Raw genomic sequence first — 54,750 nt, forward strand, 5'->3', positions numbered from 1 at the left:
GCGGACGGGCGGCGCCCGGCGGTCACGTCCCGAGTTTCGACCTGGAGATCCCGACGCTGGCCGGGGTGATGACGATCTGGTCGTCCTCCTTCTGTACGATGTCGCCGCCGACCTCCCGGGAGACCTGTTTCAGTTCGTCGACGATGTGTTCCATTGTCCGGTCGCTCGTGCTGTGTCGGACGATGTCGGCGACGACGATGTCGCCGTCGTACACCGCGTCCTTGATGCCGATGACATCGTTCTTGTCGCCGATCTCCGCGAAGCGGACCTGGACGGCCGCGGCCGCCCCGTCCGTATCGAAGTCCTCGGCGTCGAGTTCGACGTAGTCCTCGGTGCTGTTGGCGCTACTGCCGAGGAGTTTGCTCATGAGTCCCATGTGTCGGTGGGCGGCGGGGCGAGACATAGGTCTTACGTCCGTCGGAGCGCCGCCACGCGTCAGACGCCGGGCTCAGACGCGGAACGCATAGAGATCGTCGCCGACGTGATGGAGGGACTCGACGACCATCCCCGAGTCGCCGACCATGTCCGACCCGTCGGTTTCGGCGCGGCCGATCGCCAGCGCCTTGGCGTGGGTCTCCTCGACGACGACGACGAGGTCGCCGGGGCCGATGTCCTCGGTCGCGTCGGTGATCCCCGGCCGCATCACGTTCGCGCCGTCCGAGACAAACGAGATCGCCCCGGCGTCGACCGTCACGACGTGGTTCTCCGGCGGGTGCGCGTTCGCGCCGCGGACGGTCACGAAGAGCTCCCCGTCGAAGGAGGCGACGAGCGGTTCGCCGTCGACGAGGACGACCTCGCGGTCGGTGTCGACGAACTCGACGCGTTCGTACGCCTCGCCGGCGAGGTCGATCCCGAGGTGCTCGGCCAGAGACGTCTCCAGGGCCCCGATCTCGTCGGACCGGAGGTGGTGGCGGGACTTCACCTGCATACCGGCGTTTCGGCGCCTCGAGGGTTAAAAACCGCCGGTCGGGGGGCGCGGCCGCCGAGCGCAGTTCTTTTGCGGCGAACGGGCGTACGACCGCACATGAGCGATTTCGACCGCGAGGCCGAACGGGAGAAGCTCCGCGAGAAGTACGAGCGCGACAAACAAAAACGGGAGGCGTCCGAGCGGATGAGCGAACTCCTCCTCCAGGGGGCGACGATGACGAACCGCCACTGCCCGGAGTGTCGGTCGCCGGTGTTCCGGTACGAGGGCCGGCAGTTCTGCCCGACCTGCGAACGGGAGGTCACGACCGAGGACGCGGAGGCCGCCGAGGAGGACCGGGAGGCGGACGCGGGGGACGCGACGGGGGCGGAGCCGACAGAACGGACAGAACCGACAGAACCGACGGCGGCGGAACCCGAGACGGAACCCGAGACGAGGGGAGAGACGGAGACGGAGACGGGGACGGAGACGGGGACGGAACCCCGAGCGCGCAGCGATCCGACCGGATCGGACGTGGAGAGCAACGACAACGCGTCGGCCGTCGAGGGCGGAGCGTCGAAGCGAACGGCCGACGACGCGCCGGCCGGGTCGGGCCGAAACGAACGGGCCGAAGAGCCGCGGCGGGCGTCGACCGGCGAGCGGCAACCGACGCCGGCGGGCGAGCGACGGCCGGCGCGCGTTCAGCCGCCGGCCCGCCGTGAAAGCAGAGACGAACGGGAGCGCGGGACCGACGGGCGGACGGCGGAGCGATCCGAGGCGGAAGCGGAGTTCCGCGACGCGGAGGCGTCGCTGCGGCGGGAGATCGGCGGGCTGACGAGACGCGCCGAGGAGACCCGCGACGTTGGGCGCAAGCGGGACCTGCTCGCGGCGGCGCGGGAGGCCGCCGAAACGCTGCGGGCGATCCGTCGGCTGTGACCGCCGGCGTCACCCGCGGTCGGCGTACTCGCTCGCGGTGACGGTTCGGATCCGGTCGGCGGTGACCTCGCCGACGCCGTCGACGGCCAGCAAGTCGTCCTCGTCGGCGCTCATCACGCGCTCGACGCTGCCGAAGTGCTCAAGCAGCGCGCGGGCCGTGACCGGGCCGACCTCGGCGACGGAGCCGACGACGTACTCCTGTTGCTCGGCGAGCGTCTTGCCGCCCTTCTCGCCGTGGACGGAGACGGCGCGGTCGTCGGCGTTTTGCTCGCGCGTCGCGATGACCTCGAGTAGGTCGGCCGTTCCGTCGGCGTCCTCGGTCCGCAGCACGCTCGCGCCGAAATCGACGGCGAGGGAGGCCAACGCCCCGCGGATCGCGTTCGGGTGGACGTTCCGGGAGCCGTACAGTCCGTCGCCCTCCACGACGACGACCGGGCGGGCGTAGTGGCGGGCCGCCGCGCCGACCTGCTCGAAGAGTGACCTGTCGCCGCCGACGAGCGTCTCGAGGAAGTCGTCGACGGCCTTGCGCTCGACGACGACGCGGTCCGAGAGGACGTAGTCGCCGACGTCGAGCGTTTCGAGGCGGGTTTCGATCCCCTCGCGGGTCGAGAGGTCCCGGGCGATGTGGGAGTCGAGTTCGCGCTGGTCGGCGACGATCTCGACCGTCTCGCCGTCCGGTTCGGCCTCGGCGACCGTCGCGTCGGCAGAGCGATCAGGGGCGGTGTCGGCACCGGCGTCGACATCGCCGGCGAAGTCGGCGAGTCCGGCCTGTCCCGACCCGGAGGTGTCGGCCTCCCCCGTAGGTCCCGTTCCGGAGTCGCTTCCGGTGGCGGTGTCGTCAGCAGCGTCGGCGTCAGCGGTGCCGTCGGCGTCATCGGCACCGTCGAACGCCTCGAGGTCCGTCTGTTCGGCGATCTCCGCCTCGATCTCCCCTTCGAGGCTCTTCAGTTTCCGGAGTTCCTCCTCCATCCGTTGTTCCTCGTTTCGGGACATCCAGAAGAACGCCTCGTCGCGGGTGTCCTCGGCGAGCAACACCACGACGCGGCCGTCGCTGGCCCGCCCGGTCCGACCCTTCCGCTGGATCGAGCGGATCCCCTTCGGCACCGGTTCGTAGAACAACACGAGGTCGACGTCGGGCACGTCGAGGCCCTCCTCGGCGACGGACGTCGAAACGAGCACCTCGAACTCGCCCGCCCGGAACGCGTCGAGCGTCTCCTTCTGTTCGGTCTGGGTCATCCCGTCGGAGCCCTCCTTGTCGCCCTGGCCGACGAACCGCCGCGTCTGGAAGTGCTCGCCGAGGAACTCCGTCAGCGTCTCGGCGGTGTCGCGGGACTCGGTGAAGACGATGACCCGTTCGCCGTTCTCGATGCCGAGCGTCTGTGCGAGTAAGATTCTGGTCCGACGGAACTTCGGGTGGAGGTCCTCGAAGTGCTCCGCGCGGCGCATCGCCTCCGTGACGCGGCGGTCGCTGACGAACCGCTGGCTCGCCTTCGAGGCGCCCGAGGACCGCGCGTCCTCCCGCTGGCGCTCGAAGTACCGGCGCAGGGACTCGACGCTTTGGGTCTCGACCAACTCGACGGCGCGCCGGAGTTTCATGATCTCGGCGTGAGCGCTCATCCCTTTGTAGCCGTCGCCGTCGTCGTTGTTGATGAGCTCCTGAAGCTTCGCCCGCATCGCGTTCAACTGCGATTGGGACATGTTCGGGTCCGTCGAGTTCGTCACGCCGAGTTCCCTGAGGGTCCCGAGGCGCTCGGCGATCACGTCGTTGAGCGCGTCGCGGATCTCGATGACCGCCTCGGGGAGTTCGACGCGTTCCCACTCGACGTCGGTCCGGTAGGTGTGTTCGGCGACGTCGGCGTCGTCCTCGGTCATCACCGCGACCTCCCGGAGGCCGAGGTTGTCACAGACCGTGAGGATCTCCGATTTGTCCCCGCCCGGCGAGGCGCTCATCGCGGTGACGAGCGGTTCGTCGGCGTCGGCGTGGTACCGGTCGGCGATGTAGTTGTACGCGTAGTTGCCGGTGGCGCGGTGGCACTCGTCGAAGGTGACGTGCGTGACGTCCGAAAGCGAAACGCGGTTGCCGACGAGGTCGTTCTCGATGACCTGCGGCGTCGCACAGACGACCCGGGAGGACTCCCACAGTTCGGCGCGGTCCTCGGGGCGGACGTCGCCGGTGAACACGACGACCTCGTCGTCGGGGACCGTCAGGGCGTCCCGGTAGAAGGCGGCGTGTTGTTGGACGAGCGGCTTCGTCGGCGCCAAAAGCAGCGAGGTCCCGCCGCGCTCGGACAGCCGGTGGGCCGTCACGAGCAGGCTCACGGCCGTTTTTCCGAGCCCGGTCGGGAGACAGACGAGCGTGTGGTCCGATCGGGCCGTCTCGGCCAACCGGAGCTGATAGCGGCGCTTCTCGAGGAGGCCCTCGGCCAAGAGCGGGCCCTCGATGTACTCGGCGTCGCCGGAGGCTGTCGCCATCTACGAACGGGTTCGTCGTTTCGCTGTATAAGGGTTCGGCCGCCGAGGTGGAACTGAAGCGACCGGGCGGCGGTTTATATACCAGAACCGACGCAGCGTTCCCGTGACCTGAGCCATCGCCGGCGGTCCCCCGAGGACGTCGCGCGGCCACGGGGCCGTCGGAGCGAACGCGCCGCCTGCTCGCAAGCCGTTTCGACGCCGCGGTCTCACACGGCCGTCGTTGTGGCCACCGGATTCAGGGGGCGAGTCCGGGCGGCCTCGATCGGCGCGTCGCCGTGGGCTCGCTTAGAGCTCCGAGAGCGCGTCCCCGGAGACGAGCCGCCGGATCACGGCGGAGAGGTCGTCGGCCGAGACGCGTTTTTGCTCCGTCGAATCGCGCTCCCGGATAGTCACCGTGTCGTCTTCGAGCGTCTCGTAGTCGACGGTCACGCAGTAGGGCGTTCCGACCTCGTCCTGTCGCCGGTAGCGCCGGCCGATGTTGCCGGTGTCGTCGTAGGCGACCTCGAAGCCGTCGGCCCGGAGCCGGGCGGCGATCCCCTCGGCGCGTTCGTCGAGGCCGTCCTTCGTCATCAGCGGGACGACGGCGACGGTCGTCGGGGCCATCGCGGCGGGGAGTTCGAGGAACGATCGCTCCTCGTCGTCGACGGTGTCGGTCCCGTGGGCGTGGATCAACACGCTGTAGACGAGCCGTCCGACGCCGAAGGAGGGCTCGATCACGTGCGGCGTGATGTGTTCGCCGGCCTCCGTCTGTTCTTCGACGGCAAAGCCCGTCGTTTCGACGGGGACGGCGTGGGTTTCGCCGTCGAGTTCGACGGTGACGGAGTCGCCCTCGAAGGCCGAGCGGTCGCGGCCGGCGAGCGCCTCGAGCGCGTCGGCGACCTCGCCGGCCGCCTCGCCGAACTCGGGGCCGAGGTAGCTCATGTCCGGATCGACGACGGCGCGTTCGACCGTCCGCGGCTCGTCGTACTGCCGGAAGACGGTGAACGGCTCCCCCGAGTGCTCGCCGTGTTTCGAGAGATCGTAGTCCGACCGGTAGGCGAAGCCGGTGACCTCGATCCAGTTGCCGCCGATCTCCGCCTCGGCGTCCCAGCAGTCGGCGGCGTAGTGGGCGCGTTCGCCGGCGAGGTGCTGGCGGTACCGGAACCGGTCCATGTCGATCCCGATCCGCTCGTAGAACTCGACCGACCGCCCGAGGTAGTACGCCACCCACTCGCTTTCGAGGGGTCCGGCTTCGAGCGCGGCGCCGACAGTGTGGCGTTCGACGCCGCCGTCGCCGTCGCCGGTCTGTGCGCTCGCGGAGTACAGCGGCACCTCGACGTCTTCGACCGCTTCGATCGGCGGTCGGTCGCGTTCGGGGTCGATGAAGTGTTCGAGTTCGGCCTGCGTGAACTCGCGGACCCGGACGAGCGCGCGTCGCGGGGATATCTCGTTCCGGTAGGCCCGGCCGATCTGGGCGACGCCGAAGGGGAGCGTGTTCCGTGCGTACTCCTTCAGGCGGGGGAACTCGACGAAGATCCCCTGTGCGGTCTCGGGGCGGAGATACCCCGGAGCGCCGGACCCGGGGCCGATGTTCGTCCCGAACATGAGGTTGAACTCCTCGACCGGCTCCTCGGCGAGGGCGGCGCCGCAGGACGGGCAGCCGATGCCGTGTTCGGCGACGAGTTCGGCGACCCGCTCCGTCCCGAGCGCCTCCGCGTCTTCGATGTCGGGGACGGCGTCCTCGACGAGGTGGTCGGCGCGGTGCGTCGCGCCGCACTCGGCGCACTCGAGTATCATGTCGTCGAACCCCTCGAGGTGTCCCGAGGCCTCGAAGACGGCCTCGGGCATGACGGTCGGCGCTTCGAGCTCCATGTTGCCGAGTTCGCGGACGAAGAGGTCCCGCCACGCGTCCTCGATGTTCCGCTTGAGCGCCGCGCCCTCCGGGCCGTAGGTGTAAAACCCCGCGGTGCCGCCGTAGGCCTCGTTCGAGGCGAAAAAGAACCCGCGGCGTTTGGCGAGTTCGGCGAGCGCGGCCGTCTCGCTCATACCAGCGCCTCCAGGAGGTCGGTGTCCCGGACGATGCCGACCAGGTCGTCCCCGGAGAGCAGCGGTATCTGCTCGATGTCGTTCGACAGCATGAGACGTGCGGTCTCGCGGGCAGTCCGGTGTCTCGACACCGTCAGGAGCTCCTCGGTCATGAACTCCGAGACCGGGGTCGAGGGGATCTCGACGTTCAGCGTCGGGACCGATCGGCTGCCGACCGCCTTGATCCCTTCCCACATCCACTCGTCGTCCTGGTTGGCGACGGCGTCGCCGGGGTCGGATTCGCCCTGGACGACGCGGGCGACATCGATGATGTCGACCTCGGTGAGCATCCCCGCCTGTCGTCCGTCGTCGTCTAGGACCACGGCGTAGGGGACGTTCGCGTAGGAGAGTTCCCGCTCGGCGACGGGAAGCGGCGTATCGCGGTAGACCGTGTTGACCGGTCGCGTCGCCAACCCGCCCACCTCGGTGTCGCCGTCGCGTTCGCCCTCGGTGTCGCCATCGCGTTTGTCCTCGGCGATCGCGCGCACGACGTCGGTGACGGTCACGATCCCGACGAGCGCGCCGTCGTCGACCACGGGGACGCGGCGTTCGCCCGATTCGAGGATGTGCTCCGCGAGTGCCGTCAGCGTCGTCGACGGCGACAGCCCCGGGACCTCCCGGAGGAGAAGCGCCAACTGGTCCTCGTCGGGGTTCTCGATGAGCGACTCGCGGGTGACGAGCCCCCGGAACCGCTCGCCCTCGTCGGTCGTTTTGATGACCGGAACCGACGAGAAGCCCCGCTCCTGTAGATACTCGAGAACGTCATCCCGCGTCCCGGGGACCTCGACGGTGATAACGTCCGCCCGCGGTGTCATCGCGTCTGCGACGTTCATACCGGTCGACTTTCGTCGCCTCCGTACTAAGTCCACCGACCTGCGCGCACGACGGTGCGAGCGGAGACGGCGCGTCACACGGATGGAAGTCCGAAGCGACGGAAAAAGCGATCGGCGGGTTCTTTGCTCATAGGGCCCGGCTCGCGGGGCCTACGCGGAGGCCCCGAACAGCTCGTCGACGGCTCGTTCGGCCGCCTCGACCGCCTCGCGTGCGACCGCCTCGGGGTCGGGGTCCTCGGGCGCGTTGAGGTAGACGTCGACGTCGAGCGTCCCGGACTCAAACCGGACGGTCACGTCCATGTCGGTCACGTCCGACTGTTTGTACCGCGAGAGGACGACGCCCTCGGCGGCGTCGGAGGCGGCTTCGACGACCGCCTCGTCGGTCGGTTCGTCGCTCATCGGATCGGCCGCGGCCTCACGCGCCACCGGCGCCGGGGCCGCCCGGCCCGCCCATCGGACCGCCGCCCGCGCCGCCCTGCAGCATCTGCTGGAGCTCGTCCTGAAGGCTCTCGAACTGCGTCTGAACGCGCTCTTCCTGTTTCGTCAGCGTCTCGACGCGGACCTCGAGGCTGCTGACCTTCTCTTCGAGGTCCTCGTAGGCCTCGTCGTAGTCGGTCTCGATGAGGAGCTCGCCGACCTCGCGGTACATCTGCGCCTCGCCCTCCATCCCGTCGAGGGTTTCAAGGGCCGTCTCGGATTCCTGCAGGCTGGTCTCGGCCTGCTGTTTCTGCTGTGCGACCTGCTGGGCGGTCTCTTGGAGGTCCTGGAGCTCTTCGATCTTCTCTTGGGCCTCCGGCGGAAGGTTACCCTGCATACCACGAACGTCGGTTTCGGGACGGAAAAACCCCCACTTTTCGACCCGCCGCCGGGGCGAAACGCCCCGAGGGGGCCGAGAGGGTCGGGCGCTACCGAGTCTCATTTAACACCGGCGGGTGATTGTTCCGGTATGAGCAGGTTCGCCGAGGTCGACGACCAGTACGAACCGGAGGCGGTCGAGGACCGCGTCTCCGAGTACTGGGAGGAGGTCGACGCCTACGGGCAGACGAAGCGACACCGCGCGGACGGCGAGGAGTTCTTTTTCGTCGACGGGCCGCCCTACACCTCGGGTGCGGCGCACATGGGAACGACCTGGAACAAGACGCTGAAGGACGCCTACATCCGGTACAAGCGGATGTGCGGGTACGACGTGACGGACCGTCCGGGCTACGACATGCACGGGCTGCCGATCGAGACGAAAGTCGAGGAGAGACTCGGCTTCGAGAACAAAAAGGACATCGAGGCCTTCGGCGAGCGGAACTTCATCGAGGAGTGCAAGGCCTTCGCCGACGAGCAGCTCGAGGGGCTCCAGAAGGACTTCAAGTCCTTCGGCGTCTGGATGGACTGGGAGGACCCCTACAAAACCGTTTCGCCGGAGTACATGGAGGCCGCGTGGTGGGGCTTTTCGAAGGCCGACGACCGCGGGCTCGTCGAGCAGGGCAAGCGCTCGATCAGCCAGTGTCCCCGGTGTGAGACCGCGATCGCGAACAACGAGGTCGAGTACGAGCGCGTCGAGGACCCCTCGGTGTACGTCAAGTTCGAGCTGACCGACCGCGAGGGCGCTCTCGTCATCTGGACGACGACGCCGTGGACGATCCCGGCGAACACCTTTATTGCCGTCGACGGCGACGCGACGTACCGCGCCGTCGAGGCCGAGCGGAACGGGCAAAGCGAGGTGCTCTACCTCGAGGAGTCCTGCGTCGAGGACGTCCTCGAACGCGGCGGCTACGGCGAGTACGAGGTGCGCGGCGAGGTCGACGGCGAGGAGATGGTCGGCTGGGAGTACGAGCACCCGCTCCGCGAGGAGGTCCCGGACGCGCCCGACTTCGAGGGCGCCTCGACGGTGTACACCGCCGACTACGTCGAGGCCGACCGGACCGGGCTGGTCCACTCGGCGCCCGGCCACGGCGAGGTCGACTTCGAGCGGGGCCGAGAGCTCGGCCTGGACGTGTTCTGTCCGGTCGGTCCCGACGGCGTCTACGGCGCGGACGCCGGCGCGTACGCCGGGACGTTCGTCAAGGACGCCGACGAGGAGATCATCAACGACCTCGACGCGAAGGGACTGCTTCTCGCCTCGGAGACCCACCACCACGACTACGGCCACTGTTGGCGCTGCGACACCGGCATCGTCCAGATGGTCACCGACCAGTGGTTCATCACCGTCACGGACATCAAAGAGCAGCTGCTCGAGAACATGGAGGACAGCGAGTGGTACCCCCGGGAGGCCCGGGACAACCGCTTCCGCGATTTCATCGAGGACTCCCCGGACTGGAACGTCTCCAGGCAGCGCTACTGGGGGATCCCGATCCCGATCTGGGTCCCCGAGGGCTGGGCGGGCGACGTCGAGAACGCGATCGTCGTCGGGACCCGGGAGGAACTCGCCGAGCGGGTCGACCAGTCGATCGACCCCGAGACGGTCGACCTCCACAAGGACACGGTCGACGAGCTGACCATCACCGAGGACGGGGTCACGCACACGCGTGTCCCGGACGTCTTCGACGTCTGGCTCGACTCCTCGGTCGCCTCGTGGGGGACGATCGGCTACCCGGGCGACGAGGAGTCCTTCGAGGAGCTGTGGCCCGCCGACCTGATCATGGAGGCCCACGACCAGACCCGCGGGTGGTTCTGGTCCCAACTCGGGATGGGCAGCGCCGCCCTCGACGAGGTGCCCTACGAGAACGTCCTCATGCACGGGTGGGCGCTCGCGGAGGACGGCCGGAAGATGTCGAAGTCGATCGGCAACATCGTCGCGCCGCAGGAGGCGATCGAGCGCCACGGGGCGGACCCGATGCGGCTGTTCCTGTTGAACCAGAACCCCCAGGGCGACGACATGCGCTTTTCGTGGGACGAGATGCAGAACCGCCAGCGGGACCTGAACATCCTCTGGAACGTGTTCCGGTTCCCGCTGCCGTACATGCGGATGGACGGGTTCGACCCCGGCGCCGTGTCGGTGGCGACGGCGGAGTTAGAGACCGTCGACGGGTGGCTGCTCTCGCGGCTCCAGTCGGTGACCGCCGAGATGACAGACCAGTGGGAGGCCTACAGACAGGACAAGGCCCTCGACGCGCTGCTCGAGTTCGTCGTCGAGGACGTCTCGCGGTTCTACGTGCAGGTCGTCCGCGAGCGGATGTGGGCCGAACGCGAGTCGGCGAGCAAGACGGCCGCCTACGCGACGCTGTATCACGTCCTCTCCGAGACGACGAAGCTGCTGGCGCCCTTCGCCCCGTTCGTCGCCGAGGAGATCTACGGCACGCTGAGTGGCGACGACGGCCACCCGACGGTCCACATGTGCGAGTGGCCCGCCGTCGACGAGCGGTTCCACGACCCCGAACTGGAGACCGACATCGGCGTGATCGAGGCGGTCGAGGAGGCCGGATCGAACGCCCGACAGCAGGCCGAACGGAAGCTCCGGTGGCCCGTCACGCGGGTCGTCGTCGCGGCCGACGACGAGCGGGCCGCCGAGGCGGTCGACAGACACAGGGGGCTGCTCAGAGACCGGCTCAACGCCCGCGAGATCGAACTCGTCGGCCCGGACGCCGAGTGGAGCGAACTCTCCTACGCCGCCCGCGCGGACATGTCGGTGCTCGGCCCCGAGTTCGGCGGGGCGGCCGGCGAGATCATGGACGCGATCAACGCGGTCTCGATCGATGAGCCGGACCTCGGGGCGCTCGTCGAGGCCGTCGGCGAGGAGTTGGGCCGCGACGTGGCGTTGACCGAGGAGATGGTGTCGTTCAACGCGGAGACGCCGGCGGGCGTCGAGGGGACCGCCTTCGGCGTCGACGGCGAGGACCGAGGGGTCGTCTACGTCGACACGGCGCTGACCGAGGACATCGAAAGCGAGGGCTACGCCCGCGAGGTCATCCGCCGGATACAGGAGATGCGGAAGGAACTCGACCTCGACATCGAGCGGGAGATCCGCGTCGATCTGGACGTCCGCGACGAGCGGGTCGCCGGGCTCGTCGATCGGCACCGCGATCTCGTCGCCGGCGAGGTCCGGGCGGCGGAGTTCGGGGCCGTCGAGGGCGGCCACGAGCGGGTGTGGGACGTCGAGTCGGTCGACATGCACATATCGATCGAGCCCGTCCCGACGGCGTGATGCGACGCTCGGTCCTCGTCCTCGTCGTGGGGTTTTGCTGTCTGTTGGGGGTTGTGGGGGCCGTTTCGACGCCGGTCGCCGGGGCGGCGGGCGACGTCGGGATCGAAAACGCGCTCTCGGAGTCGGCGAGCGACGACCGGATCGACGTCGAAACGCGGGTGTCGGTTCCCGAGTCGACGACCGAACTCGAGATCACGCTCCCCGAGGGATCGGACGTCACCGACCTCGATGGGTTCGAACGGGTCGACACGCGGACCTACGAGTGGACGGGGACGACGGCCGAACCGAGCGTCGGATACGAGTACGAGGGCACGGTCCGCGGGACCCGCGGCGACCGCGAGGGCGTCCGGTTCGTCGTCGCCGACGGGTGGGCGCTGGTTCGGACGCCGAGCGTCGGCGTCTCCTGGCGGACGACGGACGAGGACTCCGAGGTCGTCCGGCGGAACACGGTGACGGGCGAGGGGATCGCGAGCACGCACATGGCGTACCTCGGTCCCTACGCCGAACACACCGGGGCGGCCGCGGGCCAGACGTTCCGTCTCGTCGTGCCGGCGGCCGCCGATCTCCGGGCGGACCCCGAGGACGTGATCGCACGACTAGAGTCCGCCGCCGAGCGGCTCTCGATCGGCGACCCGACCGAGAGCGTGTTCGTCGTCGCGGCTCCGACGGCCGAGCACACCTGGGTCTCGGCGGGCGTCCAGCGCGGCGACGGCGGCGACATGTGGGTCCGCGACGCCGAGGCGATCGGGACGAACCGCGACACGTGGGTCCACGAGTACGTCCACACCCGTCAGCGGTACGAGCCGGCCCCGGAAACGCGCTGGACGATCGAGGGGATGGCCGACTACTACGCCGCGCTGTTGTCCTACGAGGCCGGGGCGATCGGGTACGATGGGTTCGCGGACAAACTCGAAGCGGGGGCGGACGCGGAGTACGACGGCGTCCGTCTCGCGGACCCGGGGACGTGGGCGGGGACGGACGCCGATTACGACCGCGGCGCGCTGGTGTTCGCCCACCTCGACCGCCGGCTCCGGGCGGTCGGGACCACCCTGGATGCGGTCCTCGCGGGGGTGAACGGCCCCGAGGCGGCGTTGACACAGCGGGCGTTCCTCGGCGAGATCGAGCGGGCCGGCGGCGAGGAGATCCGCGAGGAGGCCGAACGCTACGCGGAGACGACCGAGGCGCCGCCGATCCCGACCCGAAGCGAACACGTCGCCGCCTTCGGCGGGCCGGACGTCCGGTACTCGATCGAGGGGACGACGGTGTCGGGGCCCTACCGCAACCGCACGGCCGGCGACGCCCCGCGGCTCGTCGTCGGCGAGACGCTCACGGCGACGCTCGGCGTCGAGAACCTCGGGTCGGACGCGGGGCCGTTCGACGCCGCGTTCCGCGTTGAGGACCGCACGGTCGCGAGCGAGTCCGGCCGACTCGCCCCCGGGGAGACGGCCTCGCTGTCGCTCGGGCACGCCTTCGAGACGCCCGGCAGCTTCGACGTTTCGATCGGCGGCGAGCGGCGTTCGGTGACGGTCGAGCGACCGGCCGGAGTCCGCGTGACCGCGATCGAGGCCGACCCCGAGTCGGCCGCGGTAGGCGAGTCGATCGCGGTGCGGGCGACCGTCGTATCGACCGCCGACCGCCCGGGGGCCGGCGACGTGGCGTTCGCCGTCGACGGGGAGCCGGTTGCGAACCGGTCGGTCCGGGTCGGGGAGGAGCCGATAACGGTCGAGACGACCGTCTCCTTCGACGAGCGCGGGCGCTATGCGGTCTCGGCGGGCGATCGATCGACGACGGTCGCGGTCGGGGAGTCGGCGGAGACGGGCGGGGACGGGTCGGTCGGTATCGAGGACCAACCCGGCGGCGGCGTCGGCGTTGCACTCGCCGCGCTGGCCGCGTTCGCACTGTTAGCAGCGAGACGCTGAGCCGATAGGTGCGACACCGCTAGACGCCACCGCCACCGACGCCGACCTGGGGAGCGAGAGTCACAGCGTCTCGGCGACCGCCGGGGCGACCGAGACGGCCGAGGCGGCCCGTTCGATCGTGTCCGTCCCGTAGACCGCCTCAACGCCGGCGGTCGCGAGTTTCGTGCGGGCGTTGGCGGCGAGCATCGGGTGGACGCAGGTCACGAACACGCGGGTCGGATCCGAGAGCTGTTCGATCGCCGTGCTCATCGTCGATCCGGTCGCGACGATGTCGTCGACCAACACCACGTCGCGGCCCGCGGTATCGGCGTCGCTCGGCCGGACGTCGACGTCGGTATCGGAGTGTCTGATCTTCTCGAAGTAGTCTGTCTCGCCGCGGCCGTAGGCGTCGCGGACCGTCCTCGCGAGTTCGACCGCGCCGGCGTCCGGCGAGAGAAAAAGCGGGTCCGAAAGCGCCGGCAGCGGCTCAGCGAGCCGACCGGCTGCGTCGACGGCCGCACACGGCACGTCGAAAAAATCACACACGCTTCGCTCGTGGGGGTTGACCGTCAGGACGCGGTCGGCGCCGGTCGAAATCGACCGCGCCATCGCCCGCGCCGAGACCGGCTGTCCGGGGTCGAACGCCTCGTCCTGTCTGGCGTAGCCCATGTACGGCAGGACGGTCACGACCTCCGAGGCCCGCGAGGCGGCGGCGTCCTGTAGCTGGAGCAACTCGACGTGTTCGGCGTCCGAGACCGTCGAGGCGACCACGACGGCGCGCTCGGCGCTGTCGGGGACCCGAACGAGCGTTTCGCCGTCGGCGAACCAGTCGTACTCGACGGCCGCGAGCGGTTCGTCGAGTTCCGCTGCGAGCGCCGCCGCGAGTTCCTGTGAGGCGGATCCCGGGACGATCATGCGCGCAGGTCGGTCCCCCGGGGCTAAACCGGTTTTCGTTCGTCGGCCGGCGGGGACCCGGAACCGGCGGGAATAGAGCAGGAAGATGACGGGGACGGAGACGCCCGCGCACGCCCCCTCAGCGCTCGCGGACGACGACGAACTGCGCGAGGTCCCGGAGGTACTCCGCGGCGGTGCCCTCGCCGACGGCGGCCCGCGAGAGCGACGCGAGGGCGGCCTCTGACTCCGAGCGCGCCAGTGAGTTCGCCTCCTCGGGGTCCATGCCCGTGATGCGGACGAGGGAGGGCCGGCCCATCGCCTCGTCGCGCCCCGTCGGTTTGCCGAGCGCGTCCGCGTCGGCCGTCTCGTCGAGGACGTCGTCGCGGATCTGAAAGGCGATGCCGACGCGTTCGGCGTAGCGCCCGAAGGCCTCGGTCGCGTCGGCGTCGGCGTCGGCCGCGATCGCGCCGAGTTCGGCGGCCGCCCGGAACAGCGCCCCGGTCTTGCGGCGGGCGAGGTCCATGTACTCCGCCTCGGTCCCCGGCCGCGAAACGAGTTCGGTCGCCTCGCCCTCCCCGAGTTCGACCATCGCCTCGGCGACGGTTTCCATCGCGCGCTCGTCGGCGCCGAAAAGCGAGAACGCCTCCCCGAGTAAGCCGTCGCTGGTCGCGATGGCGGGGCCGTACCCGAACGCCGCCCACGTGCTCTCGACGCCGCGTCTGCGTTCGGACTCGTCGATGATGTCGTCGACGACGAGCGAGGCGTTGTGGACGAGTTCGATCCCGACGGCGAAGTCGATCGCGGCGGCGGAGGGCGCCGACTCGCGGCCGTCCTCGCCGGCCAACTCGCCGCCGGCGGCCTCGAACGACAGAAGCGTCACCATCGGCCGGACGCGCTTGCCGCCGGACAGCGAGACGTGCTCCAGACGCTCCGTCATCGCGTCCGGTTCGGTGCCCTCGAGGACGGCCTCCAGCCGCGACTCGATGAGCCCCCGACGGCGCTCGAGGTACTCCATACCGAGGGTACGGGAGGTCTCGGGAAGTACGTGACGGATGCGCCAGGGGGTCCGTGGCGGGCGGTTCTCCGAGGGGTGCGTATATACCGCCGACGGACCTACCGCGGGCATGGACGTACTCGGCGACGCGATCGCGCGCGATCGGCGCTCGGACGCGACGGCCCTCGTCGCCCCGGCCTGCGAGCGGCGCTACGACTACCGCCGGTTCTGTACGAGCGCCTGGAAGGCGGGGAACTTCTTCAAACTCATCGGCGTCAGGAGCGGGGTCGGCGTCGCCGTCGCCGACGATCCGCTCCCGGAGCCGGTGGTGACGCTTTACGGCGCGGCGTCGCTGGGCGCCATCGTGGAGTTCGGGCCCGACGACGCGATCGGGGCGGACGTCCGGGCGGTCGTCGTCCCGGCCGCCGGGGCCGAGGCGTACGCGTTCGGCCCGGAGACGAAACAGGTCGTCTACGGCGACCCGCCGGCCGACCCGTCGGTGTCGTACTTCGAGCGGGACGTCTGGAGCGAGAACCCGACGGAGCCCCCGGACCGCGTCGCGCCCGGGGACCCGCTGTTGGAGAGCGGCGGCCGCGTCTACACCCACGAGGAACTGCTCGGGGCGGCGCGGACGGTCATCGATCGCCACGGGATCGGTCCCGACAGCGCCGTCGCCGTCAGGGGGTCGTTCGACGACCCGACGGTCGTCGCCGCGGGCCTCGTCGCCCCGATCGTCGCCGGGGCGCGAGTCGTGATCGGGCCGGGCGCAGAGGGCGCGGTGGTCGTCGGCGGGCCCGAGGACGACGTCGGCGCGCTGGAGATCGGTTAGCGCGGCCGCCCGACGGCCTCCTGGGCCGCGAGTCGTCGGGACGAGACGCGGACGGTGCGGAGGCGTCGAAAGGACGGCGTCGGGGTGCGTCCGCAAACGGTTTGTCCGAGCGAGCGCTACCGCTGACGATGGCTTCACGACGCGCGATCGCGCCGGCCGAGGAGGTCCCCGAGGAGACGACGCATCTCGTTACGCTCCGGGAGGCCGAGTCCGGTGAGGAACGCGAGGCGATCTTGGTCCGGAGCGACGGCGACGTCCACGCGTGGCTGAACTACTGTCAGCACTACACGCACATCGCGATCGACAAGGGGTCGGGCGCGGAGATGCGCGGCGGCGAGCTCATCTGTGAGAACCACGGCGCGTACTTCGAGTCCGACAGCGGTCTGTGCACGTTCGGGCCCTGCGAGGGGGCGTACCTCAACCGCGTCTCGGTCGCCGTCGAGGACGGAACGGTGTATCTGACCGACGACGACTACGAGTTCCTCCGGGCGGGGCCGATCGAGACCGACGACGCCGACAGGGGATCGACGTCGAACTACAAGTTCTGAGCCGGTCGTCTCAGCCGCCGTAACAGCGCCGCTCGACGAGTTCGTCGTAGGCCGCCCGGAGCGCTCCGGTGACCGGACCGCCGCCGACCTCGCGCTCGCCGAGGCGGGCGATCGGTCTGATCTCCCAGGTCGTGTTCGTCAGAAACGCCTCGTCGGCGTCACAGATTCGTTCGACGGCGTAGCGCCCGGTCTCGACCGTGAGGCCGGCCCGCTCGGCGAGTTCGATCGTCGTCTCGCGGGTGATCCCCGGGAGGACGGAGCCGAGTTCGGGCGTCCGGAGCGCGCCGTCCTCGACGAAAAAGACGTTGCTCGTCGCCCCCTCGGCGGCGCAGCCGTCGGTGTCGCACATGAGCGCCTCGTCGGCGTCGCGCCCCCGGAGTTCGAGACGGGCCAAGATCCCGTTGAGGTAGTTGTGCGTCTTCGCGCCCGCCGGCAGCGCCGCGTCGGGAACGCGCCGCGTTCGGACGCGCTCGACCGCCGCCGGGGCGTCCCAGACCGGGTCGCCGGCGGTTCCGCCCCGCTGGAGGCTGTCGACGTAGACGACGACCGTCGGGTCCACGCGCTCGTCGGGGGTCAGCTTGCCCGGTTGGACGCCGCGGGTCACCGAGACCCGGAGGTACGCCTCCGAGAGGCCGTTCGCGGCGAGCGTCTCGTCGATCCGGTCGTCGATGTCCTCCGGCACGGCGTCGGCCATCCCGAGCGCCTCGCAGGTGCGGCGCAGTCGGGAGCGGTGTCGGTCCCACAGAAAGACCCGGCCGCCGTAGACCCGACAGGTCTCGAAGGCGCCGTCGCCGTACCGGAACCCCCTGTCGTCGACGCTGACGGTCGCCTCGCCGCGGTCGATCAACTCGCCGTCGACGTGGTACTGGATCGTCAGGCCGCCTCGCACCTCCGGCAGAACGTTTCGATCATCGCCTCCCCGGCGTCCGTGAGGACGCTCTCGGGGTGGAACTGGACGCCCGAGTGCGGCTTCTCCTTGTGTCGGACGCCCATGACGACGCCGCCGTCGGCGTCCGTGCGCGCGGTTTCGACGAGTTCCTCGGGGAGCGTCCCGTCGGCGACGGCCAGGGAGTGATACCGGCCGACCTCGAAGCGCTCGGGGAGGCCCCCGAAGACGCCGGCCCCGTCGTGGGTCACCACGGAGGGCTTGCCGTGGACGACCGCCGGGGCGCGGCCGACGGCGGCGCCGTTGGCGGCACAGAGCGCCTGGTGGCCGAGACAGACCCCGAGCGTGGGGTACGACAGCGACTCGAAGATCGGGACCGACACGCCGGCCTCCGCCGGCGTCCCCGGCCCGGGCGAGACCACGATCCCGTCGGGGTCGAGATCGCGGATCCCGGCGACGTCGATGGCGTCGTTTCGCCTGACGACGACCTCGGCGTGGACGCCGACGTACTGGACGAGGTTGTACACGAACGAGTCGTAGTTGTCGACGACGAGGACGGTGGGTCGCTCTGTGCTCACGGCTCCGGGGCCTCCGTTTCGGGGCCCGCCAGCGCCGCGTCGACCGCGGCGAGGACGCCTCGGGCCTTGTCGAGCGTCTCGTCGTACTCGGCGTCGGGGTCGGAGTCGTGGACGATGCCCGCGCCGACCCGGAGGTGATACCGCCTATCGCGCCGGACGAGCGTCCTGATGAGGATGTTCAGCGTCGCCCGCTCGTCGAAGCCGAACAGCCCGACGCTGCCGGTGTAAGGGCCGCGTCGCGTCCGCTCGACGTCGTCGATGATCGACATGGTCTTCGGCTTCGGCGCGCCCGTGATCGTCCCGCCGGGGAAGACGGCCCCCACCGCGTCGGCGATCGAGCGGTCCTCGCGGCGCGTGCCCTCGACGCGGCTGACGAGGTGCATGACCTCGGAGTACCGGTCGACGCGGCGGTACTCGCTGACGTCGACGCTGCCGTACTCGCTTACCTTCCCGAGGTCGTTCCGCTCGAGGTCGACCATCATCGCGTGTTCGGCCCGCTCTTTGTCGTCCGATCGGAGCGTCGCCTCGAGTTCCGCGTCCGCCGCGGCCGTCTCGCCGCGGGGGCGCGTCCCGGCGATCGGCTCGGTCGTCAGCCGGTCGCCCTCGACGTCGAGCAGCAACTCGGGGCTCGCGCTCACGATATCGACGCCCGGGAACTCGACAAGCGCGGAGTACGGCGCGGGGTTGACACGCCGGAGGGAGGCGTACGCGTCGACCGGGTGGACGGTCGCCGGGGCCGAGAGCCGCTGGGAGACGTTCGCCTGGAAGGTGTCGCCGTCCCGGACAGACGACTTCACCGCGCGCACGCGATCCCGGAAGGCGGATCGCCCACAGTCGCTCTCGAAGGCCGCCCGCCCACCGGCGGCCGGGGGGCGGCCGACGGAGCGATCCCCCGAGACGACCCGGGCGACCAGTTCCCGGGCGCGATCGAGGCCGTACTCGTAGGCGGCGTCGGCCGAGTCGTGCGCCGAGAGCCGGGGGCAGGCGGTGATCCGGAGGGTCGTTTCGCGTTTCGTCGGCGTTTCCCACGCGGCGACGCGGTCGTACGTCGCCAACTGGAGTCTCGGAAGCCCGCGGTCGTCGGTCGTTCGGTCGGGGATCGGTTCGATCTCGCGGGCGATGTCGTAGGACAGCCAGCCGAACACGCCGCAGGGGTACGGCACCTCACAGCCGCCGCGCTCGAGGGACTCCCCGGCGATCGCGGCGTCGATCGCGGCGAGGGAGGGCGATCCGTGCGGCGCGGCGTCCCCGAGCGGAACCGCGTCCGCCGAGACCGTGATCCGCTCCGTCGGGTCGATCGCGAAGTAGCCCCATCCGCGTCGGCCGCCGCTCGTCTCGACGAGGAGGTCCCCGCCGTCGCCGCGGCGGGCGCGGCGGTAGGACTCGAAGGGGTCGGCGACGCGGATCCGTATCTCGACCGGAACGCGGGCGTCGTCGGCCGCCGCCGCGGCCGTCTCGACGAAGCGTTGTCGGTCGGTGAGGACTCGCATACGGGACCGACGGGACGGCGGAAAATAACCGTTTCGCGGTCAGTGTTCCGCGGCGGTCTCCTGCCAGCGAGTGATCCGCTTTTCGGAGATGCCGGTCCGCTCGGCGAGCGCGTCGGCGTCGGCGTCGAGGAGGTCGCCGACCGTCTCGACGTCGGCCGTCGCCAGCCGCTCGGCGTACGCCGAGCCGATGCCGCTGATCGCGTCGACCGGGTCCGGATCCGGGTCCGAACCCGAATCCGAGTCCGTGTCTGTGTCCGTGTCCGTGTCCGTGTTGTCCGCCCCCGCTTCCTCGGAGTCCGACGGCGACCCCTCGTCGATCGAGGTCGGATCCGGGTCGTCGGGGACCGGCCCGGTCGCTTCGGCGGGTTCGGCCGCCGCCGCGTCCGTGCCGCTGTGCTCGGTCACGCCTGCGCCCGCCTCGGCGGGTTCGGCGGCGGCGTCGGGGTCCCGCGTTGGTTGGGTCATCGAGTCCGTCGAGGCAGTCGCGTCTGTCCCCGCGGCGGCCGCGTCTGTCCCCGCGGCGGCGGCCGCGTCTGTCCCCGCGGCGGCGGCCTCGCGGTCGGGATCGGAGACCGAGTCGGGGTCGGGGTCCGGGTCTTGATCGAGACCGGGATCAGAGTCCGAGTCGAGATCGGGACCGGGATCAGGCTCGTGATCGGGATCGGAGTGGGCGGCCGCGTCCCCGGCGTCGACGTCGGTTCGGTCGGACTCGTCGGCGCGGTTGGACGTGCTGAGCCCGAGCATTGCCCGGATCAGGTCGAAGAAGCTCATACCTATCCTAAGCGGGCGGGTATATAAAAACGGTCGGCGGGCTCACAGCGCAGCTTCGAGCGCGTCGCGCATCGCGTCGACCGGTGCGGCGCGGCCCGTCCAGATCTCGAAGGCCTCGACGCCCTGAAACAGCAGCATCCACACCCCCTCGATGGCCGTCGCGCCGACGGACCGCGCCTCGCGGAGGAGGCGGGTCTCCGGCGGCGTGTACACGGCGTCGAGGACGGCGAGATCGGGGTGAAGCGCCGCCTTCGGCACCGGCGTTTCGTCGGCGTCCATCCCGACGCTCGTTGCGTTGACGAGCAGGTCCGCGCCGGCGAGTCGCTCCCCGAGTTCCGGGAGGCCGCCAGCCGTCGCTCCCGGGAGTTCGCCCGCGAGCGATTCGGCCCGCTCGACCGTCCGGTTCGCGACGTGGACGGAGACACCCTCCTCGGCGAGTGCGAACGCCGCCGCGCGCCCGGCACCCCCGGCACCGACGACGACCGCCGAACCCGAAAGCGAGACGTCGCGGTGTTCGAACGCCCGGACGAGCCCCGCCGCGTCGGTGTTGTACCCCGTCGGCTCGCCGTCGAAGTCGATCGTGTTGACGGCCCCGATCCGGTCGGCGAGCGGGTCGGGGACGACGGCGTTTGCGGCGCGCTCTTTGAACGGGATCGTCACATTGAGCCCGTCGATCCCGAGCGCGTCGGCCCCCTCGATCGCCCGCTCGAGGGCGTCTTCGGAGGGTTCGAACGTCACGTACCGGGCGTCCACGCCGAGTCGCTCGTAGGCCGCCTCGTGCATCGGCGGCGAGACCGAGTGACCGACGGGGTTGCCGATCAGACCGAACACGTCCATACCGGCCGGACCGCTCGGACGGACAAAAGCGTTCCCGAAACCGGGGCCTAAACCGCATGTTGCGATACGAAATCCGAACCCGGCCGCTTTCGGACAGGAGCGTTCGGAACAAGAGTTAATCGACCGGCGCGCGTTCGTCGCACCCGGATGAGAGAGCGGAACCGCGCGCTCGTCGTCGCCGCGTTCGCGCTGTTTTGTTCCGTGTTGGTCTGGTTCAACTACTCGGCGGTGCTCCCGTTGGTCGTCGAGGCGTGGGGGCTCTCGGGGACGCAGGCCGGGATCGTGTTCGGGGCGTTTCAGGCGGGCTATCTCGCCAGCGTCGTTCCGGCCGGCTGGCTCGCCGACCGGTACTCCCCCCGGTGGGTGATCGCCGTCGGGGCAACCGGAACCGCGGTCCCGAGTCTCGCGTTCGCCGCGGTCGCCGACGGGGTGCTCGTCGGGTCGGCGCTGCGGTTCCTGTCGGGGCTGTTCGTCGCCGGGGTGTACGTGCCCGGGATGCGGTTCGTCAGCGACTGGTTCCCGGAGGACGTCCGGGGACGGGCGCTGGGGGCGTACATCGGCGTGTACGAGGTCGGGAGCGGGCTTTCGTTCGTCTTCGCGACCGTCGCCGCCGAGGCGGTCGATTGGCGGCTCGCGGTCGGGGCGACGAGCGTCGGCGCGCTGTTCGTCGCCCCGGTGGTCCTCGGGCTGACGCGCGATAGCCCCGAGCGGACGGCGTCGCCCGATGGGGGGTTCGACCCGTCTATCCTCCGGAACGGCGAGTTCCTCTCGGCGGTCAGCGTGTACTCGTGGCACAACTGGGAGCTGTTCGGGGTCCGAAACTGGCTGTTGGCGTTTCTCGTTGCGACCCCGGCGATCGGTGCTCTCGACTCCGCGGTGCTCCCGGGGCTGCTCGTCGGGGGCATGATCGTCGCAAGCGGGGCGGGAAACGCCGGCGGCGGGTGGTTGAGCGACCGCCTCGGCCGCCCGCGGACCGTCGCGCTCGGGTTGGGCGCGAGCGCGCTTTTGAGTTCGGTGTTCGGGCTGCTCGGCCGGCTGCCGCTGGCCGCACTGGTCGCCGTCACGCTCGTGTACGGGTTCGTGTTGGCCGTGGACAGCGCCCCCACCTCGACGCTCGTGACCGAGGTCGTCCCCGATGAACGCGTCGGGGCCGCGCTCTCCGTACAGTCGCTTGTCGGCTTTTCGACGACGGTCGTCTCGCCGATCGTCTTCGGAGCCGCGTTGGACCGAAGCGGCTACCCGGTCGCGTTCCTGACGCTCGCCGGCGGCGCGGTGCTCGGGCTCCTGTCGGTCGGCGTGCTCCTCGGAGTCCGGCGGAGGCGCTGAGCGCGTCGACGGCGGGACGACACCGTGCGGTATATCTCCGCCGCGCGCCGAGGGCGGCCATGCTCGCAGTCGTCGTCTCGCGCGCGGACGAAGCGTCCGAACGGATCGGAGAGCAGTTGCTCGCGGCCGCCGAGTGGGACGAACGCGAAGACGAGCGCCGCGCCGAAGAAAACGGCGGCGGGACGTACTACCGCGGCGAGGGCGTCGAACTCCGGACGTTCGATCGGTTACACGTCCGTCTCGACGGCGCAGCGGCGGCCTTCGACGATCCGGACCTCCTCGCGTTCGCCTCCAGACACGACGGGGAGACGGGACCGCTGCTCACGGCGCACGCGACGGGGAACTTCGGGCCGGCGGCGTACGGCGGCGGAGAGGGCTCTCTCGCCCGCGCCGCGCCGAACGCGCTGTCGGTCCTCAGGGGCGCACTCGAGTCCCACGCCCCGTCGGGGTACGACGTCGGGATCGAGTGTACGCACCACGGGCCCTCGACGGTCGGCTGTCCGTCGCTTTTCGTGGAGGTGGGCAGCGACGAACCGCAGTGGCGCGACGACGACGGCGCCGAGGCCGTTGCGCGTGCGATCCTCGAACTCCGGGGCGTCGACGCCCACAGGGAGCGGGCGGTCGTCGGGTTCGGGGGCGGCCACTACGCCCCGCGGTTCGATCGGGTCCTGACGGGGACCGACTGGGGGGTCGGTCACGTCGCCGCCGACTGGGGGCTCGAGGAGATGGGCGATCCACGCGAATCGGTCGCCGTCGTCGCGAAGGCGTTTCGCGCAAGCGGGACCGAGTTCGCGCTCCTCGATGGGTCCCGGCCCGAGCTGGCGGCGGTGATCGAGGACCTCGGGTTCGAAACCGTCACCGAGACGTTTCTCAACGAGACGACCGGCGTTCCGCTCGGGACCGTCGGTCGCGTCGAGCGGGCGCTCGGGGCGGTTGAGGAGGGGCTCCGGTTCGGCGCCGAGGCGGCCGGGCACGACGGGGAGTTCGTCACCGAGACGCTGCCGTCGGAGCTCCTTGAGGCGGCAAACGGCGTCGACCGGGAGGCGGTCGTCGCAGCCGTGTCGGGGGAGGCGCTCGCCTACGAGACGACCGAGGGGGGAACGCTCGTCGCAGGGCGGGTCGCACTCGCCGATCCCGCCGGCTACCGGGCGATCGTCGAGCGGCTCGCGTCGGTCCTCGAGGCGAAATACGAGTCCGTCGAAACGACCGACGGCGAGGTGATCGCGGAGCGTGAGGCGTTCGATCCGGCCCTCGCCGAGCGGGCGGGCATCGAGGAGGGGCCGGAGTTCGGTCGGCTCGCGGGCGGAGAGGCGGTCGAGGTCGACGGAGAGCGCGTCGAGCCGGCGGACGTCCGGCGCGCGCGAACCGAGCGGTTCCCGTTTTGAGCCGGTTTGATATCGTTATATCCGGTTTATTCCGCTGTTCGGGGGCGAGCCCCACGCCGCGCGTCGGACGCGCGTCAGACATTTGGGAAAGGTATTTTACGAGCGTACCCAAGAACGACGATTAATGGATTCGATCATCGAGGACGCCATCGACGAGGCCGAGGGAGACGGGGAGACGCCCTCCGAGGGGTCGGCGCCGACGGCGGGCGCGAACGCGGGGGCCGACGCCTCCGAGGCCGACGTCAAGGGCTCCGGGACGATGACCGACGAGGAGTTGGCGAGCGTCGTCAAGGACCTCGAGACGAAGATCACGGTCGTCGGCTGCGGCGGCGCCGGCGGCAACACCGTCACCCGGATGGCCGAGGCGGGCATCCACGGCGCGAAACTCGTCGCGGCGAACACCGACGCACAGCACCTCGCGACGGAGGTGGACGCGGACGAGAAGATCCTCATCGGGCGACAGCGGACCGGCGGGCGCGGGGCGGGTTCCGTGCCAAAGATCGGCGAGGAGGCCGCCCAAGAGAACATCGAGGACATCAACAACACCATCGACGGGTCGGACATGGTGTTTATCACCGCGGGGCTCGGGGGCGGGACCGGAACCGGCTCCGCGCCGGTCGTCGCACAGGCGGCCCAGGATCAAGGCGCGTTGACAATCGCCATCGTGACGGTCCCCTTTACCGCCGAGGGCGAGCGCCGCCGGGCGAACGCGGACGCCGGGTTGGAGCGGCTCAGAGCCGTCGCCGACACGGTCATCGTGATCCCGAACGACCGGCTCTTGGATTACGCGCCCAACATGCCGCTCCAGGACGCCTTCAAGATCTGTGATCGGGTGCTCATGCGTTCGGTCAAGGGGATGACCGAACTCATCACGAAGCCCGGCCTGGTCAACGTCGATTTCGCCGACGTGAAGACCATCATGGAGAACGGCGGCGTCGCTATGATCGGGTTGGGCGAGTCCGACTCGGAGAACAAGGCGCAGGACTCGATCCGGTCGGCGCTCCGCTCGCCGCTTTTGGACGTCGAGTTCGACGGCGCACAGAGCGCGCTCGTCAACGTCGTCGGCGGCCCCGACATGTCCATCGAGGAGGCCGAGGGCGTCGTCGAGGAGATCTACGACCGGATCGACCCCGACGCCCGCATCATCTGGGGCGCGTCGGTCGACCCCGAGTTCGACGGCAAGATGGAGACGATGATCGTCGTCACCGGCGTCGACAGCCCGCAGATATACGGCAAAAGCGAGGCCGAGCGCGAGCAGGCCGTCGCGGGCGATGGGGACGACATCGACTACGTGGAGTGACCGCGCCGCCGCTCGGACGCTGAGCGGGCGGATCAACAGGTAAAAAACCCCCGAGACGGAACGGTAGCGTATGAACACGCCCACCGACCTCACGTCGTACGTGCGGGTGTTGAAGCTCGCGAGCACGCCGACGTGGGACGAGTTCTCGAAAGTCTCGGCGATCGCGGGGCTGGGTATCCTGCTCGTCGGTCTCATCGGGTTCGTCATCTTCTCGATCATGACGTTCGTTCCGGGAGGCCCCTGATGGCGATCTACGCGGTCAAGACGACGGCGAGCCAAGAGCGGACCGTCGCCGACATGCTCATCACCCGCGAGGAGGCCGAGATCCACGCGGCGCTCGCGCCGGACGCGCTCACGAGCTACGTGATGGTCGAGGCCGACGGGACGAGCGCGATCAGCCGGGCCCTCGAGGACATCCCCCACGCGCGGAGTCTGGTGTCCGAACAGCCCTCGCCGTTCAGCGAGGTCGAACACTTTCTCAGCCCGAAGCCGGACGTCGAGGGCATCGCGGAGAGCGACATCGTTGAGCTCATCGCGGGGCCGTTCAAAGGCGAGAAGGCCCAGGTACAGCGGATCGACGAGGGCAAAGACCAGGTCACAGTCGAGTTGTACGAGGCGACGGTGCCGATCCCGGTGACCGTTCGCGGCGACCAGATACGGGTCCTCGACTCCGAGGAACGCTGATCCGAAAGAAGGGGAAGGGAAGGGGTAGGGGGTTCGCGTCGGGCGGCGTTCGGAACGGGTAGCTAACCAAGGGGACGAAAGGGGGCCGCGCCGCGGGCCTCAGGCTTCCGTCGTCGCCTCGCGGCTGTCGTCGCTGAGACGCCGGACGACCCCGTCGATGTCGGCCGCGGACTCCAACTCAGTGATGACCGCCTCTCTGAGCCTGATGTCGTCGGTGTCGGCCTCGTAGCTGCGGAGGTACTCCGCCCGCGTGTGCTCCGAGAATGCGTGTTTGATCGCGAAGTACCCGTCGGGGACGGTCGTTCCGCAGACGGCACAGCGGTGTCGCTCGTGCGTGCTCACCTGATGGACGAGCAGTTCCTCGGCGTCGTCGGTGGTGTACTCACAGCCGTCGATCGCGCACTCCCACATACACGCCCGATCATGCCCCATATATAAAACCCTTCGTGCCGGATCGGAACGGATAACGCCATGGGGGGCGGCGGTTCGGGCATGAGTCGGTTCCGTCTCGACGCACACCTCAAGGTGCTCGACGAACGAACGGTCGAGCGGGCGAAGTCGCGGGGGCTCGACGCCGTGGTCTACGCGCCACACTTCCTGCGGCTCCCGGAGATCCGCGCGCGCGCCAAGCGGTTCAGCGACCCGGAGCTGCTCGTCGTGCCCGGCCGGGAGGTGTTCACCGGCGACTGGCGGAACCGAAAGCACGTCCTCGCCGTGGGGCTCTCCGAGCCGGTGCCGGATTTCATTACGCTCGAGGGCGCGCTGGCGGAGTTCGAGCGGCAGGGCGCCGCCGTGCTCGCCCCCCACCCGGAGTTCGCGACGGTCAGCCTCGAGGCCCACGACCTCCGGGCGCACCGCGATCGGATCCACGGGATCGACGCGTACAACCCGAAGTACCTGAACCAACACGGGGCCCGCGCCCGGGAGCTGGCCGCGGAGTTCGATCTGCCGCCGTTCGGCTCCTCGTACGCGCACCTCCCGGGGACGGTCGGGGAGGTCTGGACGGAGTTCGAGGACCGTCTCGGGACCGAAACGGCGGTCGTCGAGGCCCTCCGGACGGGGACGCCGCGGCGGGTCTATCACCGCAGCGGGGCCGGACACCGCCTGCGCTGTGCCGCGGAGTTCGGGCACCTCTTTTATGAGAACAGCTGGGGGAAGATCGATCGGCTGTTCCTCTCGGGGACGGAGCCGACCCACCCGGACCACATCGCCTACGACGGCCGCTTCGACGGCGTCAGCGTGTACTAAACCGGTAACGATCCGAGCGCACCGGGGTCGACGTACCGGGGGAGCACGTGGACGATGGCGGCGGCGACGGCGAGTTCGACGGCGGTCACGACGACGGTGACGACGTTTGCGAACCGACTGGAGGTGGTCACGCCGGAGGGAAAGCCGTACTCGCTGCTCGAAAGCGGGTAAAACAGCGCGATGCCCCGGCGGCTCCCGAGGTAATCGAGGACGTAGTGGGTGAACACGCCGATCCAGACGTACCCGAGGTTGCCGAAGACGAACGGGAAGGCGGCGAAGACCGCGAGCACCGGGAGGTTGTGCAGCGTCTTTCGGTGCTTGCCGAAGGCGGTGTCGACGTCGGGAAACAGCGCGCCGAGCGTGACAGGGATCGTCACGGCGACGACCACCCGGAGCGTGTCGACGGTTCCGGAGGGTTCGATCACGAATCCGAGCCCGATGCCCAACAGCGCGGCGTTGAGAACGTGGCCTTCCTTGTTCATGCGACGGCCGACGCGCGCCCCATTAAAATGGTGTTCGTTCGCCTCACGCCGACGCGACCGCGTCGGCGAGGTCCTCAAGCGCCCGCTCGGCGATCCGGCGTTTGATCTCGCGGCGGGAGCCCTCGAAGACGTACCGCTCTGTGCGACACCACGAGTCGCCGGTGCCCCACTCGGCGGCGCGTGCGACGGCGACGTGTACCGTTCCGACCGGCTTCGCCTCGGTCCCGCCGCCCGGTCCAGCGATACCGGTCGTTGCGACGCTCCAGGCGGCCCCGGCCCCGTCGCGGACGCCCTGCGCCATCCGTCTGGCGACCGGTTCACTGACCGCGCCGGCCGAATCGAGCAGTTCCCGGGGGACGCCGAGAAGCTCCATCTTCGCGTCGTAGCTGTACGTGACGACCGAGCGATCGAAGTACTCGCTCGATCCGGGAACGTCGGTCAGAAGCGAGCCGATCAGGCCGCCGGTGCAGGACTCCGCGACGGCGACGCGCTCGTTTCGCTCCGCGAGGGCGTCGCCGAGCGTTTCCTCGATGGCCATGCCCCGAGCAGGGGCGCCGACGGTTTGAACCCGGGGGTTCGGTTCGATCCGGTCCGATCCGACCCCGGGCGTCGGGGCGGGCGCAGGGGCGGGCTCAGAGGAACAGAACGACGAGCACGACCGCGAGCGAGAGGACGACGAGAAAGACGCCGGTGCCGATCGAACTCCGGAGGTCGATCTCGCCGACGCCGCCGTCGGTCGGCGCGGCGACCGCGAACCCGGGGAGCCGCCGCGCGCCCTCGAAGGCGTAGCGCCGCGGGTCGGCGCCGACGGCGGTCGCTCCCGACGCGACGGCGACGACAGCCCGGTCGACGGCGGCCCACGACTCGGTGACGGCCCGGACGAGCGCCCGTCCGCCGAAGAAGACGGCGGGGTTGAGAACCCGATCGACGTCCGGGATCCACGTCGCCCGCGAGAGCGGGCCCTTCAGCGCGAAGAAGCCGGCGAAGCCGGCGACGCCCAACGCGACGCTCTCGACGACGTGGGGCACGGTGTAGGTGGTGTAGCCCTCCGCGATCGCCGCGGTGTTCGGCAGCACCTCGAAGAGCACGCCGTCGAAGAGGCCGAGCGCGAGACAGAGCGCGCCGACGGACAGCATCGGCGCGGCCTGGCCGGGCTTTGCGTCCTCGGGGTCGACGCTCGCCGGCCCGTGGAAGAAGACGTAGTAGCCGAGTTTGATAAAGGACATGAACGTGCCGACGCCGCCGACGATGAGCAACCACCACAGCAGGTCCTCGCCGCCGAGCGGGACGGAGGAGGGGCCGATGACGACGTTTGCGACGCTTTTGTGCGCCTCGGCGATGATGATGCCCTTGCTGACGAAGCCGTTGAACCCCGGCACGCCGGAGATGGCCGCGGCGCCGAAGAGGTAGGCGGCGAACGTCACGGGCATGACCCGCCAGAGCCCGCCGAGTTCGGTGATGTCCTCGATCCCGGTCCGGTAGATGACGACGCCGACCGACATGAAAAGCAGGGCCTTGTAGAGGATGTGATTGAAGATGTGGCCGAAGGCCCCGGCGGTCGCGAGCGTCGTCCCGATCCCGACGCCGGCGATCATGTAGCCGACCTGCGAGATGATGTGATACGAGAGGAGCCGCCGCATGTCCTCCTGCAGCAGGGCCATCGACGCGCCGAAGACCGCCATCGCCCCGCCCATGTACGCGATCCAGAGGTGGCCCTCGGGGAACGCCCGAAACATCGCGTAGACGCCGGTTTTGGTGGTGTACACGCAGAGAAAGACGCTCGCGGCGATGTGGGGGCTCGGGTAGGTGTCGGGCAGCCAGGTGTGGAGGCCGATAAAGCCGACGTTGACGCCGACGCCGATCGCCATCAGCGCGGGGGCGATCGGCCCGACGACGCCCGGGGCCGCCCCGAAGAGGAACGATCCGGCCGCCGCGTACTGCCAGACGACCGCCGCGAGGACGAGGCTACCGCCGATCCCGTGTGCGACGGCGTACCGGAACCCCGCCCGGACCGCCCGTCCGCCGTGGTGCCAGACGAGCAGCGTGCTGGTGACGGCCATCAGCTCCCAGAAGAACACGAGCGTCAGCCAGTCGCCGGCGAAGACGGCGCCGAGGCTGGTCCCGACGTAGCCCAACGCGGCGGCCGTCTGGGTGCCCTCGGCCCCGCTCGAGTACGCGTACACCACCGCCGCCGCGCCGATGAGCCCGAAGATGATCCCCATCGTCCGCGAGAAGCCGTCGACCTGGTACAGGACCGTACCGAAGCCGAACAGCCGCGGCGTGAGATACGTCCCGGCCGGGACGAGAAGCGACCCGACCGCGACCGCGGCCGTCGAGAGAAAACCGAGTCCGTGGCCGATCTTCCGGGGGGCGACGGCGGCGACGAGCGCGGCGAGCAGGACGGGGACGAACGGTGGGATCGACCCGGCGAGCATCAGGCGATCACCCCGAGGGCGAGCGCGGCCGAAACGACGTCCTCGACGAGCCGCAGGAAGACGGCCGCGTGCGGGACGAGCCCGAGGACGACCGACCCGGCGGCGACGAGCAGGATGGGCCCGAGCATGAACCAGGTGCTCTCCTGGCCCACCCAGCCGCGGCGGTCCCAGCCGCCGGGGGGCGGGCCGCCGTGGTGGCCCCCGGCCCCCGGTTCGTGTGCGTCGGGGGCCTCACCCGGGTCCGCGTCGGGGTCGGGCTCGGAATCGGCGTCGGAGCCGGAGCCGGAGCCGGAGCCGGATTCGGGGTCGTCCCCGAGGGTCGCGTCGCTCGGGTTCCGGTCGACCGCGTACTCGCCGTCGACGAGCGCCGCGGGGTCGCCGTAGTCGCGGTCGGTCGCTCGCTCGTCGAAGTCCGGGCGTCGGATCACCTCGGAGGGGTCGGCGTCCCCGTCGCTCGGTCCGTTTCCGTCCCGGTTCGCGTCCTCGTCGTCGCTGACGCCGCCGTCGGGACGGGGCGACGCCGGGCGGGTCCGGCCGCCGAAGGGGCTCTCGAGGAGCGGCTTCGCGTCGTGGTCGTCGGCGCTCTCGAAGAACGCCTGGTAGACGACCGGCCAGAAGTACGCGATGTTGAGGACCCCCGACAGGAGCAACGCGCCGGCAAAGACGTAGTCGCCGGTGGAGACGGTGCCCACGAGGATGTAGAACTTGCTGACGAAGCCGGCGACGAGCGGGATGCCGGCCATCCCGGCGGCGGCGACGGCGAAGGCGCTCATCGTCACCGGCATCCGCTTGCCGATGCCGGCCATCTCGCTGATGTGGTCGGTGTGGGTCTCGACGTGGATGATCCCGGCGCAGAAAAACAGCGTGAGCTTCATGAACGCGTGGGCCGGGATGTGCAGGAGGCCGCCGGTGATCGCGTCGGGGCTGAGTATCGACAGCCCGAGGACGATGTAGGAGAGCTGACTCACCGTCGAGTAGGCGAGGCGGCGCTTGAGGTGGTCCTTCCGGAGGGCGATGACGCTCGCGGCCAGAAGCGTCACCGTCGCCACCGCCGCCAGCGCCACCCCGACGCCCAGCCCGGCGATCGTCTCGGGGCCGAAGACGTCCAAGACCACGCGAGCGATGCCGAACACGCCGCTTTTGACGACTGCGACCGCGTGCAACAGCCCCGAGACGGGCGTCGGTGCGACCATCGCGTCGGGGAGCCACGAGTGAAGCGGCATCAGGCCGGCCTTGACCCCGAACCCGGCGGCCAAGAGCGCGAAGGCGGCGCGGGCGAAGGCCGGGTCGCTCGTCGCGAGGGCCGCGATGCCGCCCGACTGGAACGACACGGTGCCGGCCAGCGAGTAGACGAGGACCGCCCCGGCCAGCACGGCGACGCCGCCGCCGAAGGTGTACGCGAGGTACTTGCGCCCGGCGGCGCGGGCCTCGGGGGTCTCGTCGTGGGCGACGAGCGGGTAGGTCGCAACGGTCAACACCTCATAGAAGACGTACAGCACGATCAGGTTCGCCGAGAAGGCGATCCCGACGGCGGCGCTGAGACTCATCGCGAAGGAGGCGAAGTACCGCGTCTGGCCGCGCTCCTCGAGGCCACGCATGTACCCGATGCTGTACAGCGACGTGACGATCCAAAGCAGGCTCGCAAGTGCGGCAAAGAGCAGCCCGAGGGAGTCGGCCCGGAGCTCGAAGGCGACGTCGGCGACGAACGGGCCGAGCGAGTAGACGTACACGTCTCCGCCCAACACCCCCGGGACCATGCTCGCGACGATCCCGAACTTGCCGGCCGCGACGGCGAGCGTCACGGCCTCCCGGACGTTCGGACGGCGGTGGGACGCGAGGATCGCGATCGTTCCGACGACGGAGATGAGGACGGCCGCGATGGGCCGTACGCTTGCGATTTCGGTCACGGGAGGGCACCTCCGAGGAAGGGATCGAGAAGCGTCTCGAACCCGGCGTTTGCGAAGCCGAGCGCGACGACGGCGACCGCGGCGAGGACCGTCAACAGGACCATGCCGGTCGAGACGCCCCGGACCGTCCGCGTGTCGCCCTCGTCGGGCGCGGTGTCATCCGCCGCGTCGGGGTCCGAAGGCGGCGAGGGCGAAGGAGCAGGGGCGGAGGTGGGGCCGGAGGTGGGGGTCGCGGCGCCGCCGTCGGCGAGGGCCCCGGAGGCGCGGTCCGGCGCCGCGTTCGGGCTGGCGAAGTAGAGCCGTTCGAGCAGCCGCGCGACGTACGCGAGCGTCAGGAGCGTGCTGAAAAAGACGACGGCGGCGAGGGGCCACGCGCCCGCCCGGACCGCCCCGACGGCGATGTAGTACTTGCCGAGAAAGCCGATCGACGGCGGGACGCCGACAAGCGCGATGCCGAGGACGGCGACGACGCCGGCGACCACGGGCGATCGGTACCCGAGTCGGGCGTAGTCGTCGACGGTCCGGGCGCCGTGTGTCGCCGCGAGGATCGCCGCCGCCGCGAAGAGCCCGCCTTTCATCAGGCCGTGGCCGACGAGGTGGACGACGCCGCCGAGGACCGAATCCGGCGTCGCGAGCGCGAACGCCGCGACCACGAGGCCGAACTGCGAGACCGACGAGTACGCGAACATCCGCTTGACGTCGGTCTGGACGACCGCGAGTGCGCCCCCGGCGAGGACGCTCACCGACGCGAAGCCCACCACCGCGGTCCGGGCCAGCGGCACCGCCGCGAGAAACGACGTCGTAAACACCGTGAGGATGACCCGTCCGATGGCGTAGGCGGCGACCGTCGAGACGAGCGCCGAGACGAACGTCGTCACCGTGTCGGAGGCGTACGTGTAGGCGTCGGGCTGCCAGGTGTGAAGCGGGAATATCGCCGCCTTCAGCCCGAGGCCGACGAGGACGAACCCGAACGCCGCGAGCACGGGGCGGGTCGCATACGAGCCCGCGAGCCGCTCGGAGAGATCGATCATGTTGAGCGTTCCGGTGGTGATGAACACGTACCCGACGCCGATGATGAAAAACGACGCGCCCATCGTCCCCAACAGGAGGTACTTCAGCGCGGCGACCGCGGACCGCCCGGAGCGGTCGGCGGCGACGAGCGCGTAGGTCGCGAGGCCGGTGATCTCGAGGAAGACGAACATGTTGAACAGGTCGCCGGTCACGGAGACCCCCATCAGGCCGCCGACCAACAGCAGGTACGCGCTGTAGAAGCTGTTGCGCCGCGGGCCGCCGGTGTAGGCGAACCCGACGACGCCGAGCGAGACGACGGCGATCAGCGCGACGATCGGGGCCGAGAGGCCGTCCCCGACGAGTTCGATGCCGTAGGGGGCGGGGTAGCCGCCGACCGCGTGGACGAGTCGGTCCCCGCCGTAGACCGACGAGAGGACGACCGCGGCCAGTCCGGCCTCGATGGCGGTCGTGACGGCGGCGACGTACCAGCCCGTCTCCGAGGACAGGAGGCTCAGACACAGCGGCGCGACGGCCGCGAGGACCGGGACCGCAACGAGAAGCGGGAGGACGACGTCACTCATCGGTGACCTCCCGGAGCACGGACTCATCGAGCGTCCCGTACTCGCGGTGGATCCGGACGATGAGCGCGAGCGCGACGGCGGTAAGGCTGACCCCGACAACGATGGCCGTCAGCACGATCACGTGCGGGAGCGGGCTGACGTAGGGGCCGCCGCCGCCCTCCGAGGGGACGATCGCCGGCGAGCCGCCGGCGACGTACGCCGAGGCGACGAAGAACAGAAAGACGGCGCTCTGAAACAGGTTCAGCCCGATGACCTTCTTGACGAGGTTCGGGCTGCCGATCATCACGTAGAGCCCCGTCGCCATGACAAAGACGAAGACGGCGTACGCCCACCGGGTGGCGAGGAGTTCGATCACGGCTCCGCCTCCTGTGGGCCGGCCGCGGTGAGAAAGAACAGCCCGACGATGACGCCCGCGACGATGAGGGCGATCCCACCGATCTCGACGGCCTCGATGCCGAGTTTGGTCGGGGTCTCGAGCGGGTAGCGGACGTACTCGAGGAAGCCGCCGCCCAGGGCGACGCTCCCGAAGCCGATGGCGGCGAAGACGGCGACGCCGAGGGCGGCGACGGCGGTGACGACCCAGGAGCCGAGCCACTGGCGGGTCGGGTCGATGCCGAACGCGAACGCGAGCATCAACACGACCACGCCGATGAGCGCGCCGCCCTGGAAGCCGCCGCCCGGCGAGTCGGCGCCGTGGAACGTGACGAACAGCCCGAAGGTGAGGACGAACGGCGCGACGACCCGGACCGCGCTCATGATGACCTCGCTTTCGATGTACGTCCGGGGATCCTCTGCGGCGGGCCGGCGGTCGCTCACGTCAGCACCTCCCGCCGGAGGACGACGAGCGTCGCCACGCCGGCACCGAAGACGACGGTCGCCTCGCCGAAGGTGTCGAAGCCGCGGTAGGCGGCGAGAACGGCCGTGACGGTGTTCTCGACGCCGGTGTCGGCGTAGGAGTTGCTCAGGTAGTAGCCGGTGACGGCCTCGTAGGAGACGATCGGGGCGTTCGGATCGCCGACGGCCGGCAGCCCGGGCAGCGTGAGCCCGAACACGACGGCGAGCGCGCCGCAGGCGAAAAGCGCACGGGGATCGACCCGCTCGGCGGTGCGGTCGCCGGAGGGCCGGACGGTTCGGGCGATCGTCAGGAGCAAAAGCAGCGTCGTCACGCCGGCGCCGATGACGGCCTCCGTGAGCCCGACGTCCGGTGCGAGCAACAGGGTGTAGAGCAGCGCCATCCCGAGGCTGTACGCGCCGAAAAGAACGATCGCCGCGAGGACGTCCCGGAGGAGCGCGGTCGCGACCGCTGTCAGAACGACGAACACAGCGAGCGCGTACGCGACGTACTCGATCATGCGGACGACCCCCGTGTCTCGGAATCAGTCATCGGTCTCCTCCCAGGGTTCGATACCCTCCTCGTAGGCGGCGCGGGCGATGGCGTGGGCCGCGGTGGGATTGGTAATGAAGATGAAGATCAGCAGTAAGAAGGTTTTGATAGTCGTCGTCTCGAGGCCCAAGGCGAGCGCGACGGCGACGAGGGTCAGCCCGGCGCCGAGCGTGTCCGTCTGGCTTGCGGTGTGGGCGCGGGTGTAGACGTCCGGCAGGCGGAGGACGCCGACGGCCGACACGAACGTAAAGAACACGCCGCCGGCGAGAAAGACGACGATCGCGACCGAGACGAGCACCTACATCACCCCCCCGCGGTCGACGGTGAACTTCGATATCGCGACCGCGACGAGGAAGTTCAACAGGGCGTACACGAGCGCGATGTCCAGAAACGACGGGACGTCGAGGGCGGCCGCCAACAGCGCCAGGATGACGACGGTGTTCGTCCCGAGGACATTGATCGCGAGGACGCGGTCCTGGGTCGTCGGGCCCCGGACGGCCCGATAGAGGACGGCGATAGCGAGGACGACAAAGACCGCCGCCGCCCCCAACAGCAGGCCGGTCGTCGGGATCATTCGGTCTCGTCCTCCTCGCCGAGGATCCGACAGTCGCCGCGCTCTCTGGGCGTCGCGATGCCCGCCGCGGCCCGACCGTAGAAGACGAACCGGACGGCGCGTTCCAGGGAGCCGTCGAACAACCCCTCGCGGGCGGTCGGGACGAGCGTGTGTACGGTGAAGATGCGCCCGTCGACGAGCACCGAGAGGGTGCCGGGCGTGAGCGTGATGCTGTTTGCGAGCGTCGTGATCGGCATCGACCCCCAGACGGCGGTCCGGACCTCCGTCATCCGGGGCTCGATCGGCAGTTTCGGGTGGAGGATGGCGTACGAGACGAGCAGGTTCGAGACGATGATCTCATAGAGGAGGTAGGGGACGAACAGCACGAGGCGGGCGCTGCGGCGGGCGAGGGCAGCCACCCGCAGCCGGTCGCCGAGCGAGACGCGGTACAGCATCGCCGAGACGATGACCGCGCTCGCCGCCCCGGTGAGCAGATCGAACCGCGTCATGGCGAAGCCGCCGAGCAGCTGATAGAACAGAAAGGAGACGCCGAAAAGCGTCAGGAACTGCGCGCGGCCGCCGCGCTGGAGAAAGCGCCCGCGCCTGACGCGCCGGGCGAAGGGGGCCTCCTCGACGGCGAAGCCGAGGCTGGCGAGTTCGGCCTCCATCGACTGGATGATCGACGCGTTCCCTCTGGGGTTGTACTCCGGGTCGATCACGAGGCGATCGATGCCGTGTTCGTCGGCGTAGGCCGCGAGCACGGCGGCGTAGTCGTCGGGCCCGAACAGGTACTCGTCGGCGCCGATGATGGCCGTTTCGACGGTGAGAGCGCCCTCGGGGTCGTCCTCGGCGGCCCACGCCTCGACCCGTTCTAAGAGCTCTTGGGTCGCCTCCCGCACCGAGGGGTCGACGTCGTCGATGTCGTGCAACGGGACGGGGGCCACGAAGTGCACGCCGCCGCGGTCGCCGTCGGACGCGACGTCGATCGCGTGGGCGACCGTGGTCCGCAGCGACACCGACTCGCCGACGGGCACGAGTATCGGACCGTCGCTGTCGGCGTCGGCGTCGGCGTCGGCATCGGCGTCACCGACGGGGGCGGACTCGTGGTCAGCCACGGGGGGTCACTACGTACCGTTTCTCCGCCGGCGTCAAAACGGTTTACCTTTCGGCCGCCCCGTCGCCGGTCGGCCGGTAGCCACGCTTAAACCGCTCGCCGTCCCATCGGTTCGCATGTCACAGTCGCCGACGGCGTTCGTCCCGGGGCACGTGACCGGGTTCTTCAGCGCCCATCCGGACGAGGACCCGACGAAGGCCGGGTCTCGGGGGGCCGGCGTCGCCCTCGCGGACGGCGTCGAGGTGCGTCTGGAGGCCGGCGACGGCGTCGAGCTCAACGGGAACCCGACGGGGATCGAAGCGGTCGAGCGCGTCCTCGACGCCCTGCGCGTGACGGCCCGCGTCGTCGTCGAGACGGACCTCCCGGTCGGGGCCGGCTTCGGCGTTTCGGGGGCGGCCGCGCTCGGCGCCGCGCTCGCCACGAACGCCGTCTTCGATCGCGGGCTCTCGGAGAACGAACTCGTGACGATCGCACACGGCGCGGAGGTCCAGGCCGGGACCGGCCTCGGCGACGTCGTCGCGGGGGCGCGCGGCGGCGTCCCGGTCCGCCTCGAACCCGGCGCGCCGGCCCACGGCGCGATGGACGGGATCCCGGCGCGGGGGACAGTCGAGTACGTCAGCTTCGGCGAGCTCCGGACGGAGGAGATCATCACGGGCGAGACGGCCGAGCTGACGGCGGCCGGCCGGGGGGCGCTCGCCGCGCTCGTCGAGGAGCCGACGACCGGGACGCTCATGGAGGCCTCCAGGCGCTTCGCCCGCGAGGCGGAGCTGTTGACGCCGCGGGTCAAAGAGGCGATCGAGGACGTCTCGGCGGCCGGCGGGGAGGCGGCGATGGCGATGCTCGGCGAAACGGTGTTCGCGCTCGGAACCGGGCTCTCGGACGCCGGGTACGACGCCGAGCGGTGTGGGATCTGCCGGGCGGGCGCACACCTCCGGTGAGGCCGGCGCCCGAGGCATGAAGCGTCGTCCGTCCTCGCGGCTCGAAACGGCGCGTGAAACCGGTCGGCGGCCGGAACGGGACGCTTTTGGTACCCGGTGCCCGAGCGGTCCGTATGACCGGTCCGGAGATCCCGGAGTCACACCCCCGCTACGAGTCGCTTCTGACGCGACACCGCATCGAGGAGGGCGTCGATCTCGGCATCACGTCGAAACAGGGGTTGATCGCGCAGGGCCGCGGCGAGGCGTTCGATTACCTCCTCGGCGAGGAGACGATCCCGAGCGCCGACGCCGCCGAGCGGGTCGCGGCCGCACACCTGCTCGCGGCCGAGCGTCCGGTGATCTCCGTCAACGGGAACGTCGCCGCGCTCGCCCCCGGCGAGACCGTCGCGTTGGCCGCGGCGACCGGCGCGGACATCGAGATCAACCTGTTCAACCGGACCGACGAGCGGATGGAGCGGATCGCCGAGCACCTCCGCGAGCACGGCGCCGAGCGGATCAAGGGCCTCGCCGCCGACGGCCGGATCCCGGGGCTGGATCACGAGCGCGCGAAGGTCGACGCCGACGGGATCGGCTCGGCCGACGTTGTCCTCGTGCCGCTCGAGGACGGCGACAGGGCGGCCGCGATCGCCGAGACGGGGACGACCGAACTCGTCGTCGATCTCAACCCGCTCTCGCGGTCGGCGAAGGCGGCGACGGTACCGATCGTCGACAACGTGCTCCGTGCGGTGCCGAACGTGACCGCACACGCCGAGGACCTCGCCGGCGCCGACGAGGCCGCCCTCGCGGAGCTCATCGGGTCGTTCGACGCCGAGGCGACGCTCGACGCCGCCGAGGAGCGGATCCGGAGCGGGGGGCCGTCTTGCGACCGTCTGACGTAGTGTTTTGTGTATCGGGACAGTAGAACTCCGTATGGCTAGCCTCACGGAGGTCTACGAGGGAGGCGGCGGGGCCGGCCTCCGGCGGCTGTACGCCGGTGTCGCGATGTTCGGGATCGGGGCTGTCCTCGTCACGGCCGGACTCGTCGTCGCCTCGACCGGGATCGGATCCCGTTTCGGTCTCGGGCTGTATCGCTCGCGGGAACTCGCCGGGGCGCTCGGCGGCGTCGGGTTCCCGGCGGTCCTTCTCGGCACCGTGGTCGCCCTGCCGAGGGCGGCCCGCAGGCTCCGCGCCGCCGCCGCCGTCGGCGGGGCGGTCTGTCTGTTCGGCGTCTGGATGTTCGTGCGGTGGTACCCGGTCGATTGGGTCGGCGGCTCCGGGAACACGACGATGACAGCCGTCGTCGCGGCGACGTACTTCGCCGGAGCCATCCTCACGAGCTGGTCGCTTTTCACCGCCGTTGCGAACTTCAAGGCGCGGAACGACCCCGGCGGGACCATCTCTCTGGAGATCACGAAGGGCGGCGAGACGCGCGTCGTCGAGGTCTCGAACGACGAACTCCACGGGACGCTCGGCGGGATCGGGGTCCTCGGGGCGACGCCGGACGGCGAGGCCGAGACCCAGACGAACCACGCCGACGGCGCGGGCGGCGTCGACGCCGCCCCCGCGACCGAGCCCTCGGGGTCCCGGGGCCGCGGGTCGACTCGGAGCCGAACCGGCGGGCGACCCGACCCGGCGGGCGCGACGGACGGCGGCGCGAGCGGCGCCGGATCGATCGAGGAGCCGAGCGGCACGGGCGACGACGCCGAGTTCCTCGAGAGCGCGCCGACGCCGCCGTCGAACGACCGGTACTGCGGGAACTGCTCGCAGTTCCGGTACGCCCGGACGGACGAGGGGCTGGTGCCCTATTGCGGGCTGCACGGCGAGGCCATGAGCGACATGGACGCCTGCGAGGAGTGGACCTCGAACACGACGGGGGACCGTCGGACGCGGTGACGCGGGCGCGATCGAGTTAGCCCACGAACGCCGTCAGGTCGTCTCGGGCGGTTCGATCGGCTCGGCGATAGAGCCGTAGACGCCGAAGATGTCCTCGTAGCCGTGTTCGCTCGCCAGCACCGGAACGACGCCCTCGCGGTCGACCCGGTGGGTCCGCGTGTCGTCGCGGGCGAACACCTCCCCCTTCGGGATCTCCTGGAAGTTGGAGTAGTACACGTGCGGTTCACCGGTACCCTTCGGGACCTCCTCGTGGCCGGCGATAACCGCCGTCTCGGTGAACACCGGGTCCTCGTCGGTCAACGCGCCGTGGGCCCGCAGGAACGCGATCGCCGCCTCGTAGCCCTCCGAAACGGCCGTTTCGCTTCCCTGCCGGCCCGCCTCGAGCGAGACGGTGTGCGGCAGCGTCGAGTCCAGCGTCGTCGATCGGAGGTCGCTCGAATCGACCGCGTGCTCAACCGGGAGGCCCGTGACCGTCCGGCGGACCGACTCGGTGAGGTCGCTGAAGATGGCGAACGCCGGCGGGGCGCTCTGTGAGGTGTGGAGCGCGAGGATCGCGTCCGCGCCGGTCAAGACGGCCTCGAGTCGGGCCGCGAGGGCGGTCTCGTAGTCGTCGCTCGCCTCGTCGCCGGGGAACGTCCGGTTCAGGTCCGTGTCGGTGTACCGCTCGCCGCGTTCGAGCGCCGGTTCGTTCGCGACGATCAACTGGACCGTCCCCGAGAGCGACTCGTCGCGGAGCGTGTCGGCGAGGCGCTCGACGATCCGCACGCCGGCGGGCTCGTCGCCGTGGATCCCGCCCACGACCGCGAGGCGGGGGCTCCCGGAGCCGCGCTCGATGAGTTTCATACCGACTGTACGGGGGCTGTGAAATAAAAGCGGCCCGCACGCGGAGGGCGGCGCGGGGCGGTCGGCCCTCGGCGCCCCTCCACCTCACCGTTCGAGGAAGGCCCGCAGTCCCTCGGCGTCCCGACAGTTGAGCACGTCGGCCGGTTCGGCCCAGCCCCGGCGGGCGGTGTGAACGCCGAAGCGGACGTGGTCGTAGGCGCTCGCGGCGTGGGCGTCGGTGTTGATGACGACGGTCGCCCCGGCCTCGATCGCGGCCGCGACGTGGCTCGATCGCAGGTCGAGACGCCGCGGGTCGGCGTTGATCTCGAGGGCCGTGTCGTGTTCGGCCGCGGCGTCGGCGACGCGTTCGATGTCGATGTCGTGGCCGGGGCGGCGGTTCAGCAGGCGGCCGGTGGGGTGGCCGAGGACGTCGACCTCGGGGTGTTCGATCGCGGCGACGAGCCGGTCGGTGCCGTCGCCGTCGAGGCCGCTGTGCGGCGAGGCAACGACGACGTCGAGGTCGGCCAACACCGCCTCACCGACGCTTATCTCGCCGTCGGCCCCGATGTTCGCCTCGACCCCGGCCAGGACCTCGATCGGCGCCTCGGCCGCGAGCTCCCGGATCGCGTCGAGTTGGGCCGCGAGCTCCGCGTCGTCGAGGCCGACGCCGCCGACCATCCCGGGGCCGGTCGCGTGATCGGCGATGGAGACGTACTCGTGGCCGTAGGCCGCGGCGGCCTCGATCATCTCCCGGAGCGTCCCGTCGCCGTCGGAGTAGTCGGTGTGGACGTGGAGGTCGCCGTTGAGGTCGGTGGCGGTGAGGAGTTCGGGGAGGTCGCCGTCGGCCGCCCGCTCGATCTCCCCGCGATTTTCCCTGAGCTCCGGCGGGATCCAGTCCATCCCCAAGGCGTCGTAGACGCCGCGTTCGGTCCCGCCGGCGACGCGTTCGCCGACCCGCTGGCCCGCGTCGGGATCGTCGATCCCCGAGACGTCGAAGACGCCGTACTCGTTGAGCTTCAGCCCCATCGCGATCGCCCGGTTTCGGAGCGCGACGTTGTGGTCCTTGCTGCCGGTGAAGTACTGCAGGGCGGCCCCGAACTCCTCGGGGGCGACGACCCGGAGGTCGATCCGGAACCCCTCGGAGCGGACTGACGCCTTGCTCGTTCCCGCCTCGATGACCGACCCGACGCCGTCCCACGACTCGAAGGCGTCGACGACCGCCTCGGCGTCGTCGCTCCCGACGAGGACGTCGACGTCCCCGATCGTCGGCCGCCACCGGCGCAGCGATCCGGCCGTCTCGACGGACGCGACCGCCTCGTGGTCTTCGAAGCGCGCGATCAGCCGGCCGGCGAGCGGCCGCGCCTCCCCGAGCAGGCTCCGGCGTTGGGCCTCGCGCGCGAACGCGACGTTCTCGAGGATGTTCGCCTCGGTCTTCTCGCCGAAGCCGCTCACCTCGCGGATCTCGCCGGCCGCGGCCGCCGCCTCAAGATCGTCGAGCGTCTCGACGCCGAGCGCGTCGTACAGCGACCGGACCGTCTTCGGGCCGACGCCCTCGACCGCGGTCAACGCCTCGATCTCGACGGGGAACTCCTCGCGGAGCGCCGCGAGTTCGCCGATGGTGCCCGTCTCGAGGAACTCGGCGGCCTTGGCGGCGATCGCCTCGCCGACGTCGTCGATCTCGGCGATCGCGTCCTCGCCGCCCTCCTCGTAGAGCCGTTCGATCGCGACGGTGTGGGCCCGGACGCTGTCGGCCGCGCGGCGGTAGGCGTTCGGTTTGTACTGGACGCCCTCGGCTTCGAGGCGGTCGGCCATCTCCTCTAAGCGGGCCGCGATCGCGTCGTTGTCGCTCATCCCCGTCGCACCCCTACGGCCCTCTCCCTCTCACCGGCGGCCCGTCGTCGTCGTGCCCGAGGGCCTTCTTCAGGAAGTCCATCCACCGCTTCGTGTCGGCCGCCCGCTGGCGTTCGGCCTCGTCGGCGACGCTCTCGCTTCCGAGGCTGTCGAGGGCCTCCAGCGCGCGGTCGATCCCGATGATCGCCTCGGCGAGTCGCTCGCCGGTCTCGAAGGGCATCTCGCCGTCCTCGATCCGCTCTTTTCGCTCCAAGCGCTCGCGCCGGAGGTTGCGCTTGGCCCGCTCGACGCGGTCGCGTTCGCCCGCCGGGACCGTCTCGCGGCGCTTGATCTCGAAGACGAACTCCCGGAGCTGTACCTCCTCGCCCTGGATTTCGATGCGCTCGGGGATCTCGACGCCGAGCGTCGAGCTCTCGCGGTCGATCCGCTCGAGGAGCTGTTTGCGTTCGTACTCCTGCACGCCTCGTAGTGGGCGACGCAGGGACAAATAACAACCGACGCAGAGCGCCGCCTCGGACGGCGGGGGGCCGGGCGGGGCTCAGACGGCCCGCTCGGAGCGTCTGATCGCGCCCGTGACGAGATAGACGAACGGCGTGTCGACGAGCGCGATGAGCAGTTTCAGCGCGTACTGCCCGACCATGAGCGCGACGACCTCGCTGTTGGGGGGTTGGGGGCCGATCCCGAGGGTCTGGGGGACGAGCCAGAAGGCGATCCCGACGAAGATGACCGTGTCGACGAGTTGACTCGTCGCCGTGGAGCCGACGTTCCGGAGCCACAGCCGCTCGCCGTCGGTCGCCTTCCCGATGGCCTCGAAGACGAGCACGTCGAGGTTCTGGCTGACGAGGTACGCGAGGAGGCTCCCGGCGACGATGTTCGTCGAGGCGCCGAGGACCAGTTCGAACGCCGCCGGATCGACGCTCGAGGCGTGGGCGGGCGCGAGGATCGTGCTCCAGACCAACGCGAGGACGAGAAAGTTCATCGCGAACGCGACGTTGACGAGCACCTGCGCGGCCCGGCGGCCGTACAGTTCGGCGTAGCAGTCCGAGGCGAAAAACGTGAACGCGTAGGCGAGCGCCGCCCCGGGGAGCGCCAACTCCGCGCCGGCCAGCGGCAGCGACACGGGGAGTTCGAACGACAGTATCTTGGCCGCCGTCAGTTGGGCGGTCGCGAGCGCGGCGACGAACACGGCGGCGAGGGCGACCGAACCGGCCGGCGGTGTCGGGGCCGAACGCCGGGCGGTCGCCTCAGCCATCGTCCTCCTCGAGTCGGCCGTGGCGGGCGTCGATCTCGTCGAGGCGATCGAGCGTCTTCCGGACCGACGCCCTGATCGCGTCGCTCCGGTTGACGAACTTCCCGTCGTCGCCGACGTGTTCGTCGAGGTCCGCAAGCAGTTCCGCCGGGACCTCGACGCTTATCTTGGGCATACCAGAGTATTATCGAGGGAGCACTCATTAAGACAGCGATCCGGGCGACGGGGACGAACCCGGGGTATCAGTCGGCCGGTTCGGCGCGCTCGGCGCCGCGGCGGCCGCCGAAGGTGTAGAGCCAAAGCAGCGCGATCCCGGCGCCGTAGGCGGCGATCACCGGCAGCCCGAGGAGGAACATCGTGAACACGCCACGGGGCGAAAAGAAGGCCCCGAGCGCGAGCACGGCGATGGCGAACTCCCGCCAGCGGGCGCGCATCCGGCCGTACGGGACGATCCCGCCGCGGTGAAACAGCAGCATCGAGACGGGGACCATCACCAACAGCCCGATGCCGACGGTGAAAAAGAAGACCATCCAGCCGTAGTTGCTGATCCGGTATGCGATGACCATCTCGGCGCGCAACACGTCGGCGGCGAGCCACGAGATCGCGGCCGGGGCGACGTACAAAAAGCCGAGGAGGCTCCCGAGCGTCATCGACGTGAGGAGGCTACCGCCCCACACGAGGAGCACGCGGCGATCGCCGCGGGCGACACCGCGGTCCTTCAGCGAGGGCCACGCGTAGTACAACAACAGCGGCACCACGGCGGCGACCCCGAAGATCACGGAGACCTTGAGCATGAAGATGAGCGCCTCGACGGGGTGAAGCGTGACGATCGAGACCTGCTCGGCGGCGAAGGCGTCGGGCATCCCCCTGACGAACTGCTGGTGCAGTCGGCCGATCCCGCCCTGGTACAGCACGAAGAACGTCCCGGCCATGACGGCGGCGAACAGCCCGACGAGCCGGAACGACTTCGACGTGATGCTCTCGAGGACGAACCGGATGTCGTAGGCGTAGCCGCCGATGTCGTCCTCGTCGATGTCGTCCTCGCTGAACGCGTCGAGGACGCCGGCCCCCCGCGTCGCGAGGATCCGCCCGTCGTCGACCGCGGCCTCCGCGTTCGCGTTCGCGTTCGGGGCCGCCGCCGACGCGGAGGTCCCGCCCTCGCTGACGTTGGCGTTGGCGTCGCCCTCGTCGTCCTCGTCGGCCGCCGCGGCCTCGTCGAACCGATCGAGGATCGCCTGTGCGCGGTCGGGGTCGTCGTCGTCCATCGCGCCGCCGGCGAGCGCCAGCGCCTCCTCTTCGTCCATCTCCGCGAAGGCGGCCCCGGGTGCCGAGCGAACCCCCTCGAGGTCGAGGTCGGCGACGTCGATCGCCGCCGGGTCGCGCTCAAGTGGATCCTCGGGGGCCTCGAGGCTATCGTAGACGTAGTACGCGAGGCCCACGGCGGCGAAGACGACCCCATAGAGCGACCCGACGACGGCGAAATAGAGCGGTTCGCCGACGCCGTAGCCGACGCCGGCGTCGATGAAGCGGTACCGCGATCCGAGGGCGGCGAGGGCGTCGTTGACCGCGGCGGCGCCGCCGTAGGTGTAGAAGGCGTACACGAGCCCGAGGCCGAGTAGGTACAGCCCGAGGAGGACGTTCCAGCGATCGCGGGCGGTCCCGGCGGGGTCGATCGATCCGCGGGAGCGTCTGGTCGTCACGACGATCTTCGCGAGGTACAGAGACACCCCATACAGCGTGACCAGCGGGACGGCCCACATGATCTGCGTGAAGGGGTCCGGCGGCGAGAACAGCGCGCCGAGGACGAAGATGCCGAGGACGGCGTACTTCCATCTGTCCCGGAAGGTCTCGTAGGGGACGATCTCGGTGTACGAGAGCGTGCTCATCAACAGCGGCAGTTGCGCCGCGAGCCCGAACGACAGCGAGAGGATGAACACGAACTGGGCCCACATCGAGATCGAGTACGTCGGCTGAAAGCCCGCTCCGACCGCGTTGTCGGCCAGGAAGGCGAACATGATCGGAAAGAAGAGGTGATACGCGTAGGCGACGCCCCCGACGAACAGCCCGGCGCTGAGGAGGGCGAACGCCGCCCCCTTCCAGCGCGGGAGCGAGTCGGGCCAGCGGCCGCGGTTTTTCAGCGAGTCCCGGCCGAAGTACGCGAGCGCCGGAAGCATGACGATGATCCCCGCGACGAGCCCGATCTTCGCCTGAAGCAAGATCACCTCGAAGGGCGTGATCGCGACGACGACGATGTCGGGGTGGGCGTTCAGATCCCGCTTGAGGATGTCCCACACGTAGAGCCGGAGGACGGTGAAGATCCCGAGAAACCCGATCAGAAAGACGATGAAGACCTTCTGGAGGTGCTTCTGTGCGACCCGAAGCAGCGAGCCGAGTTGGGCGCGGCCCTCCGAAACCGTCCGGGCGACATCGTCGTCTACAGCGCTAGACACGAGAGGACGTATTCCGTTCGCGGTTATCAACCTTTTCCGTTCGGTCCTCCGAGAGAGAAGGCTTACAACCGACGAGAACGGATCGCGGGTGATGGCAGAGACCGCCGACGGGAGCTACGACGCCGAGGAGGGGATCGTCGGCGAGGGCCCCGAAAGCGACGAGGAGATGCCGCTTGCGGACCACATCGAGGAGATGGTGTACCGCCTCGGGATCGTCCTCGTCGTCGTCGCGATCGTCTCAGGGATCGTCTTCCCGTTCGGCGAGCGGATAATCAACTTCCTGTGGTACTCGGTGCTTCCGGGCGGGGACATCGCCCGCCCGCGGGTGTACCACCCGCTCGGGCTCATCCTCGCCCGGCTGAAGGTCGCCACGCTGGCCGGGTTCGTCATCGGACTGCCGGTGTTCGTCTACCAGACGTACCTGTTCATGCGCCCAGGGCTCTACCCGAACGAGCGTCGGTACTACCTCGCGTCGGTGCCGACGAGTCTCGTGTTGGGCGTCGTCGGCGTGCTCTTCGCGTACTTCCTGATCCTGCCGGCGATCTTCACGTACTTTCTGACGTACTCGCAGGACGCCGCCGTCATCGCCTTCGGGCTCGGCGACACGTTCGGTCTCATCGTGCTGATGATGGGGCTGTTCGCCGCCGTCTTCCAGATCCCGCTTTTCGTCATGCTCGCGATCATGATGGGCCTGACGACGCGGCGGTGGCTGGCCGCAAAGCGGCTGTACTTCTGGGGGGCGTTCCTGGGGATCGCCTTCCTGTTCAGCCCGGACCCGACCGGGATGGCCCCGATCCTCGTCGCGGCGACGATGATCGGGCTGTTCGAGGCGACGCTTCTGGTGTTGCGCTGGGTCGGGCGCTGAACGGAGGGCGTTTCACCCCTCGCGTCCGCCGGCGGCCGGGCGCTCGACGCGTCCGAGGAGATCCAGTTGGTGCGTGAGATACAGGAGTTCGCCGGCGGCGAGGCGCTCGCGGCGGTCGGCGAGCCACCCCTCGAGCGCCGCGGCGTCGGCGTCCTCGGCGTCCTCGGCGTCCTCGGCGGCCGCGAGCACCTCGCCGACGGCGCTCTCGACGGTGTCGAGGACGTGCCGGAGGAAGTAGGCCTCGTCGGCGGGGTACTCGCCCTCTACCGGACGGACGACCCAATCGGACCCGCCGACGCTCGATACCGCGACGCCCGGCGTCGCCCGGAGGTGATCGAGGACGTCCCCGCCGGCGCGGCTGCTCCCGCCCGGTTTGGCGTCCATGTGGGCGTGGTACCGCTCCTCGACGACGCCGTCGGCCGGGTGGGAGGGCCGGAACCGCGTCGCGCCGTCGAACGTGATTGGAAAGTAGTACAGACCGCCCGCCGCGAGCGCCCCAAGCAGCGCGTCGACGGCGTCGAGATCGAGGAGATCCAGCAGCGCGGACCCGACGAGGACATCGTACTCGCCGGGGTGGGCGGCGGCGTGGGCGGCGGCGTCGGCGGCGACCGCCTCGAGTTCGATCGTCCCGTCCGGTCGCCGGAGTTCGATCCGCTCTTCGGGGGTCGCGGCGATCGAAACCGCCCGGTCGGCCGCCCACTCGCGGAGGTACGGCTCGACGCCGGCGAGCGTCTCGGCGTCGACGTCGACGGCGGTGTACCGGATCTCGCCCGCCGGCAGCGCGTCCCACTCTACGAGCCGCGCGATCATCGTTCCGATGCCCGCACCGACCTCCAAGACCGAGAGCGGGCCGTCGGCGGCCGCCGCGCGGTCGGCTGTCGCCTCGCGGAACGCCCGGAACGTCCGGCGATCGAGCGCGCGGTCGTCGACGGTCCGTTTGGCCCGGAGGTACCGCCGGAAGCCGTCGGTCACGCCGCCACCCCCGCGGTGTCGGCGAGGAGGCGGCGGACCCGGGCCGTCGTCTCCGGCCAGCCGGGGTGTCGCTCGTAGCGCCGCCTCGCGGCCGTTCCCATCGCGGCGAGCAGGTCGGGGTCGTCCGCGAAGCGCTCGATCGCGCGGGCGACGGCCGCCGGGTCCCCGGGGTCGACGAGGACGCCGGTCTCGCCGTCGGTGACCGTCTCCTCGGCGCCGCCGGCCCGGGAGGCGATGGCGGGCAGCCCGAAGCTCATCCCCTCGAGGTAGACGATGCCGAACCCCTCGTACCGCGAGGGGACCGCGAGGACGTGGCCCGCCGCCAGCGTGCTCGACAGCGCCTCATCGGAGAGTTCGCCGGCCATCCGGACGCGATCTGCGAGGCCGTTCCGTCGGACGTCCCGCCGGGCGTCGGCGGCGTAGTCCTCGTCGAGGTGGCGTCCGACGACGGTCAACTCGGCGTCGGCGTCGGCGTCGGCGAGCCCCGCGATGAGCGTTCGGAGCCCCTTCCGCGGCGTGACGTTCCCAACGAAGACGACCCGCAGGGGGCGCTCGCGCGCGCGGTGCTCGATCGTCTCCTCGTCGATCGTGGGGTCGAACCGGTCGCCCGCCGGCGGCGCGACCGCGGTCCGGTCGGCGTCGACGCCGAGGCGAGTGACGACGTCGCGGGTAGGACGGCTGTTGCACACCACGCCGTCGACGGTCCCGAGGTACCGCCGCTCGACGGCGCGGTACAGCGGCGTCAGCCGCCGGGGTTCGCTCGAGCGCAGGTGGTGTACGACGCTGACGATCGGGTACGGCAGCGTCCGGTTGAGGCCGACGAGCGACGGGTGGGCAAGTTCGTCCTGCAGCATGACGTCGACGTCGACCCGGAGGCGGCTGCGGAGCCGGGGCGAGGCGTTGTCGAGAAGCCCCCGGGGGTAGCTCCGCCAGGGGAGCTCAACGACGTCGACGGTGTCGCCGGCCCGCCGGAGCCCCTCGACGAGCTTCCGGTCGTACCGGAACCCCCCGGAGCGTCCCCCGAGGCTGCCGTACAGCGTCAGTCCGACCCTCATGTGGCGCCGGTGTAGCTCGCGGCCGCGGCGTCGTTCTCCCAGACCGTCACGGTCAGCTCCTCGATCGTGTCGGCGGTCACGTCGTCGGTGACGCGCTCGAAGACGACGCGGGCGAAGCGCTCGACGCTGGGGTTGTAGCCGTCGAACTCCGGGAGGTCGTTGAGCAGTTCGTCGCGGTAGCGGTCGGCGAGCCCCTTGAGGGCCGCCTCGACGTCGTCGATGTCGATGAGGTACTCGTGTTCGTTCAGTTCGGGACCGCGGAAGGTCAGTTCCACCTCGAAGTGATGGGAGTGCGGGACCCCTTCGGGCCCCGGGTTCGGAACGGTGAGGTAGTGCTGTGCCACGAAGTCTGTCAGCACCGTTGTCGAGTACACGGTGGGTGCTACGGGCGGCAGCCACCTAAATCCGGAGGGCGAACCTGGGGCGGGGTCGACGGCTCACTCGTAGCGAAAGGCGACCTGGACGGCCTCGTCGGGCCGCTCGTCGAGGAGTCGGTAGGCCTCGTCGGCGCGTCCGACGTCGAACTCGTGGGTGAAAAGCGCCGAGAGGTCCGTCTCTCGGAGCCACGAGCGGACGACGTCGAGGCGCCGCTGTTTGTCCCACCGATCGGCGTGATCGGGGTCGATCCGGCTCACCTGGCTGCTCCGGATCCGAATGTGGCTGCGGTGGTAGGCCCTGCCGAGATCGAGCGGGACGCGTTTGGTCCCGTACCACGAGCCGACGATCACCCGCCCGGCGTAGCCGGTGACCGAGATCGCGTCGTCGAGCGCCTCGGGGTTGCCGGAGAGTTCGAACGTCACGTCGGTGTCGTCCTCGAGTGCGCCCTCGAGGGCCTCCGGGGCGACGGCGCGGTCGGCGCCGAGGGACTCCGAGAGCGCCCGGCGCGTCCCGTGGCGATCGACCGCGAGGAGGTCGGCGAGCGGGAACGAGGCGAGCAGCGCGGTCGTCAACAGCCCGACCGGACCCTGCCCGAGGACGGCGGCGCGGGCGCCGATCCGCGGGCGGGCGTCCATGACGAAGTTGACCGCCGCCTCGGCGTTCGGGATCAACAGCGCGCGCTCGGGCGAGAGCGTGGTCGGAACGAGCGTCTCGGGCTCCGCGAGGAAGTGGCTCTCGTGGGGGTTAAACGCGAACACGCGGCGATCGAGCCACGCGTCGTCGACCGCGCTTCCGAGCGCCGTCACGCGGCCGACGGTCGCGTAGCCGTACCGCAGCGGGTACGAGAAGGTGCCGTCGAGGGCGTCGATCGTCTCGTCGGTCTCGAACTCGTCCGGCACCTCGTCGCGGTACACGAGCATCTCCGTCCCCGGACTGATCGCCGATCGCTCCGTCCGGACCCGCACCTCCCCGGGGCCCGGGTCCGGGATCTGTTTCGATCGGACCTCGACCGATCGCGGGCCGGTGAAATACAGCGCCTGACCGGTCATCGTCGGGTCCACCGGCCCGGCGGGGTCGGCGAGCGTTCGGTTCCGGCGACGAAACGACGCGGTCGCGGGCGGCGATGCGGTCGCGGGCGGCACGGCCTCTGGTCCTGCACACACCAAAGAGGGGGTTTCGGGGAATTAAATCCACGCGTTCGGATCACAGATAGCCGAGCGCCGCGAGGCGCTCGCGATCGGTTTCGGCCCCGTAGACGCGCTCGACGGGGAGCGGTTCCGGCGGCGAGCGCGTCGGCGCGAGCGTCCCGCGGTCGGTGCCCGTCGTCTCGGCCCACGGAACCGAAAGAAGCGCCGGGACCGGCGTGTGCATCGGGTGGCCGTACAGCCCCCACTCCCCGAGGAGGTTGCCGTGGTCGGCGGTGATCGCGATCCGGCCGTCGACGTTGCGCCGCAGCGTCGCAACCGACTCGAGGACGTACCGGAGGTTCGCCTCGGCGGCCGCCCGGACCCGGTCGACGGCGACCTCACCGCGGCGGAGCAACACCCACGGGTTCGAGGCGCTGCTTTCGGCTCCGGTGCGGGCCATCCCGTCGTCGCCCTCGATCGGGTCCGGGACGAAGGGGTGATGCGGCTGCATGTAGTGGACGACGAGTCGGGCCGGATCGCGCTTGCGGGCCGCCGCGACCGCCCGGTCGGTGATCGCCGGGGCCGGGACGGTCCCCACCTCCTCGTCCCAGGCGTACTTCCAGACCTCGTCGAGGGCGGCGAAGGCGTCGGCCTCGAGGTACCGATCGCTCCAGGTGTTGCCGGTGACCATGACCGTTCGGGCGGTCTCGGGGCGGTCCTCGAAGGTGCCCTCGAGCCACTCCGAGGAGGAACTGCCGACCGATCGGACGCGGTCGACGCCGGACAGAAAGCCGAACTCGGGCGCGACCGACCGGAGCAGGTCGACCCGACAGGCGTCGAGGACGACGAGGACGTCCCACGGCCGGTCGTAGACGTTCGTCCCGTAATCGAGCCGCCGGCCGATCGCCTGTAGGCCGCGCAGGTAGGCGGTTCCGAGGCGGCTCATGCCCGGTTCTGTCACACGCCCGGTTCGCCCCGGGGCGACTAAACGACACCGCCGGGAGGAATATATAGCTCCCGCCCCGGGTAGGGGTGTGAACTGCCTGCTTGTCGGGGCCGGCGCGATCGCGCCCGCGTACGCGGCCGGCCTCGAAGCGGACGGGAGCGCGCTGTCGCTGGCCGGCGTCTGTGATCTCGACGGGGCGCGGGCAGCGGCGCTGGCCGACGAGTACGGCTGCCCGTCGTTCGAGGAACTGGAGGCGGCCCTCGAGGCGGTCGAGGCGCCGCTGGTCGTCAACCTGACGAGTCACGCGGCCCACGCGGCGGTGACGCGGGCGGCGCTGTCGGCCGATCGCCACGTCTACTCGCAGAAGCCGCTGGCGCTCGAGGAGGGGACGGCCGAGGACCTGCTCGCGCTGGCGCGGCGCCGGGGGCTCGCGCTCGGGTGTGCGCCCGGGACGCCGCGGGCGCCCGCACAGCGGCGGGCGGGGCGGCTCGTGGCCGACGGCCGGCTCGGCCGCGTCGGGTTGGGGTATGCCCACGCGCACGTCGGGCGGGTGACCGACTGGCACGACGACCCGCGGTCGTTTCTCGACATCGGTCCGCTGTACGACGGCGGCGTGTACCCGCTCGCGCTTTTGATCTCGTGGTTCGGGCCAATCGAGCGCGTCCGCGTCGCCGACGCGTTAGACGTCTGGCCGGATCGGGAGACAGAGCGGCCGAGCGCGCCGAGTCACGTCGAGGCGACGCTCGCGTTCGCCTCGGGGCCGATCGTCCGGCTGACGGCGAGTCTGTACGCCCCCCACCGGAGCCGGGAGTTCTATGGCCTGGAGCTACACGGCGACGACGGCTCGGTGTACCTGGCGGGGACCGGCGCGATGGGGACGACGCCCGGGGACGTCCGGTTCGGTCGCCTCGGCAGGGGGTACACCGACGTCCCACAGCAGTGGCCGACGCGGGAGTACCGCTACGTCGACCCGATTGAGGACCTCGCGGCCGGCGTCGCCGAGGGAACCCCCTCGCGTGCCGGCGGGCGTCGGGGGGCTCACGTCGTCGCCGTCTGCAACGCGATCGAGCGGGCGGCGGCCGAGGGCGGCCCACTCGGGGTGTCGGCGGTCGGCGTCGAGGCGGACCCGGTCCCCGCGCCGATCGCCTCGGTCGAACGGACGGGAAGCCGCGGGAGCGCGATCCGGCTTCCGCCGATCGGGTTCGGCTGTTCGCGCTACCGGGACGGTGAGTACGTCGATCGGGTCGACTCGATCGAGACCGCGCTGGACGCCGGGTACCGCCTGTTCGACAGCGCGGAGCTGTACGGCAACGAACACCGGATCGGCGAACTGCTCGCCGCGCCGGGCGCGCCCGACCGCGAGTGCGTCTTCGTGCTCGGGAAGGTCTGGCGGACGAACCACCGCCGGGAGCACCTCCTCGAGGCGTGTGCGGGCAGCCGCGAGGAGCTCGGCATCGACGCTTTCGAGTGCTACGCGCTGCATTGGCCCGGGGCCCTATCGCACCGCGGCGAGCTCCGGCGGCTGGCCGAAAAGCCCCCGGACGAACAGGAGCGGCTGACGTTTCCGGAGGACGGCGAGGGGACCCTCGAACGGGCGGACGTGTCGCTGTCGAGGGCGTGGGAGAACCTGGAGGCGGTGTACGAGCGCGGCTGGGCCGACAGCCTTGGCGTCTGTAACGTCTCGCGGGCGCAACTGGAGACCGTCCTCGAGACGGGGCGGGTCCGGCCGGCGCTCGTCCAGATCGAGCGCCACCCCTACCGGCCGCGATCAGAGCTCGTCTCGCTGTGTCACGACCGGGGGATCCGGGTGGTCGCGCACTCGCCGCTGTCGGCCCCCGGGCTGTTGGACGAGGCGGTGTTGGCCGAGATCGGCGCGGACCGGGGGCTCTCGCCGGCCGGCGTCGTCCTCGCGTGGAACGTCTCCCGCGGCGTCGTGCCGATCCCCTCCAGTACGACCCGCGAGCACGTCGTTTCGAACCTCGCGGCGGCGGCCGAGCGCCTGACCCCCGCCGAGCGCCGGCGGATCGGATCACTCCGGGATCCGGCATTCGAGCGGTAGCCTGCAGTACACATATGTCGGAGAAGGCCGTACGTCGGGTATGGCAACGGCCGACGCGCAGCGATCGACCCTTCGAACGGACACGCTGAACGGTCTCCACTGGCTCGGCATCGCCGCGGCGCTCGTCACCGCCGCCATCCATCTCCTCTTGGGCGTGCGGCTGTTCCCGAGCGGGCTCGGGATCAGTTTCGTCCTCGCCGGGGGCGGCTTTGTCGGGGCCGTCGTGCTCGTGTTGATCGACTACCGCCGCCGCGCGGTCTACGCCGCCGGGATCCCGTTCACGCTCGTCCAACTCGTCGCGTGGTACGTCCTGAACTTCGCGGGCGGGGGCCGGTCGTTCCCGGGCGAGGTGGGGACCTTCGGGGCGATCGACAAGGTTGCACAGGTCGTGCTCATCGCCGTGCTCGTCGCGCTGCTCCGGTAGCGCGGCCGAATGTTGCCGCCTCGCTCGCGTTTTAACCCTCGGGGCGCGTCTCTCCTGTAGAGCCGCAGTAATGATCGAACCGCACCCCCGAGAGGACGCCGCGGGCGGCGTCGTCCGCCCGCCCGAAGCGGCGCATCGGGGGACGCGGCGCGGATCGGGCGAGGAGTGACCCATGGCCGGCCGACAGCCGCACCCGTCCGTCCGTCGTGGGGTCGGGGTCGCGGGACCGCTCGTCGCCGCGCTCGGGCTGACCGCCGTCCTGTGGGGGCTTCTCCCCGTCGGTCGGATCGGCCACTGGGCGGTCCACCCGGCGACGGTGGCGGGGTGCTGTTGGGCGGGACAGCTCTGGTACGTGAGCCACAGCGTCGGTCGGGGCGCCGGCGACGCCGCGCTCGGGCTCGCAAACGCGCTGACGCTCGCTCGGGGCGGGCTGTACGCGGTCGTGGCCGGGTTCGTGATCGTGCCGGCCGGCACCGACCTCGCCTGGGTGCCGGCGCTGTGTTACGGCCTCGGCGTCGCGCTCGACAAACTCGACGGGGCCGTTGCCCGAATCGTCGGCGAGCCGACCGCCCTCGGCGCACGATTGGACACCGCCTTCGACACGTTCGGGTTCGTCGCCGCGCCGCTTTTGGCCGTCGCGTGGGGGCAACTCCCCGTCTGGTACCTCTCGATTTCGGCCGCGCGGCACGTGTTTCTCGGCGGCGTGCGCTGGCGGCGGCTCCGCGGGCGAGAGGTGTTCGATCGGCCCGACAGCGACCTCGGGCGGTACCTCGCGGGGCTCCAGATGGTGTTCATCACGGCCGCGCTCGCCCCGGTCGTCCCGACCGAACTCGTTCGGACCGCCGCGCCCGTCGTCCTCGCGCCGTCGCTTCTGGTGTTCTGTCGGGACTACCTCGCCGTCAGCGGCCGGCTGCCCGGAGCCGACCCGGGCGCCTGACGGCGGCGTGTCGGGACGGACGGCCCGAGGCGACCACGGAGCGGGCCGGGCGACCCGTGGACGGTCTCGGGCGGTGGGTCGGCCCCGGGACAGGAGCCTCTATACCGCTGGGGCCGGTAGCGCCGTCGAACCATGGCCACGGCCCCGATCAGCGAGTTCCTGCAGTACGTCCGGTGGATGGATGCCCGCGCCGTCGAGTTCGTCGTCGGGGTGCGGAGCCCGCAGTTGACGGAGGTGATGAACTCGGTCACCGGGCTGGGGTCGGTGACGGCCGGACTCGTGTTCGTCGGGCTGTTCTACCTGGCCGGGTGGCGCGAGGAGTTCCTCGT

The 54,750-nt window shown here is 70.5% G+C and carries 56 protein-coding genes (1 of these 56 only partly in view); 19 read left to right on the forward strand and 37 right to left on the reverse strand.

The window, feature by feature from the left end:
- Positions 1–22: 22 nt before the first annotated feature.
- A complete protein-coding gene (locus tag Q0916_RS06435) occupies positions 23–376 on the reverse strand; it encodes a cell division protein SepF (protein ID WP_299235880.1) in 354 nt (117 codons plus the stop codon).
- A gap of 72 nt (positions 377–448) precedes the next feature.
- Positions 449–928 carry an RNA-binding protein gene (locus tag Q0916_RS06440; RefSeq protein WP_299235882.1) on the reverse strand — a complete coding sequence of 160 codons (480 nt, stop codon included), beginning with the start codon at positions 926–928 and terminating at the stop codon, positions 449–451.
- 96 nt (positions 929–1,024) lie between these two features.
- Here Q0916_RS06440 and Q0916_RS06445 point away from each other — a divergent pair, with 96 nt between their 5' ends.
- Positions 1,025–1,840 (forward strand): Sjogren's syndrome/scleroderma autoantigen 1 family protein, encoded by an 816-nt coding sequence (locus Q0916_RS06445; protein WP_299235884.1) that lies wholly within the window; start codon positions 1,025–1,027, stop codon positions 1,838–1,840.
- Positions 1,841–1,849: 9 nt separating this feature from the next.
- Here the strand turns inward: Q0916_RS06445 and Q0916_RS06450 are convergent, their stop codons facing one another.
- The 5 genes from Q0916_RS06450 to Q0916_RS06470 all read right to left on the reverse strand — a co-directional run bounded on the left by Q0916_RS06450 (position 1,850) and on the right by Q0916_RS06470 (position 8,023).
- Positions 1,850–4,312 carry a DEAD/DEAH box helicase gene (locus tag Q0916_RS06450; RefSeq protein WP_299235886.1) on the reverse strand — a complete coding sequence of 821 codons (2,463 nt, stop codon included), beginning with the start codon at positions 4,310–4,312 and terminating at the stop codon, positions 1,850–1,852.
- A 285-nt stretch (positions 4,313–4,597) separates the two neighbouring features.
- Positions 4,598–6,337, reverse strand: a complete 1,740-nt coding sequence (gene glyS / locus Q0916_RS06455; RefSeq protein WP_299235888.1) for a glycine--tRNA ligase — start codon at positions 6,335–6,337, stop codon at positions 4,598–4,600.
- A complete protein-coding gene (locus tag Q0916_RS06460) occupies positions 6,334–7,209 on the reverse strand; it encodes a CBS domain-containing protein (protein WP_299235890.1) in 876 nt (291 codons plus the stop codon). The genes glyS and Q0916_RS06460 overlap by 4 nt, the downstream gene beginning before the upstream one ends.
- Before the next feature lie 150 nt (positions 7,210–7,359).
- Positions 7,360–7,608, reverse strand: a complete 249-nt coding sequence (locus tag Q0916_RS06465; RefSeq protein WP_299235892.1) for a DUF3194 domain-containing protein — start codon at positions 7,606–7,608, stop codon at positions 7,360–7,362.
- A gap of 16 nt (positions 7,609–7,624) precedes the next feature.
- Positions 7,625–8,023 (reverse strand): prefoldin subunit beta, encoded by a 399-nt coding sequence (locus Q0916_RS06470; RefSeq protein WP_299235894.1) that lies wholly within the window; start codon positions 8,021–8,023, stop codon positions 7,625–7,627.
- 132 nt (positions 8,024–8,155) lie between these two features.
- On the opposite strand from Q0916_RS06470, the gene ileS reads away from it, so the two are divergent.
- Positions 8,156–11,341, forward strand: coding sequence for an isoleucine--tRNA ligase (gene ileS / locus Q0916_RS06475; RefSeq protein WP_299235896.1), 3,186 nt, complete (start codon positions 8,156–8,158; stop codon positions 11,339–11,341).
- On the forward strand, positions 11,341–13,260 hold the full coding sequence (locus Q0916_RS06480) for a hypothetical protein (RefSeq protein WP_299235899.1): 1,920 nt from the start codon (positions 11,341–11,343) through the stop codon (positions 13,258–13,260). Before ileS ends, Q0916_RS06480 begins: the two co-directional genes overlap by 1 nt.
- 60 nt (positions 13,261–13,320) lie before the next feature.
- Here the strand turns inward: Q0916_RS06480 and prs are convergent, their stop codons facing one another.
- Together prs and Q0916_RS06490 are read right to left on the reverse strand one after the other, a co-directional pair.
- Positions 13,321–14,154, reverse strand: coding sequence for a ribose-phosphate diphosphokinase (prs, locus tag Q0916_RS06485; RefSeq protein ID WP_299235901.1), 834 nt, complete (start codon positions 14,152–14,154; stop codon positions 13,321–13,323).
- Between the two features lie 118 nt (positions 14,155–14,272).
- Entirely contained in the window at positions 14,273–15,148 is an 876-nt protein-coding gene (locus tag Q0916_RS06490; RefSeq protein WP_299235902.1) for a polyprenyl synthetase family protein, read from the reverse strand.
- Between the two features lie 109 nt (positions 15,149–15,257).
- Between Q0916_RS06490 and Q0916_RS06495 the strand changes: the two genes are divergently transcribed.
- Entirely contained in the window at positions 15,258–15,956 is a 699-nt protein-coding gene (locus Q0916_RS06495) for a hypothetical protein (protein WP_299235904.1), read from the forward strand.
- A gap of 128 nt (positions 15,957–16,084) precedes the next feature.
- On the forward strand, positions 16,085–16,504 hold the full coding sequence (locus Q0916_RS06500; RefSeq protein ID WP_299235905.1) for a Rieske (2Fe-2S) protein: 420 nt from the start codon (positions 16,085–16,087) through the stop codon (positions 16,502–16,504).
- A gap of 10 nt (positions 16,505–16,514) precedes the next feature.
- Here the strand turns inward: Q0916_RS06500 and Q0916_RS06505 are convergent, their stop codons facing one another.
- From Q0916_RS06505 to Q0916_RS06525, 5 genes are read right to left on the reverse strand one after another with little or no spacing between them, the layout of a single operon-like run.
- Positions 16,515–17,393, reverse strand: coding sequence for an aminotransferase class IV (locus Q0916_RS06505; protein ID WP_349254513.1), 879 nt, complete (start codon positions 17,391–17,393; stop codon positions 16,515–16,517).
- Entirely contained in the window at positions 17,378–17,968 is a 591-nt protein-coding gene (locus tag Q0916_RS06510) for an anthranilate synthase component II (protein ID WP_299235906.1), read from the reverse strand. The genes Q0916_RS06505 and Q0916_RS06510 overlap by 16 nt, the downstream gene beginning before the upstream one ends.
- On the reverse strand, positions 17,965–19,458 hold the full coding sequence (locus Q0916_RS06515) for an anthranilate synthase component I family protein (protein ID WP_299235908.1): 1,494 nt from the start codon (positions 19,456–19,458) through the stop codon (positions 17,965–17,967). Before Q0916_RS06515 ends, Q0916_RS06510 begins: the two co-directional genes overlap by 4 nt.
- 39 nt (positions 19,459–19,497) lie before the next feature.
- Entirely contained in the window at positions 19,498–20,229 is a 732-nt protein-coding gene (locus Q0916_RS06520; protein ID WP_299235910.1) for a helix-hairpin-helix domain-containing protein, read from the reverse strand.
- Positions 20,230–20,271: 42 nt separating this feature from the next.
- On the reverse strand, positions 20,272–21,066 hold the full coding sequence (locus Q0916_RS06525; protein WP_299235912.1) for a shikimate dehydrogenase: 795 nt from the start codon (positions 21,064–21,066) through the stop codon (positions 20,272–20,274).
- A 147-nt stretch (positions 21,067–21,213) separates the two neighbouring features.
- On the opposite strand from Q0916_RS06525, the gene Q0916_RS06530 reads away from it, so the two are divergent.
- The 5 genes from Q0916_RS06530 (at position 21,214) to Q0916_RS06550 (ending at position 25,761) form a co-directional block, all read left to right on the forward strand.
- On the forward strand, positions 21,214–22,392 hold the full coding sequence (locus Q0916_RS06530) for an MFS transporter (RefSeq protein WP_299235914.1): 1,179 nt from the start codon (positions 21,214–21,216) through the stop codon (positions 22,390–22,392).
- Positions 22,393–22,451: 59 nt separating this feature from the next.
- Positions 22,452–23,777, forward strand: a complete 1,326-nt coding sequence (locus Q0916_RS06535; protein WP_299235916.1) for a D-aminoacyl-tRNA deacylase — start codon at positions 22,452–22,454, stop codon at positions 23,775–23,777.
- A 124-nt stretch (positions 23,778–23,901) separates the two neighbouring features.
- Positions 23,902–25,077 (forward strand): cell division protein FtsZ, encoded by a 1,176-nt coding sequence (gene ftsZ, locus Q0916_RS06540; RefSeq protein WP_299235918.1) that lies wholly within the window; start codon positions 23,902–23,904, stop codon positions 25,075–25,077.
- 70 nt (positions 25,078–25,147) lie between these two features.
- On the forward strand, positions 25,148–25,321 hold the full coding sequence (locus Q0916_RS06545) for a protein translocase SEC61 complex subunit gamma (RefSeq protein WP_299235920.1): 174 nt from the start codon (positions 25,148–25,150) through the stop codon (positions 25,319–25,321).
- On the forward strand, positions 25,321–25,761 hold the full coding sequence (locus Q0916_RS06550; RefSeq protein ID WP_299235922.1) for a transcription elongation factor Spt5: 441 nt from the start codon (positions 25,321–25,323) through the stop codon (positions 25,759–25,761). The genes Q0916_RS06545 and Q0916_RS06550 overlap by 1 nt, the downstream gene beginning before the upstream one ends.
- 99 nt (positions 25,762–25,860) lie before the next feature.
- On the opposite strand, the gene Q0916_RS06555 is transcribed toward Q0916_RS06550, so the two are convergent.
- A complete protein-coding gene (locus Q0916_RS06555) occupies positions 25,861–26,172 on the reverse strand; it encodes a DUF7565 family protein (RefSeq protein ID WP_299235924.1) in 312 nt (103 codons plus the stop codon).
- 81 nt (positions 26,173–26,253) lie between these two features.
- On the opposite strand from Q0916_RS06555, the gene Q0916_RS06560 reads away from it, so the two are divergent.
- A complete protein-coding gene (locus Q0916_RS06560; RefSeq protein WP_299235925.1) occupies positions 26,254–27,009 on the forward strand; it encodes a PHP-associated domain-containing protein in 756 nt (251 codons plus the stop codon).
- On the opposite strand, the gene Q0916_RS06565 is transcribed toward Q0916_RS06560, so the two are convergent.
- The 11 genes from Q0916_RS06565 to Q0916_RS06615 form a co-directional block, all read right to left on the reverse strand.
- Positions 27,006–27,491, reverse strand: a complete 486-nt coding sequence (locus Q0916_RS06565; RefSeq protein ID WP_299235926.1) for a metal-dependent hydrolase — start codon at positions 27,489–27,491, stop codon at positions 27,006–27,008. The genes Q0916_RS06560 and Q0916_RS06565 overlap by 4 nt on opposite strands.
- A 43-nt stretch (positions 27,492–27,534) precedes the next feature.
- Entirely contained in the window at positions 27,535–28,029 is a 495-nt protein-coding gene (locus tag Q0916_RS06570) for a CinA family protein (protein WP_299235927.1), read from the reverse strand.
- Between the two features lie 94 nt (positions 28,030–28,123).
- Positions 28,124–29,926, reverse strand: coding sequence for a Na(+)/H(+) antiporter subunit D (locus Q0916_RS06575; protein WP_299235928.1), 1,803 nt, complete (start codon positions 29,924–29,926; stop codon positions 28,124–28,126).
- Positions 29,926–31,833, reverse strand: coding sequence for a cation:proton antiporter (locus tag Q0916_RS06580; RefSeq protein ID WP_299235930.1), 1,908 nt, complete (start codon positions 31,831–31,833; stop codon positions 29,926–29,928). The genes Q0916_RS06575 and Q0916_RS06580 overlap by 1 nt, the downstream gene beginning before the upstream one ends.
- Entirely contained in the window at positions 31,830–33,425 is a 1,596-nt protein-coding gene (locus Q0916_RS06585; protein ID WP_299235932.1) for a proton-conducting transporter membrane subunit, read from the reverse strand. Before Q0916_RS06585 ends, Q0916_RS06580 begins: the two co-directional genes overlap by 4 nt.
- Positions 33,418–33,780 carry a cation:proton antiporter subunit C gene (locus Q0916_RS06590; RefSeq protein WP_299235934.1) on the reverse strand — a complete coding sequence of 121 codons (363 nt, stop codon included), beginning with the start codon at positions 33,778–33,780 and terminating at the stop codon, positions 33,418–33,420. Before Q0916_RS06590 ends, Q0916_RS06585 begins: the two co-directional genes overlap by 8 nt.
- Entirely contained in the window at positions 33,777–34,241 is a 465-nt protein-coding gene (locus Q0916_RS06595) for an MnhB domain-containing protein (protein ID WP_299235935.1), read from the reverse strand. Before Q0916_RS06595 ends, Q0916_RS06590 begins: the two co-directional genes overlap by 4 nt.
- Complete coding sequence (locus Q0916_RS06600; RefSeq protein WP_414689315.1) at positions 34,238–34,774, reverse strand: DUF4040 domain-containing protein; 537 nt, start codon at positions 34,772–34,774, stop codon at positions 34,238–34,240. The genes Q0916_RS06595 and Q0916_RS06600 overlap by 4 nt, the downstream gene beginning before the upstream one ends.
- Before the next feature lie 27 nt (positions 34,775–34,801).
- Entirely contained in the window at positions 34,802–35,107 is a 306-nt protein-coding gene (gene mnhG / locus Q0916_RS06605; protein ID WP_299235939.1) for a monovalent cation/H(+) antiporter subunit G, read from the reverse strand.
- Positions 35,108–35,383, reverse strand: coding sequence for a cation:proton antiporter (locus Q0916_RS06610; RefSeq protein WP_299235941.1), 276 nt, complete (start codon positions 35,381–35,383; stop codon positions 35,108–35,110).
- Positions 35,380–36,477 (reverse strand): monovalent cation/H+ antiporter subunit E, encoded by a 1,098-nt coding sequence (locus Q0916_RS06615; protein ID WP_299235943.1) that lies wholly within the window; start codon positions 36,475–36,477, stop codon positions 35,380–35,382. The genes Q0916_RS06610 and Q0916_RS06615 overlap by 4 nt, the downstream gene beginning before the upstream one ends.
- 115 nt (positions 36,478–36,592) lie before the next feature.
- On the opposite strand from Q0916_RS06615, the gene Q0916_RS06620 reads away from it, so the two are divergent.
- The 3 genes from Q0916_RS06620 to Q0916_RS06630 all read left to right on the forward strand — a co-directional run bounded on the left by Q0916_RS06620 (position 36,593) and on the right by Q0916_RS06630 (position 39,286).
- Positions 36,593–37,414, forward strand: coding sequence for a pantoate kinase (locus Q0916_RS06620; protein ID WP_299235944.1), 822 nt, complete (start codon positions 36,593–36,595; stop codon positions 37,412–37,414).
- A gap of 113 nt (positions 37,415–37,527) precedes the next feature.
- A complete protein-coding gene (locus tag Q0916_RS06625; RefSeq protein WP_299235946.1) occupies positions 37,528–38,292 on the forward strand; it encodes a 4-phosphopantoate--beta-alanine ligase in 765 nt (254 codons plus the stop codon).
- Between the two features lie 31 nt (positions 38,293–38,323).
- On the forward strand, positions 38,324–39,286 hold the full coding sequence (locus Q0916_RS06630; protein WP_299235948.1) for a DUF7139 domain-containing protein: 963 nt from the start codon (positions 38,324–38,326) through the stop codon (positions 39,284–39,286).
- Between the two features lie 33 nt (positions 39,287–39,319).
- Here the strand turns inward: Q0916_RS06630 and Q0916_RS06635 are convergent, their stop codons facing one another.
- The 6 genes from Q0916_RS06635 to Q0916_RS06660 all read right to left on the reverse strand — a co-directional run bounded on the left by Q0916_RS06635 (position 39,320) and on the right by Q0916_RS06660 (position 45,658).
- Positions 39,320–40,129 carry a succinylglutamate desuccinylase/aspartoacylase domain-containing protein gene (locus tag Q0916_RS06635; protein ID WP_299235949.1) on the reverse strand — a complete coding sequence of 270 codons (810 nt, stop codon included), beginning with the start codon at positions 40,127–40,129 and terminating at the stop codon, positions 39,320–39,322.
- 84 nt (positions 40,130–40,213) lie between these two features.
- Positions 40,214–41,959 carry a helix-hairpin-helix domain-containing protein gene (locus tag Q0916_RS06640; protein WP_299235951.1) on the reverse strand — a complete coding sequence of 582 codons (1,746 nt, stop codon included), beginning with the start codon at positions 41,957–41,959 and terminating at the stop codon, positions 40,214–40,216.
- Between the two features lie 13 nt (positions 41,960–41,972).
- Positions 41,973–42,419: a DUF5788 family protein gene (locus Q0916_RS06645; RefSeq protein WP_299235953.1), complete on the reverse strand. Its 447-nt coding sequence runs from the start codon at positions 42,417–42,419 to the stop codon at positions 41,973–41,975.
- Positions 42,420–42,497: 78 nt separating this feature from the next.
- Positions 42,498–43,211, reverse strand: coding sequence for a queuosine precursor transporter (locus tag Q0916_RS06650; protein ID WP_299235955.1), 714 nt, complete (start codon positions 43,209–43,211; stop codon positions 42,498–42,500).
- On the reverse strand, positions 43,204–43,383 hold the full coding sequence (locus Q0916_RS06655) for a ribbon-helix-helix domain-containing protein (protein ID WP_299235957.1): 180 nt from the start codon (positions 43,381–43,383) through the stop codon (positions 43,204–43,206). The genes Q0916_RS06650 and Q0916_RS06655 overlap by 8 nt, the downstream gene beginning before the upstream one ends.
- Before the next feature lie 67 nt (positions 43,384–43,450).
- Entirely contained in the window at positions 43,451–45,658 is a 2,208-nt protein-coding gene (locus tag Q0916_RS06660; RefSeq protein ID WP_299235959.1) for a twin-arginine translocase subunit TatC, read from the reverse strand.
- Positions 45,659–45,749: 91 nt separating this feature from the next.
- Between Q0916_RS06660 and tatC the strand changes: the two genes are divergently transcribed.
- Entirely contained in the window at positions 45,750–46,523 is a 774-nt protein-coding gene (gene tatC / locus Q0916_RS06665; protein WP_299235961.1) for a twin-arginine translocase subunit TatC, read from the forward strand.
- A gap of 12 nt (positions 46,524–46,535) precedes the next feature.
- Here tatC and Q0916_RS06670 read toward each other — a convergent pair whose 3' ends face one another.
- From Q0916_RS06670 to Q0916_RS06690, 5 genes are all read right to left on the reverse strand, one after another.
- On the reverse strand, positions 46,536–47,495 hold the full coding sequence (locus tag Q0916_RS06670; protein ID WP_299235963.1) for a hypothetical protein: 960 nt from the start codon (positions 47,493–47,495) through the stop codon (positions 46,536–46,538).
- A complete protein-coding gene (locus tag Q0916_RS06675; protein ID WP_299235965.1) occupies positions 47,492–48,550 on the reverse strand; it encodes a glycosyltransferase family 4 protein in 1,059 nt (352 codons plus the stop codon). The genes Q0916_RS06670 and Q0916_RS06675 overlap by 4 nt, the downstream gene beginning before the upstream one ends.
- Positions 48,547–48,924: a 6-pyruvoyl trahydropterin synthase family protein gene (locus tag Q0916_RS06680; RefSeq protein WP_299235967.1), complete on the reverse strand. Its 378-nt coding sequence runs from the start codon at positions 48,922–48,924 to the stop codon at positions 48,547–48,549. Before Q0916_RS06680 ends, Q0916_RS06675 begins: the two co-directional genes overlap by 4 nt.
- A gap of 63 nt (positions 48,925–48,987) precedes the next feature.
- Positions 48,988–49,977: a zinc-binding dehydrogenase gene (locus tag Q0916_RS06685; protein ID WP_299235969.1), complete on the reverse strand. Its 990-nt coding sequence runs from the start codon at positions 49,975–49,977 to the stop codon at positions 48,988–48,990.
- A 154-nt stretch (positions 49,978–50,131) separates the two neighbouring features.
- On the reverse strand, positions 50,132–51,001 hold the full coding sequence (locus Q0916_RS06690; RefSeq protein WP_349254514.1) for a hypothetical protein: 870 nt from the start codon (positions 50,999–51,001) through the stop codon (positions 50,132–50,134).
- Positions 51,002–51,089: 88 nt separating this feature from the next.
- Between Q0916_RS06690 and Q0916_RS06695 the strand changes: the two genes are divergently transcribed.
- The 4 genes from Q0916_RS06695 to Q0916_RS06710 all read left to right on the forward strand — a co-directional run.
- Positions 51,090–53,060, forward strand: a complete 1,971-nt coding sequence (locus tag Q0916_RS06695) for an aldo/keto reductase (protein WP_299235973.1) — start codon at positions 51,090–51,092, stop codon at positions 53,058–53,060.
- A 40-nt stretch (positions 53,061–53,100) separates the two neighbouring features.
- Positions 53,101–53,484 (forward strand): DUF7475 family protein, encoded by a 384-nt coding sequence (locus Q0916_RS06700; protein ID WP_299235974.1) that lies wholly within the window; start codon positions 53,101–53,103, stop codon positions 53,482–53,484.
- A 172-nt stretch (positions 53,485–53,656) separates the two neighbouring features.
- Positions 53,657–54,421 carry a CDP-alcohol phosphatidyltransferase family protein gene (locus Q0916_RS06705; protein WP_299235976.1) on the forward strand — a complete coding sequence of 255 codons (765 nt, stop codon included), beginning with the start codon at positions 53,657–53,659 and terminating at the stop codon, positions 54,419–54,421.
- Between the two features lie 132 nt (positions 54,422–54,553).
- Positions 54,554–54,750, forward strand: partial view of a phosphatase PAP2 family protein gene (locus Q0916_RS06710; RefSeq protein ID WP_299235978.1) — the 5' end (the start) only. It continues 379 nt past the right edge of the window; the window shows 197 of its 576 coding nt (coding positions 1–197); its start codon is at positions 54,554–54,556; its stop codon lies beyond the right edge, outside the window.

The organism is Natronomonas sp., from assembly GCF_028274965.1.
GTDB lineage: Archaea > Halobacteriota > Halobacteria > Halobacteriales > Haloarculaceae > Natronomonas.

Excerpts from the sequence above, each read along its gene's own strand:
- Q0916_RS06690 (WP_349254514.1), bottom strand. The coding sequence starts at position 51,001 with ATGAGCCGCCTCGGAACCGCCTACCTGCGCGGCCTACAGGCGATCGGC.
- Q0916_RS06440 (WP_299235882.1), bottom strand. The coding sequence starts at position 928 with ATGCAGGTGAAGTCCCGCCACCACCTCCGGTCCGACGAGATCGGGGCC.
- Q0916_RS06700 (WP_299235974.1), top strand. The coding sequence starts at position 53,101 with ATGGCAACGGCCGACGCGCAGCGATCGACCCTTCGAACGGACACGCTG.
- Q0916_RS06685 (WP_299235969.1), bottom strand. The coding sequence starts at position 49,977 with ATGACCGGTCAGGCGCTGTATTTCACCGGCCCGCGATCGGTCGAGGTC.
- Q0916_RS06555 (WP_299235924.1), bottom strand. The coding sequence starts at position 26,172 with ATGTGGGAGTGCGCGATCGACGGCTGTGAGTACACCACCGACGACGCC.
- Q0916_RS06535 (WP_299235916.1), top strand. The coding sequence starts at position 22,452 with ATGCTCGCAGTCGTCGTCTCGCGCGCGGACGAAGCGTCCGAACGGATC.
- Q0916_RS06515 (WP_299235908.1), bottom strand. The coding sequence starts at position 19,458 with ATGCGAGTCCTCACCGACCGACAACGCTTCGTCGAGACGGCCGCGGCG.
- Q0916_RS06625 (WP_299235946.1), top strand. The coding sequence starts at position 37,528 with ATGACCGGTCCGGAGATCCCGGAGTCACACCCCCGCTACGAGTCGCTT.
- Q0916_RS06640 (WP_299235951.1), bottom strand. The coding sequence starts at position 41,959 with ATGAGCGACAACGACGCGATCGCGGCCCGCTTAGAGGAGATGGCCGAC.
- prs (WP_299235901.1), bottom strand. The coding sequence starts at position 14,154 with ATGATCGTCCCGGGATCCGCCTCACAGGAACTCGCGGCGGCGCTCGCA.
- Q0916_RS06630 (WP_299235948.1), top strand. The coding sequence starts at position 38,324 with ATGGCTAGCCTCACGGAGGTCTACGAGGGAGGCGGCGGGGCCGGCCTC.
- Q0916_RS06675 (WP_299235965.1), bottom strand. The coding sequence starts at position 48,550 with ATGAGGGTCGGACTGACGCTGTACGGCAGCCTCGGGGGACGCTCCGGG.
- Q0916_RS06575 (WP_299235928.1), bottom strand. The coding sequence starts at position 29,926 with ATGCTCGCCGGGTCGATCCCACCGTTCGTCCCCGTCCTGCTCGCCGCG.
- Q0916_RS06620 (WP_299235944.1), top strand. The coding sequence starts at position 36,593 with ATGTCACAGTCGCCGACGGCGTTCGTCCCGGGGCACGTGACCGGGTTC.
- Q0916_RS06560 (WP_299235925.1), top strand. The coding sequence starts at position 26,254 with ATGAGTCGGTTCCGTCTCGACGCACACCTCAAGGTGCTCGACGAACGA.
- Q0916_RS06465 (WP_299235892.1), bottom strand. The coding sequence starts at position 7,608 with ATGAGCGACGAACCGACCGACGAGGCGGTCGTCGAAGCCGCCTCCGAC.
- Q0916_RS06635 (WP_299235949.1), bottom strand. The coding sequence starts at position 40,129 with ATGAAACTCATCGAGCGCGGCTCCGGGAGCCCCCGCCTCGCGGTCGTG.
- ftsZ (WP_299235918.1), top strand. The coding sequence starts at position 23,902 with ATGGATTCGATCATCGAGGACGCCATCGACGAGGCCGAGGGAGACGGG.
- Q0916_RS06460 (WP_299235890.1), bottom strand. The coding sequence starts at position 7,209 with ATGAACGTCGCAGACGCGATGACACCGCGGGCGGACGTTATCACCGTC.
- Q0916_RS06490 (WP_299235902.1), bottom strand. The coding sequence starts at position 15,148 with ATGGAGTACCTCGAGCGCCGTCGGGGGCTCATCGAGTCGCGGCTGGAG.
- Q0916_RS06585 (WP_299235932.1), bottom strand. The coding sequence starts at position 33,425 with ATGAGTGACGTCGTCCTCCCGCTTCTCGTTGCGGTCCCGGTCCTCGCG.
- Q0916_RS06610 (WP_299235941.1), bottom strand. The coding sequence starts at position 35,383 with ATGATCCCGACGACCGGCCTGCTGTTGGGGGCGGCGGCGGTCTTTGTC.
- Q0916_RS06480 (WP_299235899.1), top strand. The coding sequence starts at position 11,341 with ATGCGACGCTCGGTCCTCGTCCTCGTCGTGGGGTTTTGCTGTCTGTTG.
- ileS (WP_299235896.1), top strand. The coding sequence starts at position 8,156 with ATGAGCAGGTTCGCCGAGGTCGACGACCAGTACGAACCGGAGGCGGTC.
- Q0916_RS06470 (WP_299235894.1), bottom strand. The coding sequence starts at position 8,023 with ATGCAGGGTAACCTTCCGCCGGAGGCCCAAGAGAAGATCGAAGAGCTC.
- tatC (WP_299235961.1), top strand. The coding sequence starts at position 45,750 with ATGGCAGAGACCGCCGACGGGAGCTACGACGCCGAGGAGGGGATCGTC.
- Q0916_RS06435 (WP_299235880.1), bottom strand. The coding sequence starts at position 376 with ATGGGACTCATGAGCAAACTCCTCGGCAGTAGCGCCAACAGCACCGAG.
- Q0916_RS06570 (WP_299235927.1), bottom strand. The coding sequence starts at position 28,029 with ATGGCCATCGAGGAAACGCTCGGCGACGCCCTCGCGGAGCGAAACGAG.
- glyS (WP_299235888.1), bottom strand. The coding sequence starts at position 6,337 with ATGAGCGAGACGGCCGCGCTCGCCGAACTCGCCAAACGCCGCGGGTTC.
- Q0916_RS06450 (WP_299235886.1), bottom strand. The coding sequence starts at position 4,312 with ATGGCGACAGCCTCCGGCGACGCCGAGTACATCGAGGGCCCGCTCTTG.
- Q0916_RS06525 (WP_299235912.1), bottom strand. The coding sequence starts at position 21,066 with ATGGACGTGTTCGGTCTGATCGGCAACCCCGTCGGTCACTCGGTCTCG.
- Q0916_RS06705 (WP_299235976.1), top strand. The coding sequence starts at position 53,657 with ATGGCCGGCCGACAGCCGCACCCGTCCGTCCGTCGTGGGGTCGGGGTC.
- Q0916_RS06650 (WP_299235955.1), bottom strand. The coding sequence starts at position 43,211 with ATGGCTGAGGCGACCGCCCGGCGTTCGGCCCCGACACCGCCGGCCGGT.
- Q0916_RS06520 (WP_299235910.1), bottom strand. The coding sequence starts at position 20,229 with ATGAGCTTCTTCGACCTGATCCGGGCAATGCTCGGGCTCAGCACGTCC.
- Q0916_RS06500 (WP_299235905.1), top strand. The coding sequence starts at position 16,085 with ATGGCTTCACGACGCGCGATCGCGCCGGCCGAGGAGGTCCCCGAGGAG.
- Q0916_RS06495 (WP_299235904.1), top strand. The coding sequence starts at position 15,258 with ATGGACGTACTCGGCGACGCGATCGCGCGCGATCGGCGCTCGGACGCG.
- Q0916_RS06550 (WP_299235922.1), top strand. The coding sequence starts at position 25,321 with ATGGCGATCTACGCGGTCAAGACGACGGCGAGCCAAGAGCGGACCGTC.
- Q0916_RS06530 (WP_299235914.1), top strand. The coding sequence starts at position 21,214 with ATGAGAGAGCGGAACCGCGCGCTCGTCGTCGCCGCGTTCGCGCTGTTT.
- Q0916_RS06565 (WP_299235926.1), bottom strand. The coding sequence starts at position 27,491 with ATGAACAAGGAAGGCCACGTTCTCAACGCCGCGCTGTTGGGCATCGGG.
- Q0916_RS06445 (WP_299235884.1), top strand. The coding sequence starts at position 1,025 with ATGAGCGATTTCGACCGCGAGGCCGAACGGGAGAAGCTCCGCGAGAAG.
- Q0916_RS06655 (WP_299235957.1), bottom strand. The coding sequence starts at position 43,383 with ATGCCCAAGATAAGCGTCGAGGTCCCGGCGGAACTGCTTGCGGACCTC.
- Q0916_RS06545 (WP_299235920.1), top strand. The coding sequence starts at position 25,148 with ATGAACACGCCCACCGACCTCACGTCGTACGTGCGGGTGTTGAAGCTC.